General features: G+C 70.1%; 57 protein-coding genes and 1 tRNA gene (2 of these 58 only partly in view). 15 read left to right on the forward strand and 43 right to left on the reverse strand.

Annotated elements, in window-relative coordinates; translation table 11 throughout:
- The 9 genes from AC1XX3_RS01585 to AC1XX3_RS01625 form a co-directional block, all read right to left on the reverse strand.
- On the reverse strand, positions 1-1,280 hold the 5' portion of the coding sequence (locus tag AC1XX3_RS01585; RefSeq protein WP_483319321.1) for an amidase. 139 nt of this gene lie to the left of the window's left edge; only the first 1,280 of its 1,419 coding nucleotides appear in the window; its start codon is at positions 1,278-1,280; the stop codon falls past the left edge of the window.
- A gap of 26 nt (positions 1,281-1,306) precedes the next feature.
- Entirely contained in the window at positions 1,307-1,504 is a 198-nt protein-coding gene (locus AC1XX3_RS01590; RefSeq protein ID WP_483319322.1) for a hypothetical protein, read from the reverse strand.
- A gap of 80 nt (positions 1,505-1,584) precedes the next feature.
- Positions 1,585-2,652 (reverse strand): ABC transporter ATP-binding protein, encoded by a 1,068-nt coding sequence (locus AC1XX3_RS01595; RefSeq protein WP_483319323.1) that lies wholly within the window; start codon positions 2,650-2,652, stop codon positions 1,585-1,587.
- 26 nt (positions 2,653-2,678) lie between these two features.
- Positions 2,679-3,707: an ABC transporter permease gene (locus tag AC1XX3_RS01600; RefSeq protein WP_483319324.1), complete on the reverse strand. Its 1,029-nt coding sequence runs from the start codon at positions 3,705-3,707 to the stop codon at positions 2,679-2,681.
- The gene (locus AC1XX3_RS01605) at positions 3,704-4,648 is read right to left on the reverse strand and encodes an ABC transporter permease (RefSeq protein ID WP_483319325.1); all 945 of its coding nucleotides are present in this window, start codon (positions 4,646-4,648) and stop codon (positions 3,704-3,706) included. Before AC1XX3_RS01605 ends, AC1XX3_RS01600 begins: the two co-directional genes overlap by 4 nt.
- A 2-nt stretch (positions 4,649-4,650) precedes the next feature.
- Positions 4,651-6,294, reverse strand: a complete 1,644-nt coding sequence (locus AC1XX3_RS01610) for an ABC transporter substrate-binding protein (protein ID WP_483319326.1) — start codon at positions 6,292-6,294, stop codon at positions 4,651-4,653.
- Positions 6,291-7,334, reverse strand: coding sequence for an ABC transporter ATP-binding protein (locus AC1XX3_RS01615; RefSeq protein WP_483319327.1), 1,044 nt, complete (start codon positions 7,332-7,334; stop codon positions 6,291-6,293). Before AC1XX3_RS01615 ends, AC1XX3_RS01610 begins: the two co-directional genes overlap by 4 nt.
- Positions 7,335-7,525: 191 nt before the next feature.
- Positions 7,526-9,010, reverse strand: a complete 1,485-nt coding sequence (locus tag AC1XX3_RS01620; RefSeq protein ID WP_483319328.1) for an MFS transporter — start codon at positions 9,008-9,010, stop codon at positions 7,526-7,528.
- Between the two features lie 40 nt (positions 9,011-9,050).
- Positions 9,051-10,610, reverse strand: coding sequence for an amidase family protein (locus AC1XX3_RS01625; RefSeq protein WP_483319329.1), 1,560 nt, complete (start codon positions 10,608-10,610; stop codon positions 9,051-9,053).
- A 270-nt stretch (positions 10,611-10,880) separates the two neighbouring features.
- On the opposite strand from AC1XX3_RS01625, the gene AC1XX3_RS01630 reads away from it, so the two are divergent.
- Both AC1XX3_RS01630 and AC1XX3_RS01635 read left to right on the forward strand, forming a co-directional pair.
- A complete protein-coding gene (locus tag AC1XX3_RS01630; protein ID WP_483319330.1) occupies positions 10,881-11,906 on the forward strand; it encodes a hydroxyacid dehydrogenase in 1,026 nt (341 codons plus the stop codon).
- 16 nt (positions 11,907-11,922) lie between these two features.
- Entirely contained in the window at positions 11,923-12,504 is a 582-nt protein-coding gene (locus tag AC1XX3_RS01635) for a DedA family protein (protein ID WP_483319331.1), read from the forward strand.
- A 171-nt stretch (positions 12,505-12,675) separates the two neighbouring features.
- Here AC1XX3_RS01635 and AC1XX3_RS01640 read toward each other — a convergent pair whose 3' ends face one another.
- The 5 genes from AC1XX3_RS01640 to AC1XX3_RS01660 all read right to left on the reverse strand — a co-directional run bounded on the left by AC1XX3_RS01640 (position 12,676) and on the right by AC1XX3_RS01660 (position 16,905).
- Positions 12,676-13,497: a carbohydrate ABC transporter permease gene (locus AC1XX3_RS01640; RefSeq protein ID WP_483320193.1), complete on the reverse strand. Its 822-nt coding sequence runs from the start codon at positions 13,495-13,497 to the stop codon at positions 12,676-12,678.
- 98 nt (positions 13,498-13,595) lie between these two features.
- Positions 13,596-14,570, reverse strand: coding sequence for a carbohydrate ABC transporter permease (locus AC1XX3_RS01645; protein ID WP_483320194.1), 975 nt, complete (start codon positions 14,568-14,570; stop codon positions 13,596-13,598).
- 162 nt (positions 14,571-14,732) lie between these two features.
- Entirely contained in the window at positions 14,733-16,052 is a 1,320-nt protein-coding gene (locus tag AC1XX3_RS01650; RefSeq protein ID WP_483319332.1) for an ABC transporter substrate-binding protein, read from the reverse strand.
- 180 nt (positions 16,053-16,232) lie between these two features.
- Positions 16,233-16,529, reverse strand: coding sequence for a GroES family chaperonin (locus AC1XX3_RS01655; RefSeq protein ID WP_483320195.1), 297 nt, complete (start codon positions 16,527-16,529; stop codon positions 16,233-16,235).
- A 64-nt stretch (positions 16,530-16,593) separates the two neighbouring features.
- The gene (locus AC1XX3_RS01660; RefSeq protein ID WP_483319333.1) at positions 16,594-16,905 is read right to left on the reverse strand and encodes a DUF3618 domain-containing protein; all 312 of its coding nucleotides are present in this window, start codon (positions 16,903-16,905) and stop codon (positions 16,594-16,596) included.
- Positions 16,906-17,049: 144 nt separating this feature from the next.
- On the opposite strand from AC1XX3_RS01660, the gene bcp reads away from it, so the two are divergent.
- Positions 17,050-17,529 (forward strand): thioredoxin-dependent thiol peroxidase, encoded by a 480-nt coding sequence (bcp, locus tag AC1XX3_RS01665; protein ID WP_483319334.1) that lies wholly within the window; start codon positions 17,050-17,052, stop codon positions 17,527-17,529.
- Between the two features lie 78 nt (positions 17,530-17,607).
- A tRNA-Leu gene (locus AC1XX3_RS01670) sits at positions 17,608-17,689 on the forward strand.
- A gap of 61 nt (positions 17,690-17,750) precedes the next feature.
- Here AC1XX3_RS01670 and AC1XX3_RS01675 read toward each other — a convergent pair.
- Positions 17,751-18,539: an SDR family oxidoreductase gene (locus tag AC1XX3_RS01675; protein WP_483319335.1), complete on the reverse strand. Its 789-nt coding sequence runs from the start codon at positions 18,537-18,539 to the stop codon at positions 17,751-17,753.
- Positions 18,540-18,608: 69 nt separating this feature from the next.
- Between AC1XX3_RS01675 and AC1XX3_RS01680 the strand changes: the two genes are divergently transcribed.
- Positions 18,609-19,484, forward strand: a complete 876-nt coding sequence (locus AC1XX3_RS01680; RefSeq protein WP_483319336.1) for a sigma-70 family RNA polymerase sigma factor — start codon at positions 18,609-18,611, stop codon at positions 19,482-19,484.
- Positions 19,485-19,533: 49 nt separating this feature from the next.
- On the opposite strand, the gene AC1XX3_RS01685 is transcribed toward AC1XX3_RS01680, so the two are convergent.
- The 11 genes from AC1XX3_RS01685 to clpS all read right to left on the reverse strand — a co-directional run bounded on the left by AC1XX3_RS01685 (position 19,534) and on the right by clpS (position 26,904).
- Positions 19,534-20,040 carry a dihydrofolate reductase gene (locus tag AC1XX3_RS01685; protein ID WP_483319337.1) on the reverse strand — a complete coding sequence of 169 codons (507 nt, stop codon included), beginning with the start codon at positions 20,038-20,040 and terminating at the stop codon, positions 19,534-19,536.
- Between the two features lie 4 nt (positions 20,041-20,044).
- Positions 20,045-20,839: a thymidylate synthase gene (locus AC1XX3_RS01690; RefSeq protein ID WP_483319338.1), complete on the reverse strand. Its 795-nt coding sequence runs from the start codon at positions 20,837-20,839 to the stop codon at positions 20,045-20,047.
- Positions 20,836-21,510 carry an RdgB/HAM1 family non-canonical purine NTP pyrophosphatase gene (gene rdgB, locus AC1XX3_RS01695; protein ID WP_483319339.1) on the reverse strand — a complete coding sequence of 225 codons (675 nt, stop codon included), beginning with the start codon at positions 21,508-21,510 and terminating at the stop codon, positions 20,836-20,838. Before rdgB ends, AC1XX3_RS01690 begins: the two co-directional genes overlap by 4 nt.
- Positions 21,507-22,250 (reverse strand): ribonuclease PH, encoded by a 744-nt coding sequence (gene rph / locus AC1XX3_RS01700; RefSeq protein ID WP_483319340.1) that lies wholly within the window; start codon positions 22,248-22,250, stop codon positions 21,507-21,509. The genes rdgB and rph overlap by 4 nt, the downstream gene beginning before the upstream one ends.
- 57 nt (positions 22,251-22,307) lie before the next feature.
- The gene (locus AC1XX3_RS01705; protein WP_483319341.1) at positions 22,308-23,102 is read right to left on the reverse strand and encodes an MBL fold metallo-hydrolase; all 795 of its coding nucleotides are present in this window, start codon (positions 23,100-23,102) and stop codon (positions 22,308-22,310) included.
- Positions 23,103-23,131: 29 nt separating this feature from the next.
- Positions 23,132-23,995 carry a glutamate racemase gene (gene murI, locus AC1XX3_RS01710; protein WP_483319342.1) on the reverse strand — a complete coding sequence of 288 codons (864 nt, stop codon included), beginning with the start codon at positions 23,993-23,995 and terminating at the stop codon, positions 23,132-23,134.
- Between the two features lie 77 nt (positions 23,996-24,072).
- The gene (locus tag AC1XX3_RS01715) at positions 24,073-25,020 is read right to left on the reverse strand and encodes a PLP-dependent cysteine synthase family protein (RefSeq protein WP_483320196.1); all 948 of its coding nucleotides are present in this window, start codon (positions 25,018-25,020) and stop codon (positions 24,073-24,075) included.
- 16 nt (positions 25,021-25,036) lie between these two features.
- Positions 25,037-25,309, reverse strand: a complete 273-nt coding sequence (locus AC1XX3_RS01720) for a MoaD/ThiS family protein (RefSeq protein ID WP_483319343.1) — start codon at positions 25,307-25,309, stop codon at positions 25,037-25,039.
- A 103-nt stretch (positions 25,310-25,412) separates the two neighbouring features.
- A complete protein-coding gene (locus tag AC1XX3_RS01725; protein ID WP_483319344.1) occupies positions 25,413-25,832 on the reverse strand; it encodes a M67 family metallopeptidase in 420 nt (139 codons plus the stop codon).
- Between the two features lie 104 nt (positions 25,833-25,936).
- The gene (locus tag AC1XX3_RS01730; protein WP_483319345.1) at positions 25,937-26,512 is read right to left on the reverse strand and encodes a DUF2017 domain-containing protein; all 576 of its coding nucleotides are present in this window, start codon (positions 26,510-26,512) and stop codon (positions 25,937-25,939) included.
- Positions 26,513-26,586: 74 nt separating this feature from the next.
- Positions 26,587-26,904 carry an ATP-dependent Clp protease adapter ClpS gene (gene clpS, locus AC1XX3_RS01735; protein WP_483319346.1) on the reverse strand — a complete coding sequence of 106 codons (318 nt, stop codon included), beginning with the start codon at positions 26,902-26,904 and terminating at the stop codon, positions 26,587-26,589.
- A gap of 224 nt (positions 26,905-27,128) precedes the next feature.
- Between clpS and AC1XX3_RS01740 the strand changes: the two genes are divergently transcribed.
- Both AC1XX3_RS01740 and AC1XX3_RS01745 read left to right on the forward strand, forming a co-directional pair.
- Positions 27,129-28,436, forward strand: coding sequence for a nicotinate phosphoribosyltransferase (locus AC1XX3_RS01740; protein WP_483320197.1), 1,308 nt, complete (start codon positions 27,129-27,131; stop codon positions 28,434-28,436).
- Between the two features lie 9 nt (positions 28,437-28,445).
- Positions 28,446-29,357 (forward strand): oxidoreductase, encoded by a 912-nt coding sequence (locus tag AC1XX3_RS01745; protein WP_483319347.1) that lies wholly within the window; start codon positions 28,446-28,448, stop codon positions 29,355-29,357.
- Here the strand turns inward: AC1XX3_RS01745 and AC1XX3_RS01750 are convergent.
- Complete coding sequence (locus AC1XX3_RS01750) at positions 29,332-30,525, reverse strand: homogentisate 1,2-dioxygenase (RefSeq protein WP_483319348.1); 1,194 nt, start codon at positions 30,523-30,525, stop codon at positions 29,332-29,334. The two genes, AC1XX3_RS01745 and AC1XX3_RS01750, sit on opposite strands and share 26 nt — an antisense overlap.
- Before the next feature lie 28 nt (positions 30,526-30,553).
- Positions 30,554-30,955 carry an MmcQ/YjbR family DNA-binding protein gene (locus AC1XX3_RS01755; protein ID WP_483319349.1) on the reverse strand — a complete coding sequence of 134 codons (402 nt, stop codon included), beginning with the start codon at positions 30,953-30,955 and terminating at the stop codon, positions 30,554-30,556.
- A 192-nt stretch (positions 30,956-31,147) separates the two neighbouring features.
- Here AC1XX3_RS01755 and fahA point away from each other — a divergent pair, with 192 nt between their 5' ends.
- Positions 31,148-32,323, forward strand: coding sequence for a fumarylacetoacetase (gene fahA, locus AC1XX3_RS01760; protein ID WP_483319350.1), 1,176 nt, complete (start codon positions 31,148-31,150; stop codon positions 32,321-32,323).
- A gap of 21 nt (positions 32,324-32,344) precedes the next feature.
- On the opposite strand, the gene AC1XX3_RS01765 is transcribed toward fahA, so the two are convergent.
- Positions 32,345-33,256 (reverse strand): RDD family protein, encoded by a 912-nt coding sequence (locus AC1XX3_RS01765; RefSeq protein ID WP_483319351.1) that lies wholly within the window; start codon positions 33,254-33,256, stop codon positions 32,345-32,347.
- A gap of 112 nt (positions 33,257-33,368) precedes the next feature.
- Positions 33,369-34,583 (reverse strand): 4-hydroxyphenylpyruvate dioxygenase, encoded by a 1,215-nt coding sequence (gene hppD / locus AC1XX3_RS01770; RefSeq protein ID WP_483319352.1) that lies wholly within the window; start codon positions 34,581-34,583, stop codon positions 33,369-33,371.
- Between the two features lie 101 nt (positions 34,584-34,684).
- On the opposite strand from hppD, the gene AC1XX3_RS01775 reads away from it, so the two are divergent.
- Both AC1XX3_RS01775 and AC1XX3_RS01780 read left to right on the forward strand, forming a co-directional pair.
- A complete protein-coding gene (locus AC1XX3_RS01775) occupies positions 34,685-35,209 on the forward strand; it encodes an Lrp/AsnC family transcriptional regulator (RefSeq protein WP_483319353.1) in 525 nt (174 codons plus the stop codon).
- 32 nt (positions 35,210-35,241) lie between these two features.
- Entirely contained in the window at positions 35,242-36,606 is a 1,365-nt protein-coding gene (locus tag AC1XX3_RS01780) for a serine/threonine-protein kinase (RefSeq protein ID WP_483319354.1), read from the forward strand.
- Between the two features lie 33 nt (positions 36,607-36,639).
- Here the strand turns inward: AC1XX3_RS01780 and AC1XX3_RS01785 are convergent, their stop codons facing one another.
- On the reverse strand, positions 36,640-38,391 hold the full coding sequence (locus AC1XX3_RS01785) for a DEAD/DEAH box helicase (RefSeq protein ID WP_483319355.1): 1,752 nt from the start codon (positions 38,389-38,391) through the stop codon (positions 36,640-36,642).
- A gap of 94 nt (positions 38,392-38,485) precedes the next feature.
- A complete protein-coding gene (locus AC1XX3_RS01790; protein WP_483319356.1) occupies positions 38,486-39,904 on the reverse strand; it encodes an MFS transporter in 1,419 nt (472 codons plus the stop codon).
- Positions 39,905-40,054: 150 nt separating this feature from the next.
- On the opposite strand from AC1XX3_RS01790, the gene AC1XX3_RS01795 reads away from it, so the two are divergent.
- Positions 40,055-40,324, forward strand: a complete 270-nt coding sequence (locus tag AC1XX3_RS01795; protein WP_483319357.1) for a DUF3039 domain-containing protein — start codon at positions 40,055-40,057, stop codon at positions 40,322-40,324.
- Between the two features lie 40 nt (positions 40,325-40,364).
- Here the strand turns inward: AC1XX3_RS01795 and AC1XX3_RS01800 are convergent, their stop codons facing one another.
- Positions 40,365-41,369 carry a stage II sporulation protein M gene (locus AC1XX3_RS01800; RefSeq protein ID WP_483319358.1) on the reverse strand — a complete coding sequence of 335 codons (1,005 nt, stop codon included), beginning with the start codon at positions 41,367-41,369 and terminating at the stop codon, positions 40,365-40,367.
- Between the two features lie 64 nt (positions 41,370-41,433).
- On the opposite strand from AC1XX3_RS01800, the gene AC1XX3_RS01805 reads away from it, so the two are divergent.
- The 4 genes from AC1XX3_RS01805 to AC1XX3_RS01820 all read left to right on the forward strand — a co-directional run bounded on the left by AC1XX3_RS01805 (position 41,434) and on the right by AC1XX3_RS01820 (position 43,986).
- Positions 41,434-42,225 (forward strand): RDD family protein, encoded by a 792-nt coding sequence (locus AC1XX3_RS01805; RefSeq protein ID WP_483319359.1) that lies wholly within the window; start codon positions 41,434-41,436, stop codon positions 42,223-42,225.
- Between the two features lie 153 nt (positions 42,226-42,378).
- Positions 42,379-42,936, forward strand: coding sequence for a SixA phosphatase family protein (locus tag AC1XX3_RS01810; RefSeq protein WP_483319360.1), 558 nt, complete (start codon positions 42,379-42,381; stop codon positions 42,934-42,936).
- Between the two features lie 241 nt (positions 42,937-43,177).
- The gene (locus AC1XX3_RS01815; RefSeq protein ID WP_483319361.1) at positions 43,178-43,483 is read left to right on the forward strand and encodes a hypothetical protein; all 306 of its coding nucleotides are present in this window, start codon (positions 43,178-43,180) and stop codon (positions 43,481-43,483) included.
- Between the two features lie 38 nt (positions 43,484-43,521).
- Positions 43,522-43,986 (forward strand): protein-tyrosine phosphatase family protein, encoded by a 465-nt coding sequence (locus tag AC1XX3_RS01820; protein WP_483319362.1) that lies wholly within the window; start codon positions 43,522-43,524, stop codon positions 43,984-43,986.
- Here the strand turns inward: AC1XX3_RS01820 and AC1XX3_RS01825 are convergent.
- The 10 genes from AC1XX3_RS01825 to AC1XX3_RS01870 form a co-directional block, all read right to left on the reverse strand.
- A complete protein-coding gene (locus AC1XX3_RS01825; protein ID WP_483319363.1) occupies positions 43,977-44,252 on the reverse strand; it encodes a hypothetical protein in 276 nt (91 codons plus the stop codon). The two genes, AC1XX3_RS01820 and AC1XX3_RS01825, sit on opposite strands and share 10 nt — an antisense overlap.
- A 76-nt stretch (positions 44,253-44,328) precedes the next feature.
- Positions 44,329-45,249 (reverse strand): transglutaminase family protein, encoded by a 921-nt coding sequence (locus tag AC1XX3_RS01830; RefSeq protein ID WP_483319364.1) that lies wholly within the window; start codon positions 45,247-45,249, stop codon positions 44,329-44,331.
- Between the two features lie 4 nt (positions 45,250-45,253).
- On the reverse strand, positions 45,254-47,932 hold the full coding sequence (locus AC1XX3_RS01835; protein WP_483319365.1) for a circularly permuted type 2 ATP-grasp protein: 2,679 nt from the start codon (positions 47,930-47,932) through the stop codon (positions 45,254-45,256).
- A gap of 40 nt (positions 47,933-47,972) precedes the next feature.
- Positions 47,973-51,128: a transglutaminase family protein gene (locus tag AC1XX3_RS01840; protein ID WP_483319366.1), complete on the reverse strand. Its 3,156-nt coding sequence runs from the start codon at positions 51,126-51,128 to the stop codon at positions 47,973-47,975.
- A 78-nt stretch (positions 51,129-51,206) separates the two neighbouring features.
- Positions 51,207-52,643 (reverse strand): adenosylhomocysteinase, encoded by a 1,437-nt coding sequence (ahcY, locus tag AC1XX3_RS01845; protein ID WP_483319367.1) that lies wholly within the window; start codon positions 52,641-52,643, stop codon positions 51,207-51,209.
- Between the two features lie 89 nt (positions 52,644-52,732).
- Positions 52,733-53,176, reverse strand: a complete 444-nt coding sequence (locus AC1XX3_RS01850) for a type II 3-dehydroquinate dehydratase (protein WP_483319368.1) — start codon at positions 53,174-53,176, stop codon at positions 52,733-52,735.
- Positions 53,177-53,183: 7 nt separating this feature from the next.
- The gene (locus AC1XX3_RS01855) at positions 53,184-54,167 is read right to left on the reverse strand and encodes a cation diffusion facilitator family transporter (RefSeq protein ID WP_483319369.1); all 984 of its coding nucleotides are present in this window, start codon (positions 54,165-54,167) and stop codon (positions 53,184-53,186) included.
- A 55-nt stretch (positions 54,168-54,222) separates the two neighbouring features.
- Entirely contained in the window at positions 54,223-55,251 is a 1,029-nt protein-coding gene (locus AC1XX3_RS01860; RefSeq protein WP_483319370.1) for an SIS domain-containing protein, read from the reverse strand.
- Between the two features lie 55 nt (positions 55,252-55,306).
- Positions 55,307-55,495: a Trm112 family protein gene (locus AC1XX3_RS01865; RefSeq protein ID WP_483319371.1), complete on the reverse strand. Its 189-nt coding sequence runs from the start codon at positions 55,493-55,495 to the stop codon at positions 55,307-55,309.
- A gap of 93 nt (positions 55,496-55,588) precedes the next feature.
- Positions 55,589-55,961: the final stretch of a phosphohexomutase domain-containing protein gene (locus AC1XX3_RS01870; protein ID WP_483319372.1), read on the reverse strand. 989 nt of this gene lie beyond the right edge of the window; the window shows 373 of its 1,362 coding nt (coding positions 990-1,362); the start codon falls outside the window, past its right edge — the gene reads right to left on this strand; the stop codon is at positions 55,589-55,591.

Here is a 55,961-nt window from a genome sequence, read left to right on the forward strand (position 1 = left end):
CCGGTGGAGCTGAAGCCGGTGGGGATGGCCACCGCGGGCAGCCCGGTCAGGTTCCAGTGGCCGGTGTAGCTCGGCACGCTCAGCCGCTTGCTCGGGGTGAGCTCCGCCGCGACCTCGGCCGGCGTCGGCGACGAGGGCGTGATGAGTACGTCGTAGGTCTCGAAGGCCTTGGCCACCGCCTGGGAGAACATGGTGCGGAACCGACTCGCCTGGGCGTAGTCCGCGGCGGAGTAGAACGCCCCGCGGGCCAGTGCGGGGCGGGTGAACTCGCCGTAGTCGCTCCACCGGTTCACCAGGTTGTTGCGGTGGTAGGCATAGGCCTCCGCCACCAGGATCAGCATGTTGGCGTCCTTGGCCAGCTCCGGGTACGGCAGCGACATCTCCTCCGAGACGGCACCCAGCCCGGTCAGCTGCTTCACCGCGGTCAGCACCGAGTCCCGCTGCTCGGGGTGCAGCTGGTCATGGTCGAAGAAGTACGGCACCGGCAGGCCGATCTTCAGCCCGGAGATGTCCCCGTCCAGGAACGTCGAATACGCCGGCACCTCGACCTGCGCCGCGTTGGGATCGGAGGCGTCATAGCCCGCCATCACCTCCAGCAGCAGGGCGCAGTCGTACGCACTCCGCGCCATCGGCCCGATGCTGTCGAGGCTGAACCCGAGCGGGACCACCCCACTCTTGGGCACCCGTCCGAAGGTGACCTTCAGACCTGTGTGGCCGTTCATGCAGGCCGGTCCGCGGACCGAACCGCCGGTGTCGGTGCCGAGGCCGCCGAGGGCCAGTCCGGCCGCCACGGCGATGCCGGTGCCCGAGCTGGACCCGGCGGGACTGTGGTCGACGTTCCAGGGGTTGCGCGGCACCGGGAACCCTTTGCTGGCGTCGGGCAGTCCGAGGGCGAACTCGCTGGTGGTCGACTTGCCGACGAAGACCGAGCCGGCGGCGCGCAGCCGAGCCACCACAGGTGCGTCGGTGTCCTTGCCCCAGTCGGGGTCGAGCACCCGGCTGTTGGCTGTCGTCGGGGCGCCCTTCATGGCGATGATGTCCTTGATCGCCAGCGGGATGCCTTGCAGCGGCGAGGTGTCGCGACCGGCAGCGAACGCCGCATCAGCCTCGGCGGCCTGCTCCAGCGCAGCCTCGGCGGTGATCACCACGTAGGCGCCCAGCGCCGGGTTGAGCGCCACCGCGCGCTCCAGGATCTCGGTGGTGAGCGCCACCGACGTGGTGGTCTGGTCGCGCAGCGCTGCAGCGGCGTCGCGGATGGTGAGGATCTCAGGGGTGGTCATAGCGGGATTCCTTCCGGGTGGTGGGCTCAGGAGCCGTAGTAGACGGTGGGGTCGTAGCGGACGGCCGGCTCGAAGGCCTCCAGGTCGGGCAGATACAAGGCGTCCGCCGCACCCCGGATGAGCGGGTAGTCGCGGACGAAGGTGGCCTGTTCGGCCTCGGAGACGGTGAGGTCGGCGGCGGCCAGCAGACTGGCGACGATCGCCTCGGAGTCGAGGGTGGACATGGATCCTCCTGGGTGGGACGTGCTGGTCGGGATGGGGTGGTCGCGATGGGGTGGTCGGGACGGGGTGGTCGGGACGGGGTTCAGGCCGGCGCAGGAAGCTGCGCCAGCGCCGACTTCGGCTGGGGATAGAGGTGGCAGGCCACCAAATGGTCCTTCTCGGCTTCGACCGGGACGGGCGCCACCGCAGCGCAGACGTCCATCGCGAACGGACATCGGGTGCGGAACCGGCAGCCGCTCGGTGGGTCGATCGGACTGGGGATGTCGCCGTCGCCGTTGTCCAGCGGGGTGTCCCGGGTGCTGTCGGCGGGGTCGAGGGATGGAATGGACGACAGCAGCAGCTGGGTGTACGGATGCAGCGGCTTGTCATACAGCGCCGACGCGCTGCTGGTCTCCACCACCTGGCCGAGATACATCACCGCCACGTCGTCGCTGATGTACTCGACGACGTTGAGGTCGTGGCTGATGAAGACGTACGTCAGCTGGTAGTCACGTTGCAGGTCGGTCAGCAGGTTGAGCACCTGGGCCTGGATCGATTTGTCCAAAGCCGATACCGCCTCGTCGAGCACCACCAGCCGTGGCTGCAGCGCCAGGGCGCGGGCGATGTTCACCCGTTGCCGCTGCCCGCCGCTGAGCTGGTGCGGATAGCTGCCGGCATAGCTGGCGGGCAACCCGACGTCGGCGATCACCTGCCGCACCCGAGCCTCGATGGTCTCCTTCGGCTGACCCTGCACCTGCAACGGGAAGGCGATCGACTCGGCCACACTCGCCCGCGGGTTCAAGGCCGACGAGGGGTCCTGGAAGACCATCTGCATCTGCTCGACGACCTCGTGCGGCCGCTTGCCCCGGGTACGGATCTGCTGGCCGCCGAAGATCATCTCCCCCCGGGTCGCCGGGTGCAGCCCGACGATCACCCGGGCCAGGGTGGACTTGCCGCAGCCGGACTCCCCCACGATGCCCAGCGTTCGGCCTTCGCGGACCTGGAGCGAGACCCGGTCGACGGCCGACAGCTTGGCGCGTCGTCCGCCACTCTTGACGTTGAACTCCTTCGAGATGTCGATCAGCTCCAGCAGTGGGCGTTCCGGCAGCGTCACCCCGCGGGTTGCGGTGTCTGTGGCGCTGGCTGCGTCGGGCACTGGCTGCTCGGTCATGCTGCGATCTCCTGGTGTGGTCGTGGTCATAGCCGGCTGTCCATCGCCTCGCGCAGGGCATCGCTGGCCAGGTTGAAGGCCACCGATGTCAAGAAGATGAAGAAGCCCGGCACCATGGTCACCAGCGGGGTCGCGGTGAGGGCACCCCGCAGGCTGTTGAGCATGTAGCCCCACTCCGGTGCCGGCGGCGGCGAGCCGAGGCCGAGGAAGCTGAGGCTGGCCGCGATGATCATCGCCACCCCGACCAGGCCGGACGCGTAGACGATGATGTCGTTGAGTACGTTCGGCAGCACCTGGGTTCGGGCGATCCGTAGCCGGCTGGCGCCGCTGAGCTTCGCCGCCTCGACGAACTCCTGGACCACCACCCGGCGGGTGGCGGATTCGGCCACCCGAGCCACCGGGGGGATGAACACGATGGTGACGGCGATGATCGTGTTCGTCAGCCCCGGTCCCAGTGACGCACCGACGGCGATGGCCAACAAGATGGCCGGGAAGGCGTAGAGCATATCCATCGTCCGCATCAGGACCGTGCCGACGACGCCACGCACCATCCCCGACGTCACGCCGATCACCGTCCCGATCAGCGCCGCTCCCAGCGTCGGCACGAACCCGGCCAGCAACGACAGCCGGCCGCCATAGAGGACCCGGGCGAGCATGTCGCGACCCTGTTCGTCGGTGCCCAGTGGATGACCCGGCGACCCGAGGTTGCGCAGTCGCTCCCGGGGCGAGCCGATGATCGGGTCGGCCAGCGGCAGCAGCGGAGCGAGCACCGCGGCCAGCACCAGCAGAGCCACGATCCCGGCCGCCACCATGCCCGACCGGTTGCGGACGAACCGCCGGCCGGTCTCTCGCCAGAAGGACTGCGGCGTCAGCGTCTGCTCGGCGGCGTTCCACGCATCCCGTAGCGCGTCGGCTTCACCGCGCTGCTGCAATGTGGTCAGCGCGCCGAAACCCGGCGGCAGCAGGGTGGGCACCCTGGACAGCTCGGTCGCTGCACCGGTCGGGGCTGCGCTCGGGGATCCCCCGGCCAGCCGGGGCGTGATCACCTCGGTCATGACATGGCTCCTCTCACGCGCGGGTCCAGGGCCGCTTGGACCAGGTCCACGATCAGGTTGACGATGACGAACGTGATGGCGATGACCAGCGTGGCTCCCTGCACCACGAGCAGGTCCCGCGCCGAGATGGCGTTGAAGACCAGCAGCCCCATCCCTGGCCAGCGGAAGATCGTCTCGACCAGCACCGAGCCGCCGAGCAGCGCACCGATCTGCACCCCCGAGGTGGTGAGCACCGGCGCGATGGCGTTGCGGAGCACGTGCCTGCGGACCTCGAACTCGGTCAGTCCCTTGGCCCGTAGCGTCTCGACGAAGTCGGCACCGAAAACGTCGACGATGCCGGCCCGGGTGACCCGCGCGGTGATCGCCATGGTGATCAGCGAGCCGGACAGGACCGGAAGCACCAGGCTTCGCAGTGCGGTGAGCAGTCCCTCATCGAAGGTGGCACCACCAGAGGGCAGCAGCTTCAGACCGCCGGCGAAGATCCCGAGCAGCACGATGGCCAAGAAGAACGACGGGATGCTGAGCCCGGAGAGGCTGAGCACCGAGACGAACCGGTCGACCGGCTTGCCGCGCCGGGTGCCCGCCACATAGCCGAGCCACAGCCCGAGCGCGATGCCGAAGACCGCCGAGACGATCGCCAGGATGGCGGTGTTGCCCCAGGCCTGGGTCAGCAGGTCGGCGACGTCGCGTCGACGCTGGGCGGAATAGCCCAGGTCTCCCTGGAGGGCCGAGCCGAGCCACTCGACGTAGCGCACCGGCAGCGGGTCGTTGAGGCCCAGCCGGTCGCGGATGGCTTCGCGCTCGGCCGGCGTCGCGTCCTCCGACACCAGACCGGCCTCGGGCGACCCGGGCAGGACGGTCATCAGCAGGAAGACGATCACGGAGACACCGAACAGGATCGGGATGGCCAGGCCGATCCGGCGGATGGCGATACGCAGCATGACTACTCCTCCTCCACCGTGATGTTGGTGAAGTCGACCCACCAGGACTGCGGATGGACGTAGCCCTTCACCGACTCCGACATCACCCGGAGGTTCAGGTCGTGCATCCAGAACAGGAAGTACGCCTGGCTGACCGCCTGGTCCATCATCTGCTGCAGCTGAGCGTTCTGGTCCGCCACGTCGGCCTGCTTGCTCGCGGCCAGCAGGGCCTTGTCGATCACCGGGTCGCACAAACCGGCGGCGTTGGAGGCGTTGCCGGCCCGCTTGCAGAAGAAGGTCGTGTTGTAGCCGGTGGGCAGCATCCCGGCGGCCGGCGAGGCCCACAGGATGTCGATGTCCTTCCACTTGTCGGAGTTGAGCCCGTCGAGGCCGATGGCGATCAGCGTGTTCCACTCCATCGGCTGCAACGTGACCTTGACCCCGATGGCGGCGAAGTCAGCCTGCAGCTTCTGCATCATGACGTCGGGATACATGTTCCCGGAGCCCCCGGTGGTGTAGCCGATCTTGACCGTCAGCTCCCCCGGTGAGTAGCCGGCCTCGGCGAGCAGACTCTTCGCCTTGTCGACGTCGTAGGAGTAGCCGGGGTTGTCGGCCGCGTACGCCGGGTGCCCCTCGTAGACCCACTGCTTGGCCGGGTAGCCGACGTCGTTGATCAAGGCGGCGGTGCCCTCGCGGTCCAACGCGTAGTTGAGCGCCTGCCGCAGCAACAGGTTGTCCTTGAAGGGCTCACGGAACATGTTGAACCGCGGCATGATCCCGTGCGGATACTTGCCCAGGAAGATCTGATAGCCGTCCGCCTCGATCTGGTCCAGGGCATCAGGTGACGGCACCTCGGCCCAGTTGACCTCCCCGGACTGCAGCATCGACAACCGCGACGCGGCCTCCGGCTGCGGGTAGAGCACGATCTTCTCCAGCTTCGCCGGCCCGCGCCAGTAGCTCTCGTTGCGGGTCAGCTCCATCACCTCGCCGTCGACGTACTTGGTCATCTCGAACGGTCCGGTGCCGGTGGCGTGGGCGTTGTAGTCGGCGTTGCCGAACTCCTTCACCACCGCCGGGCTGGGGAAGTAGACGCCGAGCAGATCCCAGTGCAACCAGGCGTACGGCTGCACGGTGGTGATCTGCACGGTGGCGTCGTCGACCTTCTTCCAGCTCTTGACGAACCGCAGCGCGGCGGCGGACGTCGCAGCCGAGGTGGAGTCGTAGTAGGTCGAGTCGGGGTTGCGCAGCCGCTCCAGCTGGAAGACGACCGCATCGGCGTTGAAGTCGGTGCCGTCGTGGAACTTCACTCCCGGGTGCAGCGCGAAGGTCCAGGTGGTGAGGTCGGCGGAGATCTTCCACGAGTCGGCCAGCGCCGGCTGTGGGGTGGGCAGGGCGTCACCCTGGTCGAGGTTGAGTCGGGTCAACCCGTCGTAGATGTTGTTGCCGACGAACCGGTAGCCCTCATAGCCCTCGCTGGGTGGCGTCGAGGGGAACGGGATGTTGCCCGCCGACATGGCGATCCGGAGCTCACCCCCGGACGACGGCTGTTCGGCGGCCGTGCTGCCGCCACCGCAGGCGGACAGCAGCAGAGCCAGGGCGAGCGCCAGGGCGGTGATGAGGGTCGGGAGGTGGGCCCGACGGCGCCGGGAGAGCAACGACGTGTTCATGCGGGGATTCCTTCGAGAGTCGGGTGCAGCCCACCCGGAGCCAGGACGCACCGGCTCCAGTGCTGCTCGATGGTGTGGATCGGCGGCGGTGCGGTCCAGCAGGCACCGACCGCGTAGCCGCACCGGGGCGCGAACGCGCAGCCCGGTGGCAGTCGGTTCAGGGCGGGCGGTGCACCGGGGATGGCGCGTGGCCGTCGACTTTGACCGGCCCTAACGTTGGCCTCGATCAGCCCTTCGGTGTAGGGATGGGTGGGACGGGTGAGGACCTGGGCCGCGGTCCCGTACTCGACGAACCGGCCGGCGTACATCACCGCGATGTCGTCGGCGAGCTCGGCGGCGACCCCAAGGTCATGGGTGACCACCACCATGCCCATGTTGATCTCCGCCTGGATCTGACGGAACAGCCGCATCATCCGGGCCTGCACCGTCACATCCAGGGCGGTGGTGGGTTCGTCGGCCAGCAGCACCTGCGGAGTGCCGGCGATGGCCATCGCGATCACCACGCGTTGCCGCATGCCACCGCTGAGCTCGGACGGGTACGCCCGAAGCCGCGCCTGCGGCGACGGGATCTGGACCAGCTCGAGCAGGTGCAGCGCCCGGGCCCGCGCTTCGCCCCGGCTGAGACCGCTGTGGTGCTTGCGAATGGTCTCGGTCAGCTGCTTCTCCACGGTGTAGACGGGGTCGAGCGCCGTGAGTGGGTCCTGGAACACCATCGACACGTCGCGACCGCGCGTCTTCCGACGCTCACGGGGCGGCATGGTCAGCAGGTCGCGGCCCTGCAGCAGGATCCGGCCCTCGATCCGGGTCGTCGGCGGATTGATGCCGATCAGCGAACGGAGCATGGCACTCTTGCCGCTTCCCGACTCACCGATCACCGCCAGTACCGAACCCGGCGCGACGGTGAACGAGACCTTGTCGACGGCGGTCACATTGCCGCGTCGGCTCCGGAACTCGGTCACCAGGTCGGTCACCTCGAGGGCCGGCGTCGTCGCCTGGCCTGAAGGAGTCTCGGCTCGCTTCGGATCAGTGGTGAGGGTCATGGACGATTCCCTTCGGTGGCGCCCGCCGCGGCGGGGATGAGGGCGACCGCCGCGGTGCGGTCAGAAGGTGAGGATCAGCGAAGAGCTGCGGTTGCCTCCCGCTCGCACGAGCGGGGCGAGGCGGCGGCCCGGAGCCGGTCCACCGATCGAGGAACCGCCGATGTACGGCGGGCTCGAGGCGGAAGCCGTGGTCAGCCGGCACCGCTGCCTGAGCTGCGAGCGGCGTGGGGTGGGCGGCGGGGAATGATCTCTTGTACGGCGTGGCCCGTATCCAGATCGTGCTCGAACGCTATCAGTGGATCCACCGCCGCAGGTCTCCAACGGGTTGCCGTGGCGTTAGCGTCCTGTTTCGTCGCGTTACGGACGGATTGCTGTGAGGACAGCGATGTAGCGCGAGTTTGAAGATCATCACTGACTACGTTGCGGACCGTGGCCGGCGAGGTCAGCGGTGCGGGCTGAAGCGCGGCCCGGCGGGAGGCGAGTCGCCCGCTGACCACCGCCGCGAGGCCGCACAGCAGGCCGGCGGTGAAGCTGAACACGCCCGCCACGGTGACCGAGCGCATCGGCCCGATCTGGTCAGACAGCGCCCCCAGTGCCGGGGAGCCCAGGGCACCGCCGCCCATGAAGAACATCATGTAGACCGCGATCACCCGGCTGCGCAGCTCGGGTCGGGCACCGAGCTGCACACTCGTGTTGATCATCACGACGGCGCTCATGAAGAACGCACCGCAGACCACCAAAGCGGCGGCGAAGGTGGCCAACGTCGGCATCAGCGACGCACCGACCTGGGCCAGGCCGAGACCGGTCACCGACAGAAACACCCACCGTCGGCGAGGGAGTCCAGAGGTGCTGCTGGCGGCGAGGGCACCGACCAGCCCGCCCACCGCCAGCGCGGAGGTCAGCAGCCCGAAGCCGACGGCGTGCGCGCCGAACGTCTGGGTGGCCACCAGGGGGATGACCACCTGGAGACTGTTGGCGCCGACGGCGCTGGTCAGGCTGGCCACCACGATCAAGATCACCAGCTGCGGCGACGCCGCCACGTGCCGGAACCCGCCGAGCACCTGACCGCGCTGGGGTGGCAGCATCGGCGGGCGGTGCAGGGCCGATTCGTCGATCCGCAGCAGCGACACCACGATGGCGACGGCGGTGACGACGTGAATGGCGAAGACGAGCCAGGTCGCATAGCCGGAGATGAGCAGTCCCGCCGCCACCGGACCGAGCAGCCGAGCCACGTTGAACGACGCCGTGTTGAGCCCGATGGCGTTGACCACGTGGGCCGATCCCACCAGCTCCGAAGCGAAGGCTTGGCGCGCCGGTACGTCGAACGCTGTGATCATCCCGATCACGGCGGCCACCACGTACACCATCGACAAGGACAAGAAGCCGAGCCCATCGGCCAGCGCGAGGAAGAGGCTGGCCAGACCGATGGCCGACTGCGTCACCACCATGAACCGGTGCTTGGCGAACCGGTCGGCCAGCGCCCCGGCGTAGACGCTGAGCAGCAACGTCGGCACGAACTGCAAGAAGGTCACCAGACCGACGGCGAACCCGTTCGCGCCGCTCAGCTCCACCACGACCCAGGTCTGTGCGGTCCGCTGCATCCAGACGCCGGTGTTGCTGATCAGCCCGCCCCAGAAGTACGTCCGGTAGTTGGGGACCCCCAGCGAGCGGAACATCGCGGACCACCTCCCGCCCGGCTGGGAGGTGTGCGCTTCCTCAGGCACCGACGGCCGTGTAGTCGGCGAACGGCACGGCGTCGGTGAACGCCTGCGCGACCTGCAGCAGCAGGTCGTCGGAGAACATCCGCCCGGTGAGCTGAATGCTGACCGGCAGCCCGTTGCGCTTCTCGCACGGGACGGCCAGCGAGGGGTGGCCGGTGTAGTTGAAGGGCCGAGTGTTCGCCACCGCGTTGTAAGTGACCGATCCGCGGATCGAGGCGTCGAGCGCCGCCAACCGGTCAGGGATCGGCTCGAACTCGGGCGCCTGCCCGACGGTGGTGGGCATCACGAGTACGTCCACCTCGGCGAGCGCCGTGTCGTACGCCCGAACGTAGGCCGGGCGGACGTTCTGCGCCTTGGCGTAGACCCGGCCGGAGTAGTACTGCCGGGCGAAGACGCCGGCCAGATGGGTCATGAACGCCCGGGGGTCCAACAGGTCGCCATGGTGCTGGGTCAGCCGGGTGATGGCCGAGATGGTGGATTCGGGATAGAACGTCTTGGTGAACATCCCGAAGAAGCCGGTCTGACGTAGCGCCAGGGCGCCTTCGGCGGAGAGCGCCTGCTGGGCTGTGCCGACCGAGAGATGCTCGGGCACGGAGACCTTCGACACCACGGCTCCGAGCCCGGCGAGCACCTCGATGGCTGCGTTCACCGAGTCGACCACCTCGGGCGTGGCCCCGCGGAAGCCCTCCTCGACCACCCCGATCCGGACGCCCTGAATGGACTCCCCCAGCTTGCTGGTGGCGTCGTAGTGCTCGGGCACCTCCCGACCCTGCCGCGGATCCAGGCCGTCGTAGCCGGCCGTGGCCTCCAGCGCCAGGGCGCAGTCGGCGACGGTCATGGTCATCGGGCCGGTGTAGTCGATGCTCTGATCCGAGCCGAAGCCGATGCCGAAGTGCGAGACCAGCCCGAAGGTCGGCTTCAGCCCGATCGTGCCGGACCACGACGCCGGGATGCGGATCGAGCCGCCCTGATCGCCGCCGAAGGAGATGTCGACCTCACCCAGCACCAGCGCCACGGCCGAGCCTGAAGACGACCCACCCGTGAGGTGGTCGCGATTGTGCGGGTTGAGCGGCCGGCCGTAGTCGCCGAAGCCGCCCCCGAACCCGAACCCACCGGCGAGGCCGTTCATCACGTTCTTGCCGGTGACCGTGGCGCCCGCCGCCAGCGCCCGGTCGACCACGGTGGCGTCGTAATCAGGGACGAACCCGTCCATCGCGAACGCGCCGAAGGTGAGTGGGATGCCGGCGACGGCTACATGGTCTTTGTAGCTGACCGTCTTGCCGGCCAGCAGTCCGTCCGGCTCGCCCTCGATCCGGCACTTCCACATCCAGGCGTTATGGCTGTCCTCCTCGACGCTGGGCCGATAACCGGGCCCCCGGCTGCCCGGGTAGCGCGGCGGCTCCAGCTCGCGGGGACGCGACTGGACGAAGTCGTCGAAGTCGGCCAGCGTGTCGACGAGGTGGCGGCGGTAGACCGCTGCGTCCTCGGCGGTGAGCGAGACGCCCAACTGCTGGGCGGCGTCCTGTACGGCGGCGACGTCGGGGAGTCGATACATGCAGGCCTCCTGGCTAGGTGATGGCCTGAGCCTCACCTGCTCGGGTTACACCGTCTGTGCTGCATTGTTCTGACCGTGTTAAGCCGGGTCGACCGCTGCACAATCGGTCTCTGACCAGGCAGAACACCGCGAGCGATGCGGAGCAACGCCGCCTCAGCGCCGGCTCAGCGCCGCCGCAGGGCCGGTTGGCGGGCCCGGGCGAGCCCATCCGGGCCCGGCTGGTAGTTTCGACCGGGCCCGGACCGGCGACGCAGCGATACGGAGATGTACGTGCCAGACGACCCGACCCCATTCCGCCCCTCGGTGGCCTTCGCCATGTCCTCCGACCAGCTCCGGGACTCGCTGGTGACCCCATCGACCATGGCGCGGCTCCACCAGGTGGCGGACCTGGCCACCGCAGACGTGCTGACCGAGTTCACCTCCGAGCACGCCCGCGCGGTGCTGGGCCGCGTCGATGCGCTGATCACCGGCTGGGGCTGTCCACGGGTGAGCCCCGACGTCTTGGACGCGGCTCCGCGGCTCCGGCTGCTGGCCCACGCGGCGGGCACTGTCAAGGGACACCTCGACCAGGAGTGCTGGCACCGTGGCATCGCCGTCACCACCGCGGCGCTGGCGAATGCCCGGCCGGTGGCCGACTACACGGTGGCCGCGATCCTGCTGTCCGGCAAGAACGCCTTCACCGCGGCGAACCAGCTGCGAACGGCGGGCTGGGACGCCGCCAAAGCCGCGACCCAGGGTGCCGGCAACCATGGCCTGGTGGTCGGCATCATCGGCGCCTCCAAGATCGGCCGGATGGTGCTGGAGCGCCTCCGCAGCTATTCCTTCCGGGTGCTGCTGGCTGATCCGACCGTGAGCGCTGCCGAGGCCGCGGCGTTGGGGGCCGAGCTGGTCGAGCTGGACGAGCTGATGGCCCGGAGCCGGGTGGTCTCCCTGCACGCACCGATCCTGCCGTCGACCATCGGCATGATCGCCGAGCGCCAGCTGGGCGCGATGCCGGACGGCGCAACGTTCATCAACACCGCCCGTGGAGTGCTGGTCGACCACGACGCGCTCCGTGCCCACACCGCGTCGGGGCGGATCTCAGCGGTGTTGGACGTCACCGACCCGGAGCCGCTGGCGGCCGACGACGTGCTGATGTCGCTGCCGAATGTGATGGTGACCCCCCACATCGCCGGATCCATCGGCAACGAGATCACCCTGATGGCGGACTGGGCCGTGGCCGAGGTGGCACACCTCGCCGCCGGCACCCCGTTCGACCATCCGGTGACCTTGCGTGACTTGGCATCCATGGCCTGAGGCGTAGCGTGGGCTCGTGGATCACCTCCGCGGCCACCTGCTGCTCGCTCTCGCCGTCCTCGTGGGCTCCGCTCTGCCGTTCGTCCCCACCGGCGAGATGGTCAGTGGCTCCGCCGCGGTGGCGGCGCACTCCAAGCTGAACGTGGGCATCATCTTCGTCATCACCTGGATCTTCTCGGTGCTCGGCGACACCGTGATGCTGATGGAGGCCCGGCTCGGAGCCCGCAAGCTGCGGCCGTGGATCGCCCGACGCAAGTTCTCCGGCCGGGTCGACCAGGCGCAGCAAGCGCTGACCCGCAATGCGTTCACGGCCATCGTGACCGGACGGCTGATCCCTGGCGGTCGGACCCCGGTGATCGTGGCACTGGGACTCTCGCGATTCTCCGTCCGCCGGTTCATGCTCATCGACACGGTGGCCTGCGCCCTGTGGGCGGCGATCTACGCCACCATCGGCGCGGTCGGCGGGCGGATCGCCAACCACCCGGTCTGGGCCATGGTGGTCGCTGTGGCCTTTGCGGTCTGCATGGGACTGCTCGTGCAGCAGGTGATCAAGTGGGTCCACTGGCTGCAGGAGCGACGCCAGAGCGCCAAGGTCTAGTCCGGGTCGCAGACCAAGCGCTGACCGGGCGGAACGGGGCGACGGAGCACAGCGGACTGGATCCACAACGGCGCGCATCCGCAGCGGGCTTCGGACATGGAACTGGCCCGGTCGCAGCTGCGACCGGGCCAGGACCGATGAACTCTTCGGCGGACGTGAAGCCAGAACGGACTACTTCACCCCACCGGCGGTCAGACCCGCGACGATGCGCCGCTGGAAGATCAGCACCGCGATCAGCAGCGGGACAGTCACGATCACGCCGGCCGCCATGATGGTCCCGTACGGCGTGTCGAACCCGGTGGTGCCGGTGAACTTGCTGATCGCGACGGTGGCGGTCTGCAGGTTCGGACCGAACCGCAGTGCGATCAGGAACTCGTTCCAGGCGGCGATGAAGGTGATGATCGCCGTCGTGAAGACACCGGGTGCCGCCAGCGGAATGATGATCTTCCGGAAAGCCTGGCCCGGGGTGCAGCCGTCCACCATGGCCGCCTGCTCGAGCTCCACCGGCAGCTGCCGGAAGAACGCTGTCAGGTTCCACACGGCCAACGGCAGTGCGAAGGACAGCGACGGCACAATCAGCGCCTGGTAGGTGTCGATCCAGTCGAACGGGAACCAGGAGTACGACCCGGTGAACATCTTCAGCAGCGGGATCAGCAACGTGATGCCGGGGAACATCGAGCAGGCGATGATGATCGACAACACGATGCCCTTGCCGCGGAAGTTCAACCGAGCCAGGGCATACGAGCAGACGATGCCGATCAGCAGCGTCAGCACGGTGACCGTGCCGGACACCACGACCGAGTTGATCAGGGCTCGGCCGAAGTTGTTGTTCCCCGAGAACACCCCGACGTAGTTCTGCAGCGACGCAGGTGACGGGAGGAACTCGGTGCTCCGGCCCTCGGTGGGCAGCCGGAGCGACGAGACCACCATCCAGTAGAACGGGATGATGCAGTAGATGACGATGAGCGCCATGCCGAGATAGGCAGCCACCATGCCGAGGACGGCCTTGGGCCGCCGCTTCGGCTTGGCCAGGCGCTTGACGTCGTCCTTACCCAGACCGGCCTCCGGCCGGTCCACGACTGCGGAGCTCATCAGTGCTGCCCTCCCGCTGCTTCGACGGCGGCCAGGTCGATCGCTCTGCGGTCGGCACGGCCCTTCTTCTTCTTGCTCGGCGGTGCACTGTCCCCGACCACGTCGGCCCCGAGCAGCTTCACGAACAGGTAGGCCACCAAGACGATGTAGAGGAACAAGATGATCGAGTACGCCGCCGCGGAGCCGTACCGGGTCTGGTCGGCCTCGACGTAGGCGAACATCGTCAACGTCTCGACCGAATACTTGCCGAACCCGACCATGCCGTAGGGCAGGTCGAACATCCTCATCGTGTCGAGGGTCCGGAACAGGACCGCGACGACCAACGTCGGTTTGACCATCGGCAAGGTGATCCGGAAGAACTGCTGGATGGCGCTGGCCCCGTCGACCTTCGCCGCCTCGTACACCTCCGCGGGGATGGTCTGGAGCCCGGCCAGGGTGAGCAGACCGATGAACGGAGCCGTCTTCCAGACGTCGGCGATGACGACGGCCCAGAAGGCCTGCTGACCGTCGGCCAGCCACAGCACCTGGGTTCCGATGATGCGGTTCATGACGCCGTCGGCGTCGAAGATGAGCTTCCACATCAGCGCCGACACGATGGTGGGGATGGCCCACGGGACGAGGATGCCGGCCCGGACGACACCACGGCCCCGGAAGGCCTTGGACATGATCAGCGCCATGGCCACGCCGAGCACCGTCTCGATGACCACGCAGATGACGGTGAACAGGCTGGTGTTGATGAAGGCATTCCAGAACCGGTCCATGGTCCCGTAGTTGCCATTGACCGGGCTTTGGCCTTCGAAGATGGCCGCGAAGTTGCCGAGTCCGACGAACTTCTCGGTGTTGTCGACCAGACCCGTCTGTGGGTCGATGCCGCCGGTGGTGGCGAAGAACGCCTCCCGGATCGACAGCAGGATCGGGATGCCGACGACGACGCCGATGACGAGCAGGGTCGGTGAGATGAGTAGGGCGGCCAGTCGACCCTGGCCGTCGCTGAGTGCGTTCTTCTTCCGCTTTCGCTCGGGAGGCGGTGCCGCTGCCCGCTTCTCCACTGTTGCAGTTGCCACTGCTACCTCCTCGATGCACGATTCCAGCGCAGCCGGTCCGGCTGCGCTGGAATCAGGTGAACGTGCGGATCTTTACTGGGTGAGGGCCTCGAGCTTGGTCTGCAGCCCGTTCAGTGCCTCGTCAGTGCTGATAGTGCCTTGGAGGGCGCCATAGGCGGCATCCTGGATGGCCAGCGTGACGTCACCGTACTTGACCGCCTTGGGGCGGGGCTTGGCCGTCTGGATCGAGGCAAGCAGCGTAGGCAGGTACGGGTATTCCTTGGTCAGCTCGGGATCGGAGTAGAGCGACTCCAGGGTTGGAGCGTTGGAGGTGTTCTGCAGGCGCTTCTTCTGCTCCTCCTCCGAGGCCATGAACTTCATGAACTCGATGGCCGTGCCCTTGTTCTTGGCGAACTTGCTGATGGCGTAGTTGTGACCGCCCAGGCTCGACACGCCCTGACCCGACAGTCCGGGCAGCGGCGCCACCGAGAACTTGCCGACAACATCGGAGGAGCCGTCGTCCTTCTCAGCGAGCGCGTAGATGTAGGGCCAGTTGCGGTGGAAGATCAGCTTGCCGTCCTGGAACGCCTGGCGGCCCTGCTCCTCCTGCCAGGTGATGGCGGCCTTGGGGATGACGCCGTCCTTGAAGGAGTCCACCAGGAAGTTCAGGCCGGTCTTCGCCTCCTCGGAGTTGACGGTCGGCTTGCCGTCCTCCCCCATGATGGAGCCGCCGGCGGAGTCGACGGCCTCGGCGAAGTTCACCGTCAGGCCTTCGTACTTGTTGTACTGGCCGGCGTAGCACTCCAGCTTCTCGTTGCCGGGCATGCCCTTGATCTTCGTGCAGGCGTCCACCATCTCCGCCCAGGTCTTGGGCGGTTCCAGTCCGGCGGCCTTGAGCAGGTCGCTGCGGTAGTAGAGCATTCCGCCGTCAGAGGTGACCGGGAGCGCGTACAGCTTGTTGAAGTACGTCCCGCTGTCGATCGTGGCCGGGAGCATGCCCTCGGTGGAGACCGTTCCGGCCGGCAGCTCGTCGATGTAGCCGTTGGCGGCGAACTCGGCGGTCCAGACGACGTCCACGTTGAGGACGGTGTACTTGTCGGACTTGATCTGGGCGTTCTGGATCATCGCCGCGCGCTGCTGGTCCGCGTTGTCGGGCAGCTCGGTGATGGTGACCTTCTCGTCCGGGTGCTCTGCGTTCCAGGCGTCCACCTCGGTCTGCAGGTAGCCGGAGTTGTCCTTGCCGGTGACGAAGGTGATCGGACCCTTCTGTGAGAAATCAGCAGCCGGTGCCGAGGACTCGTTGCCTCCGGGCGAGGCTGAGTCGCCGCCGCCGCCACAGGCAGCGGCGCCGAGCAGAGCCGTCAAAGATGCTGCGACCACAAAACTGCGGCGCATCGATCGTGCGAAAAACATGTATCCCTCACTTCGTTGTCGAGGACACCGAACTCTTGGTGCCACTCGAGTCACACTAAGGCCGCACGACCACGGTTTGGCAACCGGGGGCAGGCCAACTTCTGCTTTCGTTATAGACCCCTGACCACTGAAAGGGTTCAGTAAGGCACGATCGGCCGCAAAATTTACTGCGGCGCGTCTTCACAGGTAGAGACCGGTATGCCCCTCGGAAAGCCGCTCGGTGGCGACCGCATGGAGGTCCCGCTCGCGGATCAGGACGTAGTCCTTGCCGCGCACCTCGACCTCGGCCCGCTCCTGAGGGTCGAACAGGACCCGGTCGTCGAGCTTCACGCTGCGCACGTTGGCGCCGATGGCGACGACCCGCGCCCAGGCCAGGCGTCGGCCCATGCTCACTGTCGCCGGGATGAGGATGCCGCCGCCACTGCGGCGCTCACCGCTCTCGCCCTCGGTGCTGACCAGCACCCGGTCGTGCAGCATCCGGATGGGAAGCGGGCCGTCGTCTCGGGTCGTCCGGCCGTCTTCGGACCGGGGCTCGGCCACGCTACTTCCGCCGGGCGCTGAGCTTGCGAACGAGCAGGACGAAGGCCACGAAGCCGGCCGCCGCACCGGCGATGATGCCCACCCGGTCCTTGCGCAGCTCGCCGTTGCCGTCGATCACCTGCGCTTTGAGCCGGCTCGTCTCGTCGTTCAGCCGGGACTTGAACTCGCCGATCGTGCGCTGCTTGACCCGGGTCGGGTGCACCTGGTCGATGAGCGACTCGATGGAGAACGTCAGGCGGGCACGTGCCGCGGCCATGTCGTTCTCGATCTGGGCCTGCGTACGTGCCGGCCGCTTAGCTGGGCTGTTTGCCACGGTTCGCTCCTCGAAGATCCGCCCCGGACGGGGAGACGTCTGGTGGAACAGCGTATTGCAGAGCCCTGCGGTCGCGTCCAGCGGTGGCCGCAGCACCGCCGGGGACGGGGCAGCGAACCGGCGCCGACGGCTAGTGTTGCGCCCATGAGTTCTCGTCTCGCCGTGGGCGACCAGGCCCCCGCGTTCACCCTTCTCGACTCCGCGGGCAACCCGGTGTCGCTGTCTGACTTCGCCGGTCAGCGCGTCATCGTCTACTTCTATCCCGCCGCCATGACGCCCGGCTGCACCACCCAGGCCGTCGACTTCACCGCCGCCGTCGACCATCTGTCGGCCGCCGGGCTGCGGGTGCTCGGGATCTCACCGGACTCGGTGGACAAGCTGGCGGCGTTCGCCGCCCGGGAGACGGTGAGCTTCCCCCTGCTGTCGGATCCGGACAAGACCGTCCTGACGGCGTACGCGGCCTTCGGCGAGAAGATGCTCTACGGGAAGCTGGTGCAAGGCGTCATCCGGTCCACCTTCGTGATCGACGTGGACGAGTCGGGGGTCGGCACCGTGGCGCTGGCGCAATACAACGTCAAGGCGACCGGCCACGTGGCCAAGCTGTTGCGCACGCTGGCGGTCTGAGCGGCGCCCGGGCAGCGCTACGATCATTCCGCGCCTCAGCCCGGAGCGATCCGATCTGTGCGGCGCGGTGTCAGTGTCGCCGGAGTGGTGGAATTGGTAGACACGCAGGATTTAGGTTCCTGTGCCTACGGGCGTGAGGGTTCGAGTCCCTTCTCCGGCACGTGATCGAACAAGCCGCGGGGCGGGCTCACGACCATCAGCTGCTGCCGTAGGGGCACCGGTCAGAGCTTGACCCCCGTCTCGGCACACCCCGCGAGATAGCGCACCCAGGTCTGCGTACCACGCAGACTCCCTCCGGCCGCGAGATTGTCGCCAGCACGGTAGGCGCGACCCACGGCACCGGGGATCCGCAGCCGCCCGAAGGGTCGACGTTGGCCACGGAGCTTCAGCAGCGGCCGCACGATCTCCTCGATACCCAGCACCTCCGGACCGGCGAGGTCGGCAACCCGGCCCGCCGGTTCGGCCACGATCAGCTCGGTGAGCGCTCGGGCGACCTCCTCGGCGCTGACCGGCTCGAAGCGCAGCCCACCGGGCGCCGGGACGATCGGCAGCTTTGCCATGGCGCCGACGGTCAGGTGGACGAAGTCATGCACCTGCGCTGCCCGCAGAAGGCTGTACGGCACACCGGAGCGGGTGATGGCCTCCTCCGCTGCCGCCTTCGCACGGAAATAGCCGATCGGCATCCGATCAGCGCCGATCACCGACACCAGCACGAGAAGGCGAAGGTCTGCCGCTCTCGCCGCCCGGGCAAGGTGGTGGGCTGCGACGTCGTCACCCTTGGCGCCCCCGGCGAGATGCACGACTCGCTCGACGTCGCGCAACGCTGCAGCCAGCCCCGAGCCAGTCACGACGTCGCCGAGCACGTGGCTGACACCTGCAGAGTCGACGCCGCCGCTGCGGCTGAGAACCCGCACGGTCTCGCCCTCCGCCCTCAGCATCCGGACGACCCGGCTGCCGATATTGCCCGTGCCACCTGTCACCAGGATCGGCCGACTCCCACGATCGCTCATGTTGTTCTCCTGTCAGATCCGGGGCAGTTCCCCGCTACCTTCTTGACGGACGAGTAAGGAAGATGTGACATGGCCGACCAACGGATCCTGGCGACGCATTTCGCCGCGCAACGTCCGAGGCTCATCGCCGTCGCCCAACAGCTGATCGGCTCGCGGGCGGACGCCGAGGACGTGGTGCAGCACGCCTGGCTGCGATTGACCAGTGTCGACAGCGAACAGCTGGAGAACGTCGATGCCTGGCTGACCACCGTCGTCTCGCGGCTCAGCCTCGACGTGTTGCGGTCGGCGCGACGCACCCGCGAGCGCGCCTGGACCGTCTCCGAATGGTCGACCAGTCCAAGCGCGGACGGCGACCCAGCGGACGAAGTCGAGCGGACAGATCAGATCAGCATCGCCCTGGCCGTGGTGCTCGACGCGCTCTCTCCGGCGGAACGCGTCGCGTTCATGCTCCACGACGTCCTCGGCGTGACCTTCGCCGAGATCGCCCGGCTGACGGGCCGCTCCCCGGACGCAGCGCGGCAGCTCGCTTCCCGGGCGCGTCGACGCGTGCGTCAGAAGCCGTCCGTCGCGCCCCGCGACCCTCGCCGCGAGCGACTCCTGGTTCAGGCCTGGCTCGCGGCGGTCCGCGACGGCGACGTGCAGGCCATCCTGAGACTGCTCGACGACGGCGCTGTGCTGCGCGCCGACTACGGTGGCCGTCGCGACGAGCTGAAGGGCGCCCGCACGATCGCCGAGAACGCGCGATTCGCCGGCCGCCTCGCGCTGCGCTCGATCGCCATCCGCATCGACGGTGATCCCGGAGTAGCGGCGATCGTCGACGGCGAGGTGGTCTCGCTGATGGCCTTCGGGATCAGGGACGACCGGATCGTCAGGCTGGACGTGCTCGCCGACCCCGTCCGGATCGCCCGGATCCAGCACCTGAGCGCGCGGCTTCGAGACGGGTAGCGGCGATCAAGTAGCCGAGGACCGACGATATCCGTGCCGCCGCGATCACTCAGCCGGACGAGACTCCAGCGCGTCGGTCGTACTGCAAGAACGCGAAACCGTCGCGCGGCTCGGCCACGGTCAGCTCCCATTCGGCGTCGTCGATGTCGGGGAAGGTGACGTCTCCCGCGGGCGCGAGGTCGACCTCGGTGACCAGCAGCCGGTCCAGCCGGGACCACGCCTGACGGTAGATCTCTCCCCCGCCGCAGACGAACACCGGCTTGTCGCCGGCCACCTGCGCCGCCAGCTCCAAGGCGGTGTCCACGTCGGCGGCGACCAGCACGCCCTCGACCGCCCAGTCCGGGTCACGGGTGACCACGATGGTGGTCCGGCCGGGCAGCGGGCGTCCGATGGAGTCGTAGGTCTTGCGGCCCATCACCATCACGTGACCCATGGTGACCGCCCGGTAGCGGGCCCAGTCCTCCTTGATCCGCCACGGGATGTCGTTGCCCGCTCCGATCACCTTGTTGGAGCCGACCGCGGCGATGCCGATGAACCTCGGCGGTGACCCACTCACCGGGTCAGACCGCGATCGGGGCTTTGATCCCCGGGTGGGGGTCGTAGGCCTCGATCGAGATGTCGGCCATCGAGAACCCGTCGATGGTGGTGACGGCCGGGTTGAGCACCAGCCTCGGCAGCGGGCGCGGCTCGCGTTGCAGCTGCAGGCGCGCCTGGTCGAGGTGGTTGAGATAGAGGTGGGCGTCCCCGAGCGTGTGCACGAAGTCGCCGACACCCAGCCCACAGACCTGCGCCACCAGATGGGTCAGCAAGGCGTACGAGGCAATGTTGAACGGGACGCCGAGGAAGACGTCGGCCGAGCGCTGGTAGAGCTGGCAGGACAACTTGCCGTCGGCCACGTAGAACTGGAACATGGTGTGGCACGGCGGCAGCGCCATCGCGTCCAGGTCGGCGACGTTCCAGGCGCTGACCAGGTGCCGGCGCGAGTCCGGTGAGGTCCGGATGGCGTCGATCACGGCGGCGATCTGGTCGAGGTGGCTCCCGTCGGGGGTGGGCCAGGAGCGCCACTGATAGCCGTAGATCGGTCCCAGCTCGCCGTGCTCGTCGGCCCACTCGTCCCAGATGGTCACGTTCTGCTCGTGCAGCCACTCGACGTTGGTCGAGCCGCGGAGGAACCAGAGCAGCTCGGCGATCACCGAGCGGGTGTGCACCTTCTTGGTGGTCAACAGCGGGAAGCCGGCCGACAGGTCGAACCGCATCTGGTAGCCGAACGTACTCAGGGTGCCGGTGCCGGTGCGGTCACCCTTGCGGACGCCAGTCGTCAACACGTGGTCCAGCAGGTCGAGATAGGTCTTCACGCGCGTTCCTCCTGCGTCGAGGGGTGCTCGGCCCACCGGGTCAGCTCGTCGAGCAGCACCGGAACGATGGCCCGGACCGCCTGGCCGCGGTGGCTGATCCGATCCTTGTCCGCCGCTGACATCTCTGCCGTGCTGACAGCCTGGCCGTCGGCCACGAACAGCGGGTCGTAGCCGAAGCCATTGTGCCCCCGCGGAGCAGTCAGCAGATGCCCGCTCATCTCGCCGAGACAGACATGCTCAGCCCCGTCCGGCAGCACCAGGGCCATGGCGCAGACGAAGGCCGCGGTCCGCTCGGCCTCGGGTACGTCGTGCAGCTGCCGCAGCAGCAGCTCGTTGTTGGCGTCGTCGTCGGCGTCCGGGCCGGACCACCGCGCGGACCGTACGCCCGGCATGCCGTTCAGCACGTCCACCACCAGGCCGGAGTCGTCGGCCAGGGCCGGCAGACCGGTGGCCGCGACGCAGGCCCGGGCCTTGAGCAGCGCGTTGCCGGCGAAGGAGCGCTCGGTCTCCGCCGGCTCCGGGTAGGGCGTGACGTCGGCCAGGCCGAGGACCTGCACGGGGTCGTCCGGGTCTGCGCTCTGCGCACGGGATCCCGCTTGCGCCTCGGCCACGATCCGGCGCAGCTCCGCCAGCTTCTTGGCGTTGCCGGTGGCCAGGACCACCCGCCTCACGACGAGGCGAGGGCTGCAGCCTGCAGCCGGGTCAGCTCGGCGCAGCCCGCCACGCCGAGGTCGAGCAGCTGGTCCAGCGTGGCCCGGTCGAACGGGACACCCTCGGCGGTGCCCTGCACCTCGATGAAGTCGCCGGTGCCGCTCATCACCACATTCATGTCGGTATCGGCCGACGAGTCCTCGGTGTAGGCCAGGTCCAGCATCGGCACGTTGCCGACCACGCCGACGGAGATGGCGGCCACCGAGTTGGTCAGCGGCTCGCCGGTGAGCAGGTTGCGCTGTCGCAGCCACTCGACGGCGTCGTGCAAGGCGACGTACGCCCCGGTGATGGAGGCGGTCCGGGTGCCGCCGTCGGCCTGCAGCACGTCGCAGTCCAGCACGATGGTGTTCTCGCCGAGCGCCTTGTAGTCGATGATGGCGCGCAGGCTGCGACCGATCAGCCGGCTGATCTCGTGGGTACGCCCGCCGACCCGGCCCTTGATCGACTCGCGGTCGTTGCGGGTGTTGGTGGCTCGGGGCAGCATCGCGTACTCGCTGGTCACCCAGCCGAGACCGGAGCCCTTGCGCCAGCGGGGCACGCCGGGGGTGACGCTGGCCGCGACCAGCACCCGGGTGGAGCCGTACTCGACCAGCACCGAGCCCTCCGCCTGCTCCAGCCAGCCGCGGGTGAAGCGCACCTCGCGCAGCTGGTCGGGAGCGCGTCCGTCGGCTCTGGTCGTGTCGTCTGCAGTTGTGGTCACGGCGTCAACCCTAGTGACCGTCGCCGACATCGCCGAACGACGAGGGTCCCCGAGTCCTCAGCGAGCACCGATCGTCCACTCTCCCCCGGGTTCGGCCAGCATCACCGGCCCGTCGAAGTGCGGCAGCGCCTCGGCCCGGACCACCTCCGGGTCGTGCCACGGCGGGATGTGGGTCAACAGCACGGCACCCACCCCGGCCAGCTGGCCGGCGGCGGCCGCCTGGGAGCCGGTCAGGTGGACGCCGCTCGGGTTGACCTTGGCGTCGGTGTACGCCGACTCGACCAGCAGCAGGTCGGCGCCCTCGGACAGCTCGACCAGGGCGTCGCACGGTCCGGTGTCGCCGGAGTAGACCAGCGAGCCACCACCGGGACCGGTGTCGGTGACCCGGATCGCGTACGCCTCGACCGGATGGGCGACACGGGCCGTGCGCACCTCGAACGGGCCGATCCGCTGGGACGGCTGCCAGGTGTGGTAGTCGAAGTGCTCAGCGATGCCGGGTCCCGCCTCGGGTCGGCCGCCCTCGGGGACGGCGACGTCGTAGGCCCGGGCGAGCCGCTGCGCCGTGCCGGCCGGCCCCCAGAAGGTGGTGTGGGAGAACGGCCGCGGCGAGTAGCGGGCGGTGACGAAGAAGCCGCAGGCGTCCAGGCAGTGGTCGGGGTGCAGGTGGCTCAGCGCCACGGCGTCGACCTCGCTCGGGTCCAGATAGCGGTAGAGCGCACCCACGGCGCCCGGACCCAGGTCGAGCAGCAGGGAGTACGTCCGCCCCTCGAACGCGGCCTGGACCAGATAGCACGATGCTGCTGACTCGGGTCCGGACACCGACCCGCTGCACCCGACGACGGTGAGTTGCATGACGACTTCCTCCTAGGCGATCTGAGCGGTCATCGGGGCCCGCCACCGACCCGTACGGCATCGACCGCGGGGACCCCCGGGACGGCGAACTGTTCGACGCCGGACACCAGCGGACCCATCAGCCGCCGGCCGACGCCCTCGAACGCCTCCGGGCTGCCGGTGGTCAGGAACCGGTGCCGGGCGGCCCGTGGCCGGTCATGGCTCAGTCCGGAGCGGGTCAGCGCGGCGTAGACATCCTTGGCGCACTCGTCGGCGCTGGAGACCAGGCTCACGCCGTCGCCGAGGACGTAGGAGATCACCCCGGTCAGCAGCGGGTAGTGGGTGCAGCCGAGGATCAAGGTGTCGATCCCCTCGGTGCGCAGCGGTGCCAGGTAGTCCTCGGCGCAGGCCAGCAGCTCCGGCCCGCCGGTGATGCCCGCCTCGACGAACGGCACGAAGGGCGGGCAGGCCACGGTCAGCAGGTCGATCTGGGGTGCGGCGGTGAACGCATCGTCATAGGCGCGGGAGGTGGCGGTGGCGGTGGTGCAGATGACCCCCACCTTGCCGGTGCGGGTGGCGGCGGCCGCCCGGCGCGCGGCCGGGAAGATGACCTCGATCACCTCGACGTCATAGCGCTCGCGGGCGTCGCGCAGCACGGCGGCACTGGCGGAGTTGCAGGCGATGACGAGCAGCTTGACCCCCAGCGACACCAGGTGGTCCAGGCACTCCAGGGCGTACTCGCGGACGTCGGGGATCGACTGGTCGCCATACGGGGCGCGGGCGGTGTCGCCGAGATAGATGACGTCCTCGTTGGGCAGCTGGTCCATCACCGCACGGGCGACGGTCAGTCCGCCGAACCCGGAGTCGAAGATCCCGATCGGCGCCTCGGCGTCCCGACTCCTGTGCTGTCCCACGGGGAGCCAGCGTACGCGCCCCGCGGGTAGCCCGGCGCCGCGACACCGCGGTCGGCCGGGTCCGGCGGGGGCGGCGATCAGGCCCAGACCTGGCCGTCCAGGACGTCCTCGGCGGCGTCGATGTCGCTGTCATAGGCGCCGGTGGACAGATACTTCCAGCCCGCGTCGCAGATGATCAAGACGATGTCGGCCCGCTCACCCGCCTTGACGGCCCGGGCCGCCTGAGCCAGTGCGGCGTGCACGATGGCCCCGGACGACAGGCCGGCGAAGATCCCTTCCCGGTCCAGCAGCTCACGGACCCGGCGGATGGCGTCGCGGGAGCCGACGGAGAACCGGGAGGTGACCAGCGACGCGTCGTACAGCTCGGGGACGAAGCCCTCGTCGATATTGCGCAGCCCGTAGACCACCTCCCCGTAGCGGGGCTCGGCGGCGACGATCTTCACCTCGGGCTTGTGCTCGGCGAAGTAGCGACCGATGCCCATCAAGGTGCCGGTGGTGCCGAGACCGGCGACCACGTGGGTCACCTCCGGCAGGTCCGCATGGATCTCGGGACCGGTGCTCAGATAGTGCGCCTCGGCGTTGGCCGGGTTGCCGTACTGGTAGAGCATCACCCAGTCCGGATGCTCGGCGGCCAGCTTCTTGGCCACCGCGACCGCCTCGTTCGACCCGCCAGCAGCCGGCGACGAGACGATCTCCGCGCCCCACATGTGCAGGATCTGGCGGCGCTCCACCGAGGTGTTCTCCGGCATCACACAGATCAGCCGATAGCCGCGCAGCTTGGCGGCCATCGCCAGCGAGATGCCGGTGTTGCCGCTGGTCGGCTCGAGGATCGTCGCTCCGGGCCGCAGCGTCCCGTCCGCCTCGGCGGCGGCGATCATGTTGAGCGCAGCCCGGTCCTTGATCGAGCCGGTCGGGTTCCGGTCCTCCAGCTTGGCCCACAGCCGGACCGAGTCACTCGGCGACAGCGCGGGCAGACCGATCAACGGGGTGTGGCCGACCGAGTCGGCCAGCGAGGCGTACCGCACCATCGGCGGGTGACGCTCAGCCGCCGGCGACGGCGGGCAGCACCACGACGACGTCACCGTCGGCGGTCGGGGCACCCAGGCCACCGGTGAAGCGGACGTCCTCGTCGTTGACGTAGACGTTGACGAAGCGACGCAGACCGTCGGCCTCGACCAGGCGGGCCTTCAGACCGGGGTGGCGGGCCTCGACGTCGTCGATCACCTGCAGCAGGGTGCTGCCGTCGCCTGAGACGACCTTCTCGCCTGCGGTGTAGGTACGCAGGATCGTGGGGATCCTCACTTCGACGGCCATGCTTCTCCTCGGTTCGGTGCGCCGATCCGGCGCAGCGGATGTCAGTCAGTGGTGCCACCCCCGGCGTCGGGGGTCTGTCCGGTCAACCAGGCCCGCGGCCCGGCTATTCCCGGATCTCGATCTCCTCCTCCGTCACCGCACCGTCGAGGATGCGGTAGGACCGGATCTCGACCGGGCCGTCGTCCGAGCCGGTCTCGGCCGTGGAGACGAGGACGTAGTGGGCCTGCGGCTCGGCCGCGTAGGCGATGTCGGTCCGCGACGGATAGGCCTCGGTAGCGGTGTGCGAGTGGTAGATCACGACGATCTCCTCGTCGGCGTCGTCCATCTCCCGATAGAGCCGCAATTGCTCGGTGGGCTCGAACCGGAAGAAGGTCGGCGACCGGTCGGCGTTGGTCATGGCCACGAACCGCACCGGGTCGTCGGAGCCCGCCGGGCCGACGATGACACCGCACGCCTCGTCCGGGTGGTCGGCGCGGGCATGGGCCACCATGGCGTCGAGATGAGCGCGGGAGATCCTCAGCACGGCGCCACAGTAGGTGGGCTGCGCCGCGATTTCGTACCCCCTCTCGGAGTCTGAGACCCGGGCCCGGCCCCGGCCACCGGTCCGCACCGCCACCAGCGCGGCGCTCAGAGTGCGCTGAGCATGGTCTCCTGTGCGAATCCCAGCCAGTCGTAGACACTCAGCATGAACGCCCGCGGATCGTCCTCGGGAAGCTCGGCGAGCTCGTCGGCGGTCTCGGCGTCGGTGATACCCAGCCGGGTGGCCACGGCCAGCCGCACGCTGGTCAGCGTCCGCAGCCAGGCGTCCGCCTCGTCCAGCGGGATCCTGACGTCGCGGGCTCCCTGTCCGGTCTCGGCCAGTCGGGACAGCACAACCTGTGCCTCGGCGATCTTGGTGGCCCGCAGGTCACGCTCGGTGTAGCGGCGGAAGTCCGAAGACCCGGCCGGGTCGTGCGGATAGGCGTTGGGGAAGAGCCGCTGCAGCACCGGGTCCTCCGACGTCTCCGGCTCGTCGGGGTCCACCTGCAGGTCCCGCGCCCACAGCTCGAAGGGGTCACTCGACTCCGGCTGCGTCGCGTACGACGCCGGGTCGCCGTCGGAGACCATCTCGACCAGCTGGGTCACCAGGGAGCTCATCAGCTCGACCTCGTAGCGGTCGAAATGGGTGACGAGCGCCCCACTCTTGCGCTTGAACTTCCTCATCGCACGAACCTACTTTCCCCGTCGGGCGCTCGCGAGTCGGGCGCTCGCGAATCGGGCACTCGCGAATCGGGCACTCACGCGTCCGCCTTGTCCAGCGTGGCCCAGAGCCCGTACTCGTGCATCGCCTTGACGTCGCTCTCCATCTCCTCCCGCGAGCCGCTGGAGACCACCGCCTTGCCGTCCTGGTGGACCTGCATCATCAGCTTCTCGGCCTTGGCCTTCGAGTAGTGGAAATAGCTGGTGAACACGTGGGTGACGTACGACATCAGGTTCACCGGGTCATCCCAGACGATGGTCACCCAGGGCGTCTGCGCCAACGCGTCCTCGACCGGCCGCTCGACGACGGCGGTGCCGCCGGCAGGAGTGACGCTCGGTTCCACAGGTGCTGACATGGCGCCCATTCTTGCAAATCCGGGCGGTGTTCCCCGCCACCGTGTCGCCCCGCCCCGGTCCGGATCGCCGCCGGCCCGACCAGGGCTCGACCGACGAGGACAACGGCCCCGTCGCTAGGCTGTGGCGCGTGACCGAGACCATCTCCGAGAGCGCTACCGCGCCGGTCTGGGGACCCACCGAGGTACCCACCACCGCCTTGCTCACCGACCACTACGAGCTCACCATGCTGCGGGCCGCGTTGCAGGCCGGGACCGCCGAGCGGCACAGCGTCTTCGAGCTGTTCAGCCGCCGGCTGCCGCCGGGTCGCCGCTATGGCGTCGTGGCCGGAGTCGGTCGGGCGCTGCGGGCGCTGCGGCACTTCCGCTTCGACGACGAGTCGCTGCGGTTCCTGGTCGAACGTCGCGTGGTCGACGCCGCAACGGCCGACTGGCTGGCCGACTTCCGCTTCCGCGGCGACATCTGGGGCTATCCCGAGGGTGAGATCTTCTTCCCCGGGTCGCCGTTGGTGGTGGTGGAGAGCAGCTTCGCCGAAGGGGTGCTGCTGGAGACGGTGCTGCTCAGCATCTACAACCACGACTCGGCGATCGCCTCTGCGGCTTCCCGGATGACCGCGATGGCAGGCAGCCGGCCCTGCATCGAGATGGGGTCGCGGCGCACCCAGGAGCTGTCCGCCGTTGCCGCCGCCCGCGCCGCCTACATCGCGGGTTTCGACGCCACCTCGAACCTGGAGGCCGGACGACGCTACGGCGTACCCACCACCGGGACGGCCGCGCACTCGTTCACGCTGCTGCACGGCTCGGAGCGGGAGGCGTTCGCCGCCCAGGTCGCCGCGCTGGGCGAGGACACGACCTTGCTGGTCGACACCTACGACGTGCGCAACGCCGTCGAGCTGGCGGTCGAGCTCACCGGTGGCCGGATCGGCGCCGTCCGGCTGGACTCGGGCGACCTGGCCGCGGTGGCGCAGCAGGTCCGCGACCAGCTGGACTCGCTCGGCGCCACCCAGACCCGGATCATCGTCACCTCCGACCTGGACGAGTGGAACATCGCCGCGCTCTCGGGAGCGCCCGTCGACGGCTACGGCGTCGGCACCGCGCTGGTCACGGGCAGCGGTCACCCGACCTGCGGCTTCGTCTACAAGCTGGTGGCGCGGGCGGACTCCGACGAGCCCGGCGCTCCCCTGGTGCCGGTCGCCAAGAAGAGCACCGACAAGATCTCCATCGGCGGTCGCAAGTTCGCGCTCCGCCGCCTGAGCGGTGGCGTCGCCACGCTGGAGCTGATCGGGGTCGGTGAACCACCCGCCGGGGACCACGATGACCGACCACTGCTGGTGCCGCTGGTCCGCGCCGGTGAGATCGTCGGCGAGGAGCCGCTGGCCGCGGCCCGGGAACGGCACGCCCGCTCGCGCGCCGAGCTGCCGATGGAGGCGCTGAAGATGTCGCGGGGCGAGCCGGTGATCGACACCGTCTACGTCGACCCGGCCCACACCGAGACGGCCAACCCGTTCGCGCGCTCGAACTCCGCGGCCGGATAGCGTCGGGCCATGAGCAGCTGGCGCACCACCGACCTCGCCTCGCAGGCCGGTCGCACCGTGATCGTGACCGGAGCCAACAGCGGCTTGGGTCGCGCCACCACCGCCGCGTTGGCCGGCGCCGGCGCCCGGGTGGTGATGGCGGTCCGCGACCTCGACCGGGGCAACGCCGCCGCGAGCGCGATCGCGGGTCAGGTGGAGGTCCGTCGGCTCGACCTGGCCGACCTCTCCTCGGTCCGGCGATTCGCCGAGAGCATCGCCGACCCGATCGACATCCTGATCAACAACGCCGGCGTGATGGCCGTCCCGCAGGCCCGGACCGCCGACGGCTTCGAGCTGCAGTTCGGCACCAACCATCTGGGCCACTTCGCGCTCACCAACCTGCTGCTGCCCCGGATCTCCGACCGGGTGGTCACCGTGTCGTCCACGATGCACCGGGTCGGGCGGATCGACCTCGACGATCTCAACGGGGAGCACCGGCGGTATTCCCCGTGGCGGGCGTACGGGCAGAGCAAGCTGGCCAACCTGCTCTTCACCCTCGAGCTGCAGCGTCGACTGCAGGCGGCCGGCTCGCCGGTCCGGGCGCTCGCCGCGCACCCTGGCTACGCCGCCACCAACCTGCAGGCGGGCAGCGGGAACCCGGTGCTCGACCGGCTCGCCGGACTGGGCAACAAGGTCATGGCCCAGAGTGCAGAGATGGGTGCGCTGCCGACCCTGTATGCCGCGGTGGCCGACCTGCCCGGCGCGCTCTATGTCGGCCCTGACGGCTTCGCCGAGCAGCGCGGCCACCCGACGTTGGTGGGTCGCTCCGCCGCCGCCAGCGACGTGACGATGGCGAAGCGGCTGTGGAGCGCGTCGGAAGAGCTGACCCAGACGCGATTCCCGACCGGACTGCCGCTCAGGACAGAGCGCGGTGCCAGCTGAGGGCGTACGCGCTGTCGTCGCAGGCCAGACCGCCCTCGCCCAGCTCGAGCGGGCGGAAGGTGTCAACCATGACGGCCAGCTCGTCGAAGAACTCCTTGCCCAGACTCGCCTCCGCGGCCCCCGGCTGCGGACCGTGCGAATGCCCGCCCGGGTGCAGCGACACCGAGCCCTGCTCGATGCCGGAGCCCTTCCGGGCCTCGTAGTCGCCGCCGCAGTAGAACATCACCTCGTCGGAGTCGACGTTGGAGTGGTAGTACGGCACCGGCACGGCGAGCGGGTGGTAGTCGACCTTGCGCGGGACGAAGTTGCAGATCACGAAGTTGGCGCCCTCGAACACCTGGTGCACCGGGGGCGGCTGGTGCACCCGGCCGGTGATCGGCTCGAAGTCGTCCACGTTGAAGGTGTAGGGATACAGACACCCGTCCCAGCCCACCACGTCGAAGGGATGGGTGCTGGCGGTCACCACCGATCCGACGATCCCGCTGGGCCCATGCCCGCGGTGCTTGGTGAAGACCTCGACGTCGCTGCCCTCGACCAGCAGCGGTGCCGTCGGCCCGTGTAGGTCACGCTCACAGTAGGGACTGTGCTCCAGCAGCTGACCGAACCTCGACAGATAGCGCTTCGGCGGGCTCAGATGCGAGTTCGCCTCGATCGCGTACGCCCGCACCTCGCCGTCGGGCAGCCAGCGGTGCACGGTGGAGCGGGGCAGCACCACGTAGTCCCGGTCGGAGAAGGACAGCTCGCCGAACACGGTCTGCACGGTTCCCGAGCCCGACTCGACGTAGACGCACTCGTCGCCGATGGCATTGCGATACAGCGGGGATGACGCCGCACCCACCGCGTAGGAGATCCGGACGTCGCTGTTGCCGAGGACCAGCCGACGGCCGGTGACCAGATCGACCTGGCCCGGGTCCACCGACGCGAACAGCGCGGGCAGCCGCAGGTGCAGCGGCCGCAGCGGATGGTTCGGGGTGGTGGCCAGGTCGGCCAGCTGCCAGACCCGGCTGTCGCTCATCGCCGACGGGATGCCGCGGTGGTAGAGCAGGGACGAGTCGGCGGAGAAGCCCTCCTCCCCCATCAGCTCCTCGGCGTACAGGCTTCCGTTCGGCTGGCGGAACTGGGTGTGCCGTTTCGGCGGAATCTCCCCGACACTGCGGTAGAAGGCCATGTCCCACATTAACCCCGGGCTCCCTGGTTCAGGCCGGCTCCGACGCGTCGCGCCCGGTCCACCGGGCGAGCACCGTGGGCGGAGCCACCGTGGTGAACGCGTCGACTACGATGGCCCGCAGCTCGGCCTCGTCCAGCCCCGGCAGCAGCACGCCCAGCCAACCGCGGTGACCGACGTACGGCGGGACGAAGAACCGATCCGGCTCGGTGTCGACCAGATCGCCTTGCGCCCCGTCGGGAGCCGCGCACCACAGGGCCAGTCGGCCGTCACCGTGGTGGTCGTCGAGGAACATCACGAAGCACTTCTTGTCCCGCACGAAGAACGCCGGACCGCCGTGGGACGGCCGCTCCGACACCTCCGGAAGTCCGCTCACCGCCCGCCGCACAGCCTGCAGCGATCGCGCCACCTCGACCGGATCGAACCTGCTCATGCTCGATTCTGACGCTGGGCCGCGGCGATGGCCAGAGCCGTGGGGAAAAAGCGAGGACGACGACCGCTAGCCTGCCCAGATGAGGCTCTTCGACGACCTCCGGGTCAAGCAGGTCCGCCGCCGGCTCTGCCGGGTCGGCTGCCCGAGCCCGCGTCCGGTGCCGGCGGGACTCGCGGCGATCCCGGGCTCGCGATGAGCTGGATCGAGGTGACCCCGGATGCACCGTTCGGCACCGCGGAGCTGCCGTACGGCGTGCTGGTCGTCGACGGCGTCGCCCGGGTGGCGGTCGCCGTCGGCGGCTGGGTGCTCGACCTGGCGGCACTGGCCCGCGCCGACGGTCGCGACCCCGCCCTGTTCGACCAGTCGAGCCTGAACCCGTTCCTGGCCGCGGGGCCCGCGGTCTGGCGCCGGACCCGGGACTGGGTCCGGGCCGCGGTGGTGGACCCGGCACGGCGACCGGTGGTCCAGCCGCTGCTGCGCCCGGCGTCGTCGGCCGCCATGGGGCTGCCGATCGAGGTGGCCGACTTCGTCGACTTCTACGCCAATGAAGACCACGCCGCCACCGTCGGGGCGATCTTTCGTCCCGACGGAGACCCGCTCCCCCCCAACTGGAAGCACCTCCCGATCGGCTATCACGGCCGGGCCAGCAGCGTCATGGTGTCGGGCACCGACATCCGCCGACCGTCGGGACAGCACCGGCCCGCCGGCGCGGCGGCACCCGTGTTCGGTCCGTCCGCCAAGCTGGACCTGGAGGCGGAGCTGGGCTGGGTGGTCGGTGTCGGTGCACCCGAGGGCCGGGTCGCGGTCGCCGACTTCGCCGAGCACGTCTTCGGGGTGGTGCTGCTCAACGACTGGTCGGCCCGCGACATCCAGGCCTGGGAGTACGTCCCGCTGGGACCCTTCCTGGGCAAGAGCTTCGCGACCTCCATCTCGGCCTGGGTGCTGCCGCTGGCGGCGCTCGACGAGGCACGGATACCGCTGGCGCCGCAGCAACCGCCGCTGCTGCCCTACCTGCAGGGACCGGGGACCGGCTACGCCGTGACAGTGGAGGTGTGGCTGGACGACCAGCTGCTCAGCCGCTGCCCGTATGAGCGGATGTACTACTCGCCGGCCCAGCTGCTGGCCCACCTCAGCGCCAACGGCGCGGCGGTACGTACCGGTGACCTGCTCGGCAGCGGGACGGTGTCCGGCCCCGGACAGGACCAGCGCGGCAGTCTGCTGGAGCTGACCTGGGACGGCCGCGACCCGATCACTGTCGGCGGGCGCACCCGGACGTACCTGGAGGACCAGGATGTGGTGACGCTGCGGGCCAGCACCGCGACCGGACTGCGCCTGGGCGAGGTGACCGGCCGGATCGTCGCAGGCTGACCGCTTCGCCGCGGGGCGGGCTCAGCGGACCTTGACCACCTGGGTCTTCGCGGCCAGGTCGTGGATGGCCTGGCGTTTGGGCTGCCACAACGGGAACAGCGCGTCCAGCAGCTGGAACAGGACGAGCACACTGTTGAGCCCCGGCAGCACCCAGATGGTGGACCGAACCAACGCGGTCGACCAGCTCAGTCGCTCGGTGCTGCGGCCGTGGTCGACCGGAACCACCCGCAGTCCGCAGAGCAGCTTGCCGGGGGTCGCGCCCTTCAGTCGCAGGAACACCACGTGGTAGATCAACCCGACGACCACCGTGATCACGGCCACCAGCAGCTGGTCGCGCAACGGGAAGGCGGTGTTCGGGTCGAGCTCGGGCGGCAGCGGCGAGCCGGAGTTGGTGGCGTCGACGACGTCACGGACGTAGGCGATCATCGTGGCCAGGACCCGGCGATAGATGCCGATGGCCGGGATCACGGCCAGCACCGAGATGATCAGCGTGTCGACCACGGACGCGAGCACCCGCCACCACCACCCGGACAGGGGCACGCCGTCGGCGGTGGTGACCAGACCGGCCTGGCCGTACGCGCCCGGCGAGGGCTGCTGGCCTGGATAGGGCTGCTGGGGATAGGGCTGCTGGCCGGGGTACGGCTGCTGGCCGGGATAAGGCTGCGAGCCGGCGGGGTGCGAGCCCGGTGCGGCCTGGCCGGCCGGTCCGGAGCCGTACGAACCCTGCCCCTGCGGACCCGGCGCCGGGTACGGGGTGCTCCAGCCCTGGCTGCTCGGCGGCACGGCTCCCTCGCGCTCGCGGGTGTTGCGGGACCACTGCCAGCCGTCCCAGTAGCGCTCCCGCGACTGGTCAACGGGGTCGGGGTACCAGCCGCCCGGTGCTGCATGTCGACCGGGCGGGACCGGCGGCGAACCCACGGGAATGTCACTCACGGCGCCCACCTTAATGCCGACAGCGCGATTTCCCTCTGCCAGCGACGGGCGCCGCCGGTTCCACCTGGGAACGTTGCGGCTGCCTTCCGTGCTGCGGCGCGCGGTGGACCGCTCACAGGTTGCCGCGCCGCTCCTGCTCCCGCTCGATGGCCTGGAACAGGGCCTGGAAGTTGCCCTTGCCGAAGCCCAGCGACCCGTGCCGCTCGATCAGCTCGAAGAAGACGGTGGGCCGGTCGCCGAGGGGGCGGGTGAAGATCTGCAGCAGATAGCCGTCCTCGTCCCGGTCGACCAGGATGCCTCGTCGGCGCAGCTCCTCGATCGGCACCCGCACCTGCCCGATCCGGGCCCGCAGCTGCGGGTCGTCGTAGTAGGAGTCGGGGGTGTCGAGGAACTCCACGCCGACCTCACGCATCCGGTCGACGGCCGTCACGATGTCGTTGGTCGCCAACGCGAGGTGCTGGACGCCGGGGCCGTCGTAGAACTCGAGGAACTCGTCGATCTGGCTCTTCTTCTTCGCCACCGCCGGCTCGTTCAGCGGGAACTTCACCCGATGGTTGCCGTTCGCCACCACCTTGCTCATCAGTGCCGAATAGTCGGTGGCGATGTCGTCGCCGATGAACTCGGCCATATTGGTGAAGCCCATCACCCGGTGGTAGAAGTCCACCCAGGCGTCCATCCGGCCGAGCTCGACGTTGCCGACCACGTGGTCGAGGGCCTGGAACAGCCGCGCCGGGGCGCCGTCGCTTCGGACGTAGCTCGACGACCGCGGCACGAAGCCGGGCAGGTAGACCCCGGTGTAGCCGGACCGATCGACCAGTGTGTGCCGCGTGTCGCCGTAGGCGGCGATCGTGGCCGTCCGGACGGTGCCGTGCTCGTCGCGAAGGTCGTGCGGCTCCACCAGGACCCGCGCTCCCTGCGCCCGGGCGTGGGCGATGCAGCGGTCGACGTCGGGCACCGCGAGGCTGACGTCGAGGACCCCGTCGCCGTGCCGCCGGTGGTGCTCGAGCACCCCACTGTCCACGCTGACGCCGCCGACCAGGACGAACCGGCAGGCGCCGCTGGTCAAGACGTACGCCTTGGAGTCACGCCGGCCGGTCTCGGGGCCGGCATAGCCGACCAGGGTCATCCCGAACGCGGCCTGGTAGAACTGGGCGGCTTGGGTGGCGTTGCCGACCACCCAGGTGACCGCGTCCCAACCGGTCACCGGGAACGGGTCGGAGGAGGCGTCGTATTCGACCAGACCGATCAGCTGGTGCAGCTGGTCGGCGTCCAGGTGGGCGAGCTTCTCATCCGACGTCAGCACGGTCTGGGTCAGTACATCGGTCATGACGTCACTGTGGGCGGGGTCGACACGGTGCGCAAGAGCTGCGGTTTTCGCTGTACATTCTGATCAACTCGGCCCGACCTCTCAGGTCAGAAAAGGGCATCATGACTACAGCAGACGCACCGGTGGACGCGTTGGACCGCCGCATCCTCGGGCTGTTCGCCGCCGAGCCACAGATCGGGGTGCTCGAAGCCAGCCGACGGCTCGGGGTGGCCCGTGGGACCGTCCAGGCGCGACTGGACCGGCTGGAGCGGACCGGGGTGCTGACCGGCTGGGCACCGACGATCTCCCCCACCGCATTGGGCTATGTGGTGACGGCCTTCGTGACCCTGGAGATCGTCCAGCACTCCGGCCGCGGGCCGGTCAACGAGCAGCTGAGTGCCATCCCGGAGGTGCTGGAGTGCTGGACCATCACCGGCAGCGGCGATCTGTGGTGCCGGATCGTGGCCAGGTCCAACGCCGACCTGCAGCGGGTCATCGACCAGATGGTGAGCCATCCCCAGGTGGTGCGGGCGGGCACCCTGATCGGGCTGGCCGAGCAGGTGCCCTACCGCACGGCTCCCCTGGTGCAGTCGTCACCGCCGGCGCTGGCACCGGCGCCACCGGCGATCGGACCAGCCGGGTCCTAGCACCTGGCCCCGGATAGGCCACAATGTCGGCAATGGACAAGATCGGTCGCTACCGTCTCGACCGGCGCCTCGGTGCCGGGTCGTTCGCGACCGTCTGGCTCGGTCATGACGACGACCTCGACGTCCCGGTCGCGGTGAAGGTGCTGGCTGACAACTGGGCCGCCAACGCCGACGTCCGCAACCGGTTCCTGTCCGAGGCCCGGATCATGCGGCGGATCCGTGACCGTCGCCTGGTGCAGGTGTATGACATCGGCACCCTTGACGACGGCCGGCCCTATTTCGTCATGGACTATATCGACGGCGGCTCGATGGATGACCTGCGCAAGCAGCTGATCGAGCCGGAGCGCGCCCTGCGGCTCTGCGCCGAGGCCTGCCGCGCGCTGCAGGTGCTGCATGAGGCCGACATCATCCACCGCGACGTCACCCCGGGGAACCTGCTGCTGGCCCGCAAGGAATCCGGCGAGACCCAGGTGCTGGTGGCCGACCTCGGGGTGGCCAAATCGATGGTCGATGTCGCCGGCGCCACCATGACCGCGGGTACGCCGTCCTACATGGCCCCCGAGCAGGCCAGCGGGGTCGGGGTGCTGGACCACCGGGCCGACATCTACTCCCTGACTGCGCTGACCTACGCGATGCTGACCGCCAAGCCGCCGTTCCCCGTCCGGAGTCTGACCGACATCCTGCACCGTCGTCCGGACCTGGAACCCGAGCCGATCGCGGCTCTGATCGGGGCGCCACCGATCCTCGACGCGCTGATGGTCTCCGGTCTGGCCGCCGACCCCAACCGGCGTCCGCCCACCGCGGCGATCCTGGCTCAGGCCCTGGACGGCATCGCCGACCAGATCCACAGTGCCCAAGCCTCGGTCAGCCCGGTCCCGGCGGCCACCGTGCTGCGGGCTGCGCCACCGACCGCTACGTCGCCGCGGTCGCAACCCTCCTCAGCCACCCCCAGCAGCCTGATCAGCCACCCGCAGCAGCCCTCCGCCCCGGCCCGGCCCGGCGGCCATCAGGGCCCAGCGCGGTCACCCCAGACCAACCCATCAGCCCAGACCAACCCATCCCCCCAGACCAACCCATCAGCGCAGACCTACCCACCCGCGCAGCCCTTCCCACCGCAGCCGCCGCCGTACGCCCCGTCCGGTCCGGCCGACTACCCGAGCTCGTGGCCGTCGGCTCCGAGCAGTGCCGCCGATCCCGGTCGGGCCGACCAGGCGTACCGGCCGGTGCACCAGCCGAGCGCACCCGAGCTGTCCGGCTACGGCCGCGCCCCCGCCGCGCCCCAGGCCGGCGAGGACGAGCACCACCCCCGGCCGGTGTCGTTCTTCGTCCTGATCGGCCTCGGCGCGCTGGCGGTGTTCGCCATCACCTTGTTCCTCACCGTCGTCGCCCTGAGCTGAGACCCGGCAGCGAGACGTCGCCACGTCACCGGCTCAGCTGCGACCGCTGATCGCCCACTGCCGGATCCGGTCGATCCGCTCCTGCAGCTCCTCAGCGGTGGCCACCGCCGACGGCGGCCCGCCACAGGCCTTCCGCAGCTCGGCGTGGATCACCCCGTGCGGGGTGTCGGTGCGGTGGTGCCACGCGCCGACCAGCCCGTTGAGCTCCTTGCGCAGCTCTCGCAGCTGCTCGTGGGTGCTGCGGGCGGCACTCTCCTCGCGCGGTCCACGGGCCACCTGCTGGGCCTGATGGCGTCGCAGCAGGTCTTTGACCTGGTCGGGTTCCAGCAGCCCGGGGATGCCGAGATAGTCCATCTCGTCGGCGCTGCCGGACTGTGTGGTCAGCCCGAACTCGCCGCCGTCGAAGACCACCCGGTCGAAGTCGGCCTCGCTGCCCAGGGCGGCGAACTCGCCCTTCTCCTCGGCCTCGAGCCCCGTCTCGGTCTCGGTCCGCTCGGCCGCCGCCAGCAGGTCCGACTCCTCCACCTGGCCCGGCGGGCGCAACGCGTGGTCCCGCTCCAGCTCCATCTCCGAGGCGTACTGCAGCAGGCTGCCGACGCTGGGGACGAACACCGAGGCGGTCTCACCCTTCGACCGGGCACGGACGAACCGGCCGACGGCTTGGGCGAAGAACAGCGGCGTGGAGATGGAGGTGGCGTACACCCCGACGGCCAGCCGGGGCACGTCGACGCCCTCGGAGACCATCCGCACGGCCACCATCCAGCGGTCGGTGCCCTCGGAGAACGCGGTGATCTTCTTGCTCGAGCCCGGCTCGTCGCTCAGCACCACGGTGGGCTTGGTGCCGGTGATCGCGCGCAGCGTCTCCGCGTACGCCCGGGCGGCCGTCTGGTCGGTCGCGATGACCAGCCCTCCGGCGTCGGGGACGTGGCTGCGCACCTCGCTCAGCCGGGTGTCGGCGGCCTTGAGGACTGAGGGGATCCAGGAGCCGTTCGGGTCCAGCGCCGTCCGCAGCGCCTGACTGGCCAGGTCCTTGGTCAGCGGCTGACCGAGCCGGGCCGAGACCTCGTCACCGGCGCTGGTCCGCCAGTGCATGTCACCGGAGTACGCCATGAACAGCACCGGACGGACGATGCCGTCGGCCAGCGCCTCGCCGTAGCCGTAGGCGTAGTCGGCCTTGGACCGCAGCGCCCCGCTGCCGTCCGGCTCATAGCGGACGAACGGGATCGGGTTGGAGTCGGAACGGAACGGGGTGCCGGTGAGCATCAGGCGGAACTTCGCCGGCTCGAACGCCTCCCGTACGCCCTCACCCCAGCTCAGCGCGTCGCCGGCGTGGTGCACCTCGTCCAGGATCACCAGGGTCTTGAAGCCCTCGGTCCGGATCCGCAGGGCCAGCGGGTTCATGCCCACGCCGGCGTAGGTCAGTGCGATCCCGACGAAGTCGCGGCTGGTCTTGCCCTGCTTGGTGCCGAAGGCGGGGTCGATCGGGATGTTGATCTTGTGGGCCGCCTCGGCCCACTGGGTCTTCAGATGCTCGGTCGGCGCCACGATGATGATCCGGTCGATCTGGCGACGGGCGAGCAGATTGGCCGCCAAGGTCAGCGCGAACGAGGTCTTGCCGGCCCCCGGGGTCGCTACCGCGAGGAAGTCCCGGGGCAGGGTGGCGAAGTACTGCTCCAACGCCGCTGCCTGCCACGCCCGCAGCTGCTTCGCCGTCCCCCAGGCCGCCCGGTCCGGGAAGGCCGGCGGCAGTCCGGTGGTGGAGATCTCGGGGTGCGGGACAGTCACTGGCCCGAGTTTAGACGAGGTCCCCGGGCCTGCTCGACCGCCGCTCCGGGCGCTGCGGACCACCGCCCGCGGTGGTCTGACGGGGACGCCGCGGTCAGCGGACGGCGCCCACCCGCAGCGATGCCGCGAAGGAGAGCAGCGCGATACCGGCCATCACCACCATCACCGTGGCGAAGGTCAGCGGCAGGTCCCCACCCGGGTGCAGCGCGGCGAAGATCGACCCGGAGACGCCGACGAAGATGCCTGAGCCGAGCGCATCGCCGAGGTTCAACGACGACGCGTTCCGGCCCTGCTCGGCGGTGGGCGAGAGGTTCATCACGACCAGGGAGGTGCTGGCGGTGGCCATCCCCATCCCGAAACCGGCGAACACCCAGCCGATCGCGACCAGCCCGATCCACAGCTGCGGCTGCGCTGCGGCGACGGCGATCACGGCGATCCCGAGGGTGACGAAGAGGGACCCGTAGGTGACGAACCGGTCCCGGCGGACCTTGAGCCAGGTCCGCGACTGCAGGAACGAGCCGGTGGTCCAGCCGATAGCGCCGAAGGTCAGCACGGCGCCGGCCAGCACCAGGTCCAGGTCGCGCTGCTCGACCAGCATCAGCGGGATGAAGGCCTCGGCACCGAAGAACGCCCCCGGCAGCAGCGCGCGGACCAGCACGACGGCCGACAGGCCGCGCCGCAGCCGCAGGAAGCCGTCCGGCATCAGCTTCGGCAGCCCGACCAGCAGGGCCGCCACCCCGGCCACCGCCAACCCGATGGCGAGCCGGTCCAGCCGCTGACCGGCGAGCTGGATGCCGGCGGCGGCGACGGCCACCAGGCCCGCCGCCCACAGCGAGGCGGGGCGGCTCGCCGACGGCGGGATGGGCTCGTGGGTCCGCATCATGGTCCGCAGGGTCGGCAGCACCATGACCGTACTGAGGGCGACCAGCGGAAGCACGGCGAAGAAGACCCAGTGCCAGCTCAGCTGCGAGGTCAGCCAGGCCGAGATCGGCGGGCCGACGAAGGCGGGCAGCACCCAGGCGGTCGAGATGTAGGTGAACATCCGCGGTCGCTGCGCGACGTCGAAGACCCGCGCGATGCAGACGAAGACGGCGACGTTCATCAGCCCGCTGCCCATCCCCTGCACCAGGCGGCCGGCAAGCAGCTGGGCCATGGTCTGGGCCAAGCCGGCCACGACCAGGCCGACCGCGAAGATCGCGATGCCGACCAGCAGCGGCTTCGCCGGCCCGATCCGGTCGGCCAGGCGACCACCGACCACGGTGGCGAACAGCATCCCGATCACGAACAGCGAGAACGACCAGGCATACCAGGTGAGGCCGTTGAGCTCACGGGCGGCGACCGGCATCGCCGTGGCCACGGCGATCGACTCGAAGGCGATGGCCACCACCGTCAGGCACAGCCCGAACGCCAGCGTCCGCCGCGAGACGGTGCGGCCGCGCTGGTCGGGGTCGGGAGTGGTCTGGCCGGGAATGCTCTGGCCGGGACTGCTCAGCTCGGCGTCGGGGGTGCTCACCGGGTCAGTCCACCACCTTCCCAGCAATTGATGTCAACCGGTTAGCCTTTCGCCCCGAACGAGCTCCCGACTCGCCCGGTCGGTCTGCGGTGCACCGCAGACCCGCGGCGCTAGCTCGATCATGCTCCGGTGGCGTCTAGACTGACCGGCGTGAGCCAGCAGCAACTGAGTCCCGGCGCCGAGACGATCGTCGACGAGCGCACCGACTACCGCCTCGACGAGGGCGATCACGAGCGGTTCTCGCACTACGTGCCCAAGGAGAAGCTGACCGAGGCGATGGTGATGGGCACCCCGGTGGTTGCCCTCTGCGGCAAGGTCTGGGTGCCGAGCCGGGACCCGCAACGCTTCCCGGTCTGCCCGGAGTGCAAGGAGATCTGGGACGGTCTGAAGGACACCGGCGGCGAGGACGGCGACTCCTAGGAGCTGGGTCGCCGCCCCGGCGCGGGCCGGCACCGCAGCCTCAGCGCGCCGCCTCGGTCGGTACCCCGGCCTCCAGCTCGGGAGCGTCCAGGTCGCCGGTCTCGCCCGCCAGGGCGGCCCGGCGGCCGAGGGTGAAGACGTAGACCAGGAAGCCCAGCCAAGCCAGGGCCCCGATGCTCAGCCGGGCCCAGGCCGGCAGCTGGGACGGCGTGACGAATCCCTCCAGCAGCCCCGAGACCAGCAGCCAGACGGCGAGCCCGAGGGCGATGGCCCCCGCTGCCCTGCCCTCGGTGGCCAGCGCCTGACCACGGGTCCGTAGCCCCGGGTCGACCCAGCTCCAGCCCAGCCGCAGGCCAGCCCCGGCCGCGACGAAGACCACGGTGAGCTCCAGCAGGCCGTGCGGCAGCAGCAGGCCGTAGAAGACGTCGGCCCGGCCGGCGCCGATCATGAACCCGGCCGTGACGCCGAGGTTGGAGATGTTGGCCCACAAGACGATCAGCACCGGCAGGATGGCGATCCCCAGGATCAGACAGATCGCGGCCACCCGGGCGTTGTTCAGCCACACCTGGAGGGCGAAGTGGCTCGCCGGGTTGTCGGAGTAATAGGCGGCGAAGTCGTGCTCGACCAGCTGCTTGACCGACTCGTCGTCCAGCAGCGACTCCCCCAGGCCCGGCGTGTTGATCACCCGCCAGGCGACCAGCACCGTCACCGCGACGTTGATCAGGGCGACGCCGATCCACCACCACCGGGCCCGGTAGACGGCTGCCGGGAAGCCGGCCGCGAAGAACCGTCCGACCGTACGCCACAGCGGGACGCTGACTCCGGTCACCACGCTCCGCGAGGCCGCCACCAGGGCCGACAGCCGTGCCTCCAGCACCGGGTCGCTGGCGCTGCTCCGGACGACCGAGAGGTGGGTCGACACCCGCTGATAGAGATCGACCAGCTCGTCCGCCTCGGCTCCACTCAGCCGCCCGCGCCGGGTGGTCAGCTCGGTCAGCCGGTCCCATTGGGGGCTGTGCTCGAGAAGATAGGAGTCGAGGTCCACGGGGCCCACCCTAGAGGTGCGCGGGTCGCCGGTGGTGGTGCCGGCCACGGCTAGGGTGTGGAGCGTGAACCAGCTGGTGACCGGCGACGCGGTGCTGCTCGACCTGCGGCCTGCCCGGGTACCGACCCGGATGCTGGCCACCATGATCGACGTCGCCGTCATCGCCGCGCTGAGCTATCTCTACTCCTCCGTGCTGGACCTGTTCGTCGGCGCATCCGCCGCGGCCCAGACGGCAGCCGGCATCGCCGGCGTCCTGCTGCTCCTCTACGGCTACCCGGTCGCGAGCGAGACGATCACCCGCGGTCGCACTCTCGGCGCCTGGGCACTCGGGCTGCGGGTCGTCCGCGACGACGGCGGCGCGATCCGGTTCCGGCACGCACTGCTGCGCGGGCTCGCGTTCTGGACCATCGACTTCGCGCCCTGGACCGGGTTCTGCGGCGGACTGGTCTGCTCTGCGCTGCACCCGCAGTCGAAGCGGCTCGGCGATCTGATGGCCGGCACCATCGTGGTCCGTGTCCGCGCGCCCCGGCCCGCACCCGCCATTCCCGACCTGCCGCCCGAGCTCGAGGAGTGGGCCGGCCAGCTCGAGGTGAGCAGGCTGAGCGACGAGCTGGTCACCGCCGCTCGGCAGCTGGTCCAGCGTTACGACGCGCTGCTCGCCCCGCCGCAGCAACAGCTGGCCCGCGACCTGGCTCGTCAGGTCGCCGCCCGGACCGCGCCGCAGCCGCCGATCCCGATGGAGGCCCGGGACTATCTGGCCGCGGTGATCGCCGTTCGCCGCCGGCGCGAGACCGACCGGATCGCCCGCCGGCAGTGGGTGCCGACCGCCGCGGAACTGCCCTCCGGCTGGCGGTGACGGCCGACGAGCAGCCGTCCATAGGCACGAACGGCCGACGAGCTGCCGTCCACAGGCACGAACGGCCGACGAGCTGCCGTCCATCGCCACGGCCGGCCGAGGAGCCGCCGGGTCGTAACCTGCTGATCACCTTGACCGCCTAGGTTGGCGCCCATGGCGACCACCCCCTCGAGCGACGCCCGCACCTTGTTGTTGCTCCGGCATGCCAAGTCCAGCTGGGGTCTCGAAGTGGCCGACCACGACCGGCCGTTGGCGAGTCGTGGCCGCCGGGACGCGGTCGCCGTCGGGAGTCTGATCGCGAGCCGGGAGCTGCAGGTGGACCTGGTCCTCTGCTCCTCCGCCTTGCGCGCCCGCCAGACCTGGCAGCGAGCCACGAAAGCCGGTGCGGTCGCCGGCGACCTGCGCGTGTCCGAGCAGATCTACGAAGCCTCGGCGGGCGAGCTCGCCGCGCTGCTGCGCGGCATTCCCGACTCGGTACGCACCGTGCTCCTGATCGGCCATGCCCCCGGAGTGCCCGAGCTGGTGGACTATCTCGCCGTGCCCACGATAAGCCGGAGCTGGTCCCGGTTGCAGGAGAAGTTCCCGACCAGCGGCCTGGCCACGCTCGAGCTCACCGGGCCGTGGTCCTCGCTGCGGCGTCGGCAGGCATCGCTGGCGCACTTCGACGTACCGCGCGGCGCGGGGACGAAGAAGCACTCGGCCCGCAGCTGAGTCGGCTCGATCGCTGCGTCACCACTCCACTCACCAGCGCCGGCCCTGGCGCGGTAGCGCCGAGATTCCGGCAAATGGCGCGGTAGCGCCGAGATTCCGGCAAATGGCGCGGTAGCGCCGAGATTCCGGCAATTGGCGCGGTGGCGCCGAGATTCCGGCAATTCGTCGCCGACCGCCCTGTCTCGCAGCGCGCGGCGGTACTGTCTGCGCAGGCGGTACCGCTCGCGAAAGGGGCCAGCTCGTGCCAACCAAGATCACCCTCATCATCGACAACCCCTCCGACGTCGGTGCCTTCGATGCCGGCTATCCGGAGCTGCTGGAACAGGCCACGACGCTGCCCGCTCTGGTGCGCTGCGAATCCGGCAAGGTCTGGCCGAAGGAGGACGGCACCCCCACGCCGGCGTACCGGACCCTTGACCTCTATTTCTCCGACTACGACGATGCGTCCGCGGCGGTGTCATCCGACCTCGGCGGGACCTTCTTCACCAACCTGGTCACGCTGACCGGCGGCGGATTCACCGGACTCTTCGTGGACCTGGCGAAGTAGCCGGCGACGCCGAGCAAGCACCCTGCACGGACCCGGAGATGGGCAGCTGTGCGGAATCGGTGGCCGGGGTGGTGGTGCTGCCCGACGGGCGTCGGGTCCGTGGTCGGGCGTTGCGCAGCGGACCACCCGGCGAGGGCGAGCTGCCCGAGTTCGGGATCTACCTCACGACTCGGCGCCACGTCGAACAACGCTGGGAGTCGCGCTGGATCTGCTGGCCCGACTTCCGTCTGCCGCGCTCAGCCACCGAGGCGACCGCCGCACTGCGCGACGCCTATGACCGCTCCTCGTCATTCCGCGTCGAGATCGCCTGCGACGGCGGGATCGGCCGTACCGGAACCGCCATCGCCATTCTGGCGCGGTACGCGGGGATACCGGCCGATGCTGCGGTGGGCTGGACGCGTACGCACTACCACCGTCGAGCCGTCGAGACCCCGTGGCAGCGTCGGTTCGTGGCCCGCACTCCGCTCCTCAGCCAACGGCCCTCGACTCCCCCTCAGCCGTAGCGGTGACTCTTCTCCGAGTGACCCGCAGCCCGGGTGCAGGCCCGGCCGTTCATGGACTTGTGCCCGCAACGCTCCCCCTCGGGTGCGGCAGCACTCGGCGCGGCCTTCTTGGCGGCGGCGCGAGCCGGCTTGGCCTTGGGTTCCGGCGCGGCCGCGGCCGATGACGGTTCGGCAGCAGCGGCTGCCTCGCGGCGAGTGGGGCCGCTGGCGCTGATCCGGGCGTACTTGGCTTCACGCATCGCCCGCTGGGCGTCGACCTTGCTCATCGTCGGCTCACGCAGGCAGCCTAGACGCCTTCCGCCCCGCCGCTCCACTTGGAGCGGGTGAATGCCGCGGTCCTGCTCAGCGCTGCCCGGCCGGCTCGTCGACCGGCGCCATGTCCACGCTGACCTTCATCGAGGAGGACTGGGCCTCGGTGAAGATCACCCCCTTCACCGGCGGCACGTCGGCGTAGTCGCGGCCGAAGGCGACGGTGGCGTGGGAGAAGTCGGTCGTACGGTCGTTGGTCGGGTCCAGATAGAGCCAGCCGTCGCCGGGGATCCACACCCCGACCCAGGCGTGGCTGGCATCGGCCCCGACCAGCCGCGGCTTGCCCGGCGGCGGACGGGTGGCCAGATAGCCGCTGACGTAGCGGCCGGCCAGGCCGAGCCCGCGCAGACCGGCGATCAGGAAGTGGGAGAAGTCCTGGCAGACCCCGGTCCGGGTCTGCAACAGATCGCCGACCCGGGTCGAGACGGTGGTCGAGCCGGACCGATAGGTGAAGTCGTCGTGGACCCGGTGCATCAGCTCGACGGCCGCGTCTCCGATGCTGCGCCCCGGTGCGAAGGAGGCGGCCGCGTACTCGGTGACGCCGTCGACCAGGTCCACCTTGGTCGAGGCGAAGGTGAAGTCCATCGCGCGCCAGGAGTCGGCCACCTCCGGGCGCGCCGACGGGCGGGCCGATTCCCACGGTTGGGCCAGGGCCTCCCTCCGGTGCTGCGGCGTTCCGACCTCGACCACGCTGGTTGCGGTCACCCGCAGCTCGGTGTGCGGCCGGACGACGTGGAAGTAGGACGTGGTGTTGTCGTAGAGGTCGGTATGCCGAAACAGGTCGGCCGGCTGAGGGTCGACGACGACCTCGTGCGCCAGACAGCTCTGCCAGTCCAGGTCCCGCGGACGCAGGTGGAACATCCCGTACGAGCCGGTGACGGGCGCGTCGTAGGTGTAGGTGGTGCTGTGGCGGATCCGGTAGGTCCGGCGGTCGTCCGAAGCGGTGGCACTCATCTGCTCACCCCGTGGTCTCGGTGCGCCACAACGGCTGCGGCAGCGGCTGGAGTTTCAGGTAGTGGTCAGCGATGGCGCCGGACAGCGCCTTCAGCTGGTCCTGCAGCCCGGTCAGGAAACGCTGGAGCTCGGGCCGCGCGCCCCGGTCGGTCACGGTCAGCGCGACGAGGTCGGCCGCCCGCAGCGTCTCGACCAGGTCCTCCAGCAGCCGCAGCGGCCGAGCGGTCGGCGTGGTGTTGGGGACGCTGCGCAGATCGGCCCCGATCCGCTGCAGCTGATAGGCCACCGAGCGCGGGTTGTGCGAGTCGGTGACCAGCAGCTCGAGCACCGCGGCCGGCCCGCTCCGGCCCCGGTAGCGGCGCCGGAAGGTGACGATCGACTCCGCCGCGGACAGCACCGCCTCGGTCACCAGCGCGTCGGTCACCGGCGAGCGTTCCCGGCCCAGCGTGGCCAGCAGCAGGGTCACCAGCTGCAGCGCCCGTTCCAGTCCGCGGCCGGAGTCCAGCAGATACCAGCCCGGGTCGCGGACCATGTTCTCGCTGGTGATCCCGGCCAGCGCCAGCAGGCCGGACAGGATGCGCTCGGCGGTGTCGGCCAGCTGAGCGCCCTGATCCTGCGGGGCGTTGCGGAGCGCCGTCATCGCGCGGTCGACGTCGGCGAGCACCATCCAGACGTCCTCCGACAGCTGATCGCGTACGCCGGCCGCAGCGGTGGACAGGGCGGTCAGCGACTGTGCGGCGGTGCCGGGCCGAGCGCGGTCCAACAGCATGGCGCGCAGCTGCGGGTTCAACGCCGTGCGCAGCTGGGCCGAGGTGGCCGCCGACTGGGTGAAGCCGGGATAGGTGGCGCTGACGTGGGTGACGGCCGACAGCAGCACCGACAGCGACTGCTCGCCGGTGGCGCCGAGGTCGGTCTCCACCGCGACGTGGCGGACGGCGAGCACCAGGCGGAGCAGGTCCTCGGCGCGCTCGGCATAGCGGCCGAACCAGAACAGGTCGCTCAGCACCCTGGGCACCATGGCCCCGGTGGACGCCACCGCGGCGAACGCCGGGACCTGCCGGGGGAGGTCCAGCCGGGCAGCGTTCCCGGCCCCGGCGGAGGCCGGTCCGGCGCCGGTCTGGCCGACGCCCACCACGGAGCCCGCGGTGGCGGCGACGGGGTCGTGGCTGACCACCCAGACGTCCTTGGCCAGGGCCGGCCCTGGTCCGGTGACCAGCGCGCCCCGCGTCGGATCGGCGTCGTCATTGACCTTGGCCAGCCCGCCGACCATCGCGGTGTAGGACAGGCCGCTGCGGACCGCGAAGCTGCGCAGGACGACGTTGCGGCGGACGACCCGGTCGGCCGCGACGGTGGGGGCCGAGGACAGCGACAAGACGGCCTGGCCGACATAGCGGTGCGGCCGGGCCTTGATCTTGGCCACCACGGCTTCCCGCTCCGCCCGGGACAGGGCCGCGCCCCGGATGCTGCGGCCGTCGGCCCGGCTGATGGAGCGCACGACCAGGGACTCGAGGTTGGCCAGCACGTGGCTCAGTCCGGCGGGCTCGCCACACCACCAGCTGTCCACCGACGGCAGCCGCAGCGGCTCGCCCAGCAGGTGCTGGCTGAGGTCGGGCAGGTACGGCAGGAAGGCCGGGTTCTCCAAGATCCCCGACCCGACGCTGTTCACCACGCTGACGGTGCCCTGGCGTACCGCCTCCAGCAGCCCGGCGACCCCGAGCCGCGATCCCGGCCGCAGCTCCAGCGGGTCGGCGAAGGCGGAGTCGACCCGGCGCAGGATCACGTCCACCTGTTCCAGCTTGCCCAGCACCCGCATCCAGACCCGACCGTCGCGGACGGTGAGGTCACTGCCCTCGAGCAGTGGGAAGCCGAGCAGCGAGGCGAGGAACGCCTGGTCGAACGCGGTCTCCGAGTGCGTGCCGGGACTCAGCACCACCACCCGCGGGTCCTCCACCTGGGTCGGGGCGGCGTCCACCAGCGCCATCCGCATGGCGTGGAAGAACGGCGTCAGCCGGTGCAGGTGGGCTTCCGAATAGAGCTCGGGCAGCACCCGCGACACGACCCGTCGGTTCTGCATCGCGAAGCCGGCGCCGGAGGGGGCCTGGGTCCGGTCGGCCATCACCGTCCACTGCCCGTCCGCGGCGCGGCCGAGATCGGTGGCCAGCAGGAACAGCGGACCCCGGCGGCCGGGGTCGATGCCGACCACGGCCCGGGTGAACTCCTCGTGGTCGAGCACGGCGGCCACCGGAAGCCGACGCTCAGCCAGCAGCCGCTGAGTGCCGTAGAGGTCGGCCAGGATCGCGTCCAGCAGCTCGGCTCGCTGCACCAAGCCGACCTCCAGCGCGGCCCACTCCCGGTCCTCGATCACCAGCGGCAACGGGTCGAGCTGCCACGGGCGCGCGGTGGCCAGGTGGGCATCCACGTCGGCCGGCGACGTCTCGTCGGCGATCGACACCGACGACGCCGGGCTGGGCGTGTACGTCACGCCGTCGTCCTCCAGCAGCCGGGCCACCTCCCGGGCAGCCCGGGTCAGATCGGTGTCGGCGAGCAGGTCGAGACCTCCGAGCAGCGGAGACCAGGCGGGCCGCACCGTCCCGTCGGGCTGGGCGAACTCGTCGTAGGCGGGACCGGGGTCGAACATGGTCGGCTGCCCGGCCGCGGCCAGGTAACGGCTGAGAACGCTCACCGGATAGCCACCTCGGCGCGGCGCGAGCCCGAACGGCTGGTCACGGGCGTCCCCAGCGGCGTGGCGAAGGACGGCGCAGATCCAGCGTCATCGGGTGATCGCCGCCGCCGGCATACGCCTGGGCGTCCAGCGCCTCGATGTCGATCTCGCCGGTGGTGTGACCCTGGCTCTCGAACCGGCGCGCCCGCCGCGCCTCGGCCTCGGTGGCGTTCACCGGCGGTCGGTGATAGCTGCGACCGCCCGGGTGGACGACGTGATACGTCGCCCCGCCCAAGGACACCCGGTCAGCACGATCGACCACCTCGAACCGCAACGGCGCATTGCTGTCGAGCGTCGGGTGCAGCGACGACGGAGGTTTCCACGCCCGGAACCGTACCCCGGCCAGAAGTTGGCCAGACACCGACGTGGGCGTCAGCGGCACCAACCGACCGTTGCAGGTGAGCAGCTGGCGATCCGGGACGAGGCCGGTCACCGTCACCTGCACCCGTTCGGTGGACGCGTCGACGTCGCGGACGGTGCCGTGCGGCGACGGCGCCGCGGCGAGCAGATGCCACCATTCGATCGCCGTCCGCAGCTCCAGCGCGACCTCTCCCACCTGGGCCCGCCCGACCAGCGGGAACCGGAACTCCAGCTGCGGCTCGAACCACGACCGGTCCAGCTCGATGCCCCGCGCGCGCAGGTCGGCGAGCACAGCGGCCAGGTCCGCGGCAATGGCGTGCGGCAGCCCGAACCGGTCCTGCAGGGCGCTCCCCCAGCGGATCAGCGGCGCCCGGTACGGCTCGTCGGCGAAGCGCGCCAGCAGAGCCCTGACCAGCAGCGACTGCGCCATCGCCATCTCCGGGTGCGGTGCCATGGCGATCCCGCGGAGCGTGAGCAGGCCCAGCCGGCCAGCCATCGCCTCGGGGCTGTACAGCCGGTCGAGGTCGAACTCGGCCCGCCGCGGATCTCCGGCGTCGTCGGCCAGCAGGTGCCGCAGCGCGCGGTCCGCAAGCCACGGTCGGTGCTGGGGGTCGGCCTGGTTCTCGATCTCGTCGAACGACAGCTCCAGCTCGTCCAGGTCGCGGGGCCGGCTCTCGTCCACCCGGGGCGCGGGGCCATGGGGGCCGACGAAGCGACCGGAGAACAGATAGCTGAGGCTGGGATGGTGCTGCCAGTACGTCAGCAGGCTGACCAGCAGGTCCGGGCGGCGCAGCAGGGGTGACCGGGACGGCTCCGAGCCACCCAGGGTCAGGGGGTTGCCGGCGCCGGTGTCGGCCGGCCGGCCATCGAGCCCGAACGTCTCGGCCCGCAGCCCGTGCTCGGTCGCCAGCCGATACACGGTCCGGGTGAGCTCACTCAGCTCACCCCAGTTCGCGGCACGCGGCGTCTCCACTCCGACGACACCGGCGCGAGCGGTCACGGCCAGCGTCGTCAACCGGGGATCCTGCGGTGGCAGGTGACCTTCGACCACGACGGCGGTGCCGAGTCGGCCGACCACGGTGTCGAGGACGCGGACCAGCTGGATGAAGTGCTCGAGCTTGGCCAGCCTCGGCAGGTGGACGTACACCGCCGCGTTCCGGGCCTGCACCACGACGGCGGCGTCGGCCGTGGTCCCGGGCGCGGCGACCACGGTGGCCCGGGGGGTCGGCGCCCCGGCGCCGGGCAGCGGGGAGGCGAGCCGGGCGTGGAAGGAGTCCTCGCCGACGACGTCGGCCCCACCCGCCCGGCTCTGCGGCAGCCGGGAGCCGGCGGGGCCGGAGCCGGGCCGCAGGATGACCGGTCCAGGGCTCGGTCGGAGACTCGTCCAGCTGTCGCCCCACCACGCCGGCGTGAGCGGCAGCAGCCAGGCGCTCGGCGCGTCGGGTCCCGACTCCTCGCGGCAGGGCACGCACTGGCTGGCCGGCAGCCCGAAGGCGCTGGTCAGCTCGGCGGCGAGGTGCGACGCCAGGGCCGGTGCGTCAGGTGAGCCTGCCGGCGGCGCGGAAGGGTCGGGCGGGTCGTCGGGCGGGTCGACGAGCAGGTGCTGGGCGTTCCACACCGGTTGCCCGTCGGTGCGGTTGAGCAGCACGGTCCGTCCCGGCTCGGGGTGCAGCACCAGCCCGCTCGGTGCGTAGGTCGACCGGAGCGCCGCCGCCAGCGCTTGGGCGGCCCGGACCGACGCCGTAGCCGGATCCGCCGCGTCGATCGGCACGAAGCTCGGCTCGCCGGCCATGGCGAGCTCGATCCCGGCCGCGGCCAGCCGTGCGTCGACGGCCTCGCCGGCGCGGTGCAGCTGCGCCGTCTGCGCCGGCGAGTACGGCCGGCTGGGACGAGGGTCCTCGTGCACCCGGCGCACCGTGTTGGAGAACTCCAGGGTGACCGAGCACGGCTCCGTGGCGCCGGTGACGGGCGCCGCCGACGAGGGATGCGCCGTGGCCGCGAGCGGGATGTGGCCCTCACCGGCGAACAGCGCCGACGTCGGGTCCAACCCGATCCAGCCGGCCCCGGGTACGTACACCTCGGCCCAGGCGTGCAGATCGGTGACGTCCTGGCCGGCGGTAGTGCCAGCACCGGTGCGATCGGGCGTGGGCCGGTCGGCGGCGAGCTGGACCAGATAGCCGGAGACGAAGCGGGCGGCCAGGCCGAGGGACCGCAGGGCGGTGACCAGCAGCCAGGACGAGTCCCGGCAGGAGCCGATCCCCCGGTTCAGGGTCTCGTCCGGCGTCTGCACTCCCGACTCCATCCGGACCGAGTACGCCACGTCGCGGTTGACCGCCGCGTTGAGCTCGGCCAGGAACTCGATCACCGGCCGACCAGTGGCGGGCTGTGCCCCGAGCCTGCCCAGCCAGCCGTCGAGCACCGGGCCGCGGCCGTCCTGGGCAGCCAGATACGGTGCGAGGTCGCCGGCCAGCGGGGCCGGATAGTCGAACGGGTAGCGCTCGGCGTAGTCCTCGACGAAGAAGTCGAAGGGGTTGATCACCTCGAGGTCGGCGACCAGCCCGACGGTGATGTCGAGGATGTCGGAGCGGGTCGGGAAGACGACCCGGGCCAGGTAGTTACCGAAGGGGTCCTGCTGCCAGTTGACGAAGTGCTCAGCAGGAGTGATCGACAGCGAGTACGCCTCGATCGGTGTCCGGGTGTGCGGAGCGGGACGCAACCGGATGACGTGAGGTCCGAGGGCCACCGGCCGGTCGAAGCGATAGGTGGTGCGGTGCTCGACCGCGACCTTGGTGCTCAACGGTGGCCGTCCTCTATCGGGCGCAGCGGAGCAGCTCTCCCGGCACGACGCGCTCGCGTCGCGCCGGGAGCGAGCTGGTCAGTAGCGGTAGTGGTCGGACTTGTACGGTCCTTCGACCGGCACGCCGAGGTACTGGGCCTGCTTCGGGGAGAGCTCGGTGAGCTTGACTCCCAGCGCGCCCAGGTGCAGCCGTGCCACCGCTTCGTCGAGGTGCTTGGGCAGGGTGTACACCCCGACCGGGTACTGCTCGGGGCGGGTGAAGATCTCGATCTGCGCCAGCACCTGGTTGGTGAAGGAGTTGCTCATCACGAAGCTGGGGTGCCCGGTGGCGTTGCCCAGGTTCATCAGCCGGCCTTCGCTCAGCACCAAGATGCTGTGCCGGCCCTTGCCGTCGGCGTCGAAGATCCACTCGTCGACCTGCGGCTTGATGTTGTTGCGGACGATGCCGGGGATCTTCTCCAGCCCGGCCATGTCGATCTCGTTGTCGAAGTGGCCGATGTTGGCCACGATCGCCTGGTGCTTCATCCGGCTCATCTGGTCGGCGGTGATCACCTGGTAGCAGCCGGTCGCGGTGACGAAGATGTCGGCCAGCGGCAGCGCCTCTTCCAAGGTGGTGACCTGGTAGCCGTCCATCGCCGCCTGCAGGGCGCAGATCGGGTCGATCTCGGTCACGATCACCCGGGCGCCCTGGCCGCGGAGCGCGTCGGCGCAGCCCTTGCCCACGTCGCCGTAGCCGCAGACCACGGCCACCTTGCCGCCGATGAGGACGTCGGTGGCCCGGTTCAGACCATCGATGACCGAGTGGCGGCAGCCGTACTTGTTGTCGAACTTGGACTTGGTGACCGAGTCGTTGACGTTGATGGCCGGGAACAGCAGCTGCGAGTTCCGGAACATCTCATACAACCGGTGCACACCCGTGGTGGTCTCCTCGGTGACACCCTTGATCTCGTTGGCGATCTCAGTCCACGGAACGCCGTCGGACAGGGTCCGACGCAGCAGGGCGAGGATGATCCCCATCTCTTCGGGATCGTCGTCGGTGGCCTCCGGGACGACGCCCGCCTTCTCGTACTCGACACCCTTATGCACCAGCAGCGTGGCGTCGCCGCCGTCGTCGAGGATCATGTTGGCGCGCTGTCCCTGCGGCCACGCCAGGATCTCCAGCGCGCAGTCCCAGTACTCCTCCAGCGACTCGCCCTTCCAGGCGAAGACCGGGACACCCTGGGGGTTCTCCGGGGTGCCGTTGCCGACGACCACGGCGGCCGCAGCGTGATCCTGGGTGGAGAAGATGTTGCAGCTCGCCCAGCGCACCTCGGCGCCGAGGTCCACCAGCGTCTCGATCAGTACGGCGGTCTGGACGGTCATGTGCAGCGATCCGGCGATCCGGGCTCCTGCCAGTGGCTTCGACTCCCCGAACTGGGAGCGCATGGCCATCAGGCCGGGCATCTCGTGCTCGGCCAGCGTGATCTCTTTGCGCCCGAACTCGGCCAGGCTCAGGTCTGCGACGCGATAATCCATGCTCCGCAGCCTAGGGGGTGCGCCATGGCGACACCAATCACCGCGCCCGAAGGTGCCCGCCCAGGACGCCCGCGACGCGCCCGCAGACGTCAGCGGGACAGGAAGTCCAAAGCGGCCAGATAGCCGGCCGGTCCCAGCCCGGCGATCACCCCGGTGGCGCACCGGCTGATCACCGAGTGGTGCCGGAACTCCTCGCGGGTATGGATGTTGGACAGGTGTACCTCGACCAGGTCGGCCGTCCGCTGGGCCACCGCATCGGCCACCGCGATCGAGTAGTGGCTCCAGGCGCCGGGGTTGAGCACCACCGGGATGGACCGGTCGGCCGCGTCGTGCAGCCAGCCGATCAGCTCGGCCTCGACATCGGTCTGGCGGACCTCGACCGTCAGACCGAGCTCGTTCCCCCGGCGTACGCACTGCTCGGCCAGCTCCGCGTGGGTGGTGCTGCCGTAGATCGCGGGCTCGCGGCGCCCCAGCCGGGCGAGGTTGACCCCGTTGAGGACCCAGACCACCCGAGGTGTGACCGGTTCGGACACGGTGACCTCAGTGGCTCGGCGCGGACGGTCGCGCCGGTCGCGGGGCGGGTTCGTAGTTCTCGAGATACACGTCAGGTTCGAGATACAACGCCGTCACCATCGGCTCCGCCGCCCGGACCTTGACCTCCGCGGCGTTGATGGCCTCGGCCACCTCGGCGGCGGTCTCCACCGGGTCGACCGCGATCTTGGCCGCGACCAGGATCTCTTCCGGACCCAGGTGCAGGGTCTTCATGTGGATGATCCGGCTCACCCCGGTGGTGTCGACGATGGCCTGCTCGATCTTGGCGTTCACGTCGGGCCCGGCGGACTCACCCAGCAGCAGGCTCTTGGTCTCGATGGCCAAGACGACGGCCACCGCCACCAGCAACAGGCCGATCGCCGCCGTGCCGGCGACGTCGTAGTAGCCGTTGTCGGTCAGCAGGGTCAGCGACACCCCGAGCAGGGCGAAGACCAGGCCGAGCAGGGCGGCCAGGTCCTCCAGCAGGATGACCGGCAGCTCGGGCGACTTGGCCGACTTGATGAACTTGCCCCAGGTCTGCTTGCCCCTGGCCCGGTTCGACTCGCGGATCGCGGTGCGGAACGACAGGCTCTCCGCGATGATGGCGGCGATCAGGACGACCAGCGGCACCCACCACCACTGGCTCTCCAGCAGCGAGTTGGGGTGACCCTCCTGCAGCTCGTGGAACTTGTGGTAGGCCTCGTAGAGGGCGAACAGGCCACCGACGGAGAACAGCACGATGGCCACGATGAAGGCGAAGACGTAGCGCTCGCGGCCATAGCCGAAGGGGTGCTCCGGTGTCGCCGCCCGGCGGGAACGTCGGCCACCCACCAGCAGCAGCGCCTGGTTGCCGGCGTCCGCGACCGAGTGGATCGCTTCGGCCAGCAGCGATGACGACCCGGTCAGCAGCCAGGCGCCGAACTTGGTCAACGCGATGAAGCTGTTCGCGATCAGGGCTGCGACGACGGCTTTGGTCCCACCTTCTGCACTCACAGTGGGACATCCTGCCAGACCCGCGGCGCCGCCGGCAGAGCGGCGCGGCGGACCCTCAGCTCTCGGAGTAGCGGCCGAGCCCGACGGCGAGATAGACGGCCGCGAACATGCCGGTCTGGAGCAGCACCGCGTAGCGCTCCACGTCACTGCCCTCGCGGTGCTCGATCCGGCAGACCCGGACGTCGTTGCGCTCGGCGGCGGCCAGCAACCGCGACGTCGATGAGCGGACGACCTCGTCGGTGTTGCCGTCATCCAGCAGCACCAGGCACGGCCGGCGGTCGGACAGGGAGGTGTCCTCGAACGGGTCGGCGAACGGGTCGTGCGGTGCGGCGGAGTCCAGGATCGGCAGCAGCTCGTCGGCATCCGCGGCCAGGGCGGCCCGGCCGCTGGCTGCGCGCAGCGCCTCGGCCAGCCGGCGGCTGGCCCGCGACGCCAGCACCGAGCCGCCCCAGACCAGCGGCTGGGTGTCGGCCCAGCCCATGGCCAGATCCTTGGCTGGGTTCTCGGAGATGTCCGCGAACGGCGAGCAGTCGGCCGCCACCCGGTCCATCGCGTCGGCGACCTCGTCGGGGTGGACGGCCGGCCCGAGCTGCAGCCGGTGCAGGGCGGCGAGCACGACCACCGCCGCCGCCAGCGGGTCGGCGGCGCTGGTGGGCAGCACCACGGTGGAGCGACCCGCGGCGTGCTCGGCCACGGCCGAGCTGGGCGGGCAGGCGATCAGCAGCAGGCAGCCGCGACGGACCGCCTCGTGCACGGTGGCCACCAGACCGGCAGAGGCGCCCTCACTGGCCATCACCACGACCAGGTCGAGCGCGCCGACCCAGCCGGGCAGGCCGTGGCTGGGCCAGGCCACGAACGGGACCGGGCAGACCGGCTCGAGCATGGCGCGGATGAAGCGCGCCTCGGCGCCCACCGCGACCACGGCCCGAGGCCGGTCGCCGGCGGCCAGCTGTTCGATCGGAGCCAGCGCGTGCCCCATCTCCTGCCGGAGTCGGGCGCCGGCCTCGGCCAGTCGGCGGAGCACCGGGTCGGCCGCATCGAGGTGGCGCCGGTCCTCCAGCCAGGAGTCTTCGAACACCGCCATCAGCGCGGTCCGCCCACGGCGTGCGGCACCGCCGGCGCAGCGCTGACCGGTCCGCTCATGCCGCGTCCGGGCGGCGTGCCTCGTCGATCAGCAGCACCGGGATCTGGTCGCGGACGGGATAGGCCAGACCGCAGTCGGCGGCCAGGCAGACCAGCTCGTCGCGGTCGTGGTCCACTGCCAGCGCGCCGTGACAGTTCGGGCAGGCCAGGATCTCCAGCAGCTCGGGTGCCAGTTCGACAGCCATGGGACTCCTCGGGTCGTGGGGACGTACGTCTGGATGCTCGATTGTGCTACACCGAGAGCGGCCGGTGCGCCCGGGAATCGTACTCGGGGTGCCTCAGCCGCGGACGATGCCGAGGACCTCGTCGCGCAGGGCCGCGGTGTGGGCCGGGTCTCGGGCCTCCACGTTGAGACGCAGCAGCGGCTCGGTGTTGCTGGAGCGCAGGTTCACCCACCAGTCGGCGGCCGAGATGGTCAGCCCGTCCGTGGTGTCCAGCTCCCCGCGACCGGCGAAGGCCTGCCGGACCCGCTCGGTCACCCCGGCCGGGTCGCTGACCGTGGAGTTGATCTCGCCGGACTCGGTGTAGCCGGCGAACCGGGCCACCAGGTCGGACAGGCCCACGTCGCTGCGGCCGACCAGGGCCAGCACGTGCAGCGCGGCCAGCATCCCGGTGTCGGCACCCCAGAAGTCGCGGAAGTAGTAGTGGGCG

It is taken from the genome of Microlunatus sp. M237 (assembly GCF_056896895.1).

Coding starts and splice junctions, on each gene's coding strand:
- AC1XX3_RS01590 (WP_483319322.1), bottom strand. CDS start 1,504: ATGTCCACCCTCGACTCCGAGGCGATCGTCGCCAGTCTGCTGGCCGCC.
- AC1XX3_RS01595 (WP_483319323.1), bottom strand. CDS start 2,652: ATGACCGAGCAGCCAGTGCCCGACGCAGCCAGCGCCACAGACACCGCA.
- AC1XX3_RS01600 (WP_483319324.1), bottom strand. CDS start 3,707: ATGACCGAGGTGATCACGCCCCGGCTGGCCGGGGGATCCCCGAGCGCA.
- AC1XX3_RS01605 (WP_483319325.1), bottom strand. CDS start 4,648: ATGCTGCGTATCGCCATCCGCCGGATCGGCCTGGCCATCCCGATCCTG.
- AC1XX3_RS01610 (WP_483319326.1), bottom strand. CDS start 6,294: ATGAACACGTCGTTGCTCTCCCGGCGCCGTCGGGCCCACCTCCCGACC.
- AC1XX3_RS01615 (WP_483319327.1), bottom strand. CDS start 7,334: ATGACCCTCACCACTGATCCGAAGCGAGCCGAGACTCCTTCAGGCCAG.
- AC1XX3_RS01620 (WP_483319328.1), bottom strand. CDS start 9,010: ATGTTCCGCTCGCTGGGGGTCCCCAACTACCGGACGTACTTCTGGGGC.
- AC1XX3_RS01625 (WP_483319329.1), bottom strand. CDS start 10,610: ATGTATCGACTCCCCGACGTCGCCGCCGTACAGGACGCCGCCCAGCAG.
- AC1XX3_RS01640 (WP_483320193.1), bottom strand. CDS start 13,497: ATGGTGGCTGCCTATCTCGGCATGGCGCTCATCGTCATCTACTGCATC.
- AC1XX3_RS01650 (WP_483319332.1), bottom strand. CDS start 16,052: ATGTTTTTCGCACGATCGATGCGCCGCAGTTTTGTGGTCGCAGCATCT.
- AC1XX3_RS01655 (WP_483320195.1), bottom strand. CDS start 16,529: ATGCTGCACGACCGGGTGCTGGTCAGCACCGAGGGCGAGAGCGGTGAG.
- bcp (WP_483319334.1), top strand. CDS start 17,050: ATGAGTTCTCGTCTCGCCGTGGGCGACCAGGCCCCCGCGTTCACCCTT.
- AC1XX3_RS01675 (WP_483319335.1), bottom strand. CDS start 18,539: ATGAGCGATCGTGGGAGTCGGCCGATCCTGGTGACAGGTGGCACGGGC.
- AC1XX3_RS01680 (WP_483319336.1), top strand. CDS start 18,609: ATGGCCGACCAACGGATCCTGGCGACGCATTTCGCCGCGCAACGTCCG.
- AC1XX3_RS01705 (WP_483319341.1), bottom strand. CDS start 23,102: ATGCAACTCACCGTCGTCGGGTGCAGCGGGTCGGTGTCCGGACCCGAG.
- AC1XX3_RS01720 (WP_483319343.1), bottom strand. CDS start 25,309: ATGGCCGTCGAAGTGAGGATCCCCACGATCCTGCGTACCTACACCGCA.
- AC1XX3_RS01730 (WP_483319345.1), bottom strand. CDS start 26,512: ATGAGGAAGTTCAAGCGCAAGAGTGGGGCGCTCGTCACCCATTTCGAC.
- clpS (WP_483319346.1), bottom strand. CDS start 26,904: ATGTCAGCACCTGTGGAACCGAGCGTCACTCCTGCCGGCGGCACCGCC.
- AC1XX3_RS01740 (WP_483320197.1), top strand. CDS start 27,129: ATGCTGCGGGCCGCGTTGCAGGCCGGGACCGCCGAGCGGCACAGCGTC.
- AC1XX3_RS01745 (WP_483319347.1), top strand. CDS start 28,446: ATGAGCAGCTGGCGCACCACCGACCTCGCCTCGCAGGCCGGTCGCACC.
- AC1XX3_RS01750 (WP_483319348.1), bottom strand. CDS start 30,525: ATGGCCTTCTACCGCAGTGTCGGGGAGATTCCGCCGAAACGGCACACC.
- AC1XX3_RS01755 (WP_483319349.1), bottom strand. CDS start 30,955: ATGAGCAGGTTCGATCCGGTCGAGGTGGCGCGATCGCTGCAGGCTGTG.
- fahA (WP_483319350.1), top strand. CDS start 31,148: ATGAGCTGGATCGAGGTGACCCCGGATGCACCGTTCGGCACCGCGGAG.
- hppD (WP_483319352.1), bottom strand. CDS start 34,583: ATGACCGATGTACTGACCCAGACCGTGCTGACGTCGGATGAGAAGCTC.
- AC1XX3_RS01775 (WP_483319353.1), top strand. CDS start 34,685: ATGACTACAGCAGACGCACCGGTGGACGCGTTGGACCGCCGCATCCTC.
- AC1XX3_RS01780 (WP_483319354.1), top strand. CDS start 35,242: ATGGACAAGATCGGTCGCTACCGTCTCGACCGGCGCCTCGGTGCCGGG.
- AC1XX3_RS01810 (WP_483319360.1), top strand. CDS start 42,379: ATGGCGACCACCCCCTCGAGCGACGCCCGCACCTTGTTGTTGCTCCGG.
- AC1XX3_RS01820 (WP_483319362.1), top strand. CDS start 43,522: ATGGGCAGCTGTGCGGAATCGGTGGCCGGGGTGGTGGTGCTGCCCGAC.
- AC1XX3_RS01825 (WP_483319363.1), bottom strand. CDS start 44,252: ATGAGCAAGGTCGACGCCCAGCGGGCGATGCGTGAAGCCAAGTACGCC.
- AC1XX3_RS01830 (WP_483319364.1), bottom strand. CDS start 45,249: ATGAGTGCCACCGCTTCGGACGACCGCCGGACCTACCGGATCCGCCAC.
- ahcY (WP_483319367.1), bottom strand. CDS start 52,643: ATGGATTATCGCGTCGCAGACCTGAGCCTGGCCGAGTTCGGGCGCAAA.
- AC1XX3_RS01860 (WP_483319370.1), bottom strand. CDS start 55,251: ATGGCGGTGTTCGAAGACTCCTGGCTGGAGGACCGGCGCCACCTCGAT.
- AC1XX3_RS01865 (WP_483319371.1), bottom strand. CDS start 55,495: ATGGCTGTCGAACTGGCACCCGAGCTGCTGGAGATCCTGGCCTGCCCG.